Origin of the sequence: Corynebacterium sputi DSM 45148 (assembly GCF_000427865.1) — a bacterium.
In the GTDB taxonomy this organism is placed as follows: Bacteria; Actinomycetota; Actinomycetes; order Mycobacteriales; family Mycobacteriaceae; genus Corynebacterium; species Corynebacterium sputi.
Map to the genome: position 1 here is coordinate 1 of NZ_ATYV01000022.1, position 51,070 is coordinate 51,070.

Genomic DNA, 51,070 nt, shown 5'->3' on the forward strand with positions numbered 1-51,070 from the left:
GATCAACAGCATTCGTAAGGGCCTACCGAAGGGGCTGGAAGAGCTCGCGCAACTGGGTCGGACATTGTGGCGTCGGCGTGAGGATGTCCTGGCGTACTTCGATATCGGGGCGTCCAACGGTCCGGTCGAAGCCATCAACGGACGGCTCGAGCATCTACGCGGGATTGCTCTGGGGTTCAGGAATCTCAACCACTACATCTTGCGGTCACTGATCCACTCCGGCCAGATACACAACCGGATCAACGCACTCTAAATCGTGAAGAGCCCGTTTACCTAGCCATCGACCGCCCCGCCCTCATTCCGGAGAAGACACAACCACCAAGGAATGTTCCCTCTAATGCGTTGTTGCCATGGACTCCACCGCCACCGAAGCCCGTGGCTTCGCCGCCGGCCCACAAGCCGGTGACCGGAGTACCGTCCGATCCGATGACCTGACCGTCGAGGTTTGTTTCAATACCGCCGAGGGTCTTGCGGGTCAGAATTCGCAGGCGCACCGCGATCAGCGGCCCATTCTTCGGGTCGAGGATTTCGTGCGGAGCGACCGAACGGATCAGCTTGTCTCCGAAGAAGTTCCGAGTGACCCGCGTGTAATTGACCTGGTAGTCTTTACCGAACTTGTTGGCAGTCTGAGCGTCCCGGGCTTCAATCTGCTTACGCAAGTGGTCCACGTCAATCTGGGGATTTTCCGGGGCGGACTGCGTTGCAATGTCGTTCATTCCCGCGACCAAATCTTCGAGAGTGTCCGCGACGACCCAGTCCTCGCCGTTATCCATGAACTTCTGCACCGGACCTGGGACGCCGGAGCGAACCTTGTCCACCAGTTTGCGCACCTCTTTATCGGTGAGGTCGGGGTTCTGCTCAGAGCCGGAGAACAGGAACTCCTTCGAGACGATTGACTCATCTAGAACAAACCACGAGTACGCATGTCCGGAAGCGAGAATCTCCTTCATGGTGTTGACCGTGTCCGCACCGGGAATCAGCGGTGGGCGCAGCCGGTCACCGTGCGCGTCAAACCAGAGTGAAGAGGGCCCTGGGATGATGCGAATGCCGTGGTTCGGCCAGATCGGATCCCAGTTCTTCATGCCTTCGGTGTAGTGCCACATCCGACCACGGTTGATAATGTTCGCGCCGGCATCTGCTGCAATGTCGATGCCGCGGCCGTCCACGTGCGCCGGCACACCGGTGACCACATCCTGCGGCATGGGCCCGAGGTTCTCCTCCGGCCAATACCGGCGGATCGTGTCGAGGTTTCCTCCAACACCTCCCGTGGCGATCATGACCTTCGGCGCCCGGAACTCGAAGGAACCGACCGATTCACGAGGAGACTCCTTGCCACGCCCCAAATCCTCACACTCCACCAGTCGGGTTCCACGTACACCAGTCACAGCGCCATCTTCCAAGATGACCTCATCGACCTGGCAGCGGTGAGCAAACTCAACGCGGCCCTCTCGCTCTGCCTCCTCCACCGGCTCGATGAACACACGGACAACCTCTGGGCCGGTCCCCCACGTCAGATGAAAACGAGGGACCGAGTTGCCATGACCATCGGCTGTGCCGTCGCCACGCTCTGCCCAGCCGACCACCGGCACAAACCCCATGCCCAGGCTCCGCAAGTACTCCCGCTTCTCACCAGCAGCGAAGCGCAAATACGCCTCTGCCCACTTCTTCGGGTTCTCGTCCTGGTCCCCGTCGAACTTCGCCGAATCAAACCAGTCGCGCCGGGCCAATTCGAAGGAGTCTTTGACACCGAGGCGCCGCTGCTCTGGGGAATCAATCAAGAACATTCCACCCAAGGACCAGAACGCCTGACCGCCGCGGTTGTTCCGGTTTTCTTGATCCACGATCAAGACGGAGCTGCCAGCCTTCTGCGCCTCATAGGCCGCGACGAGTCCGGCCAATCCTGCTCCGACAACGATGATGTCCCACTGCTTATCCTGTGCACTCATGTGGCAATAGTACCGGCACCGGAACTACAGATGCTGACAATTCAACCGATTAATTCTGGTATAAAAATAGCGCTTAACGACGCCTTCTCGGCCGCACCATACAGATCTGCACCATATCCAACCTGCCTGTCTCTGCCAGGGCCTGCTGCAATCCCAATCGGTAGTTCCACAGCCTCCGGTACACACGGTCATATCCAAGACCTGCTGCCTGTCGGCTGTTCGCCTCAAACTGGTCACGCCACATTTCCAGAGTCTTCGCGTAATGCTCCGGAAAGTGCGTCGCCGCAACGATTCGCAGGCCAGTCTCTTTTTCCACTGCGGTCTGGAATTCCGTGAGAGTCGGAAAAGACAAGGACGGCCAGACATACGACCTATCCAGGTCCAAGGCATGACGGGCTGAGTCGCCGAACGACCCAGTCGCGAGCGCCATCTGCACCACGATCGTGCCGCGGTCAGCGATGATCCGCTCTGCTCCTCGCAGCCACGCCACAAGCCCGGGCATTCCGAGTGTTTCCAGTCGCTCTACGCAGAAAATTGCGTCATACCTGCCAGGGAACGACATAGGTCCAGGTACCGGGTCACGCGAGCGCAGCACGCGCACAGCCCCGGATAGGTCTGCGGCCTTCGCCCTTTCGGTTACCGAGGCTGCAGAGTCCTCAGAACCGGCCAAGACGTCAGCGGCTGCCCCTGCCTCGGCAGCGGCGAGCGCAACGGCGCCTCCGGCTGCCGGCCATTCGAGCACCCGCGAGCCGGTGCGGACCCGCCCTGCGTGGAGCATCCGGGAAATACGACGCCGCTGCGCTGCCGCAAGATCGGACCGCCGAGGATCCACCGGAGCAGTCACACGCGTGACGTCCACTGGGAACGATGGGGGAAGTCCGTGCTTGCCCGCCCCCGGAATCCGGGACGGCATCTCCTCACGGACCGTGGTCGCAATTCCAGAGCCGAACAATGCAGAACCGGCCGCTTGTCCAGGTCCCGCGTACAAACTCAGCAGCGATGAGGGCAGTTCACCGCCCTTGAGCGGTTCAACCTGTGGGGGCTTGGTCCTGCCAAGAGCCCGCATCACCTTCACGGACCTGCCCGCGGAGCCAACTTCCAATCCGGTCTCAAGCAACGAAGACAGCGTCGACACCAAGTCCGCCGAATCCCACTCGTCGGCCAAATACCCTTCGCCAAAGCCAAGCCAGTCCGACTCAGCGATGCGCGCGAAGGTCGTGTCATCGTGAATCTTGAGGTCTTCCCCGACCTGTAACCCAGCTGCGTCACACGCCCGTCCGAAGGATCTACGGGCCAAACGTCCACCCGCTTCTGCGATTCGACCTGCCGGGGTGCGAGCCACCCCAGGCCATCGTTCCGCGTCAACGGACTGTCGGTCCGGACCCATCCGCGCCTCCTTCGGCTTCGTCAACTACCTCTCCTGAGGTATGAACGGTACCCGTACCGGACCTACGATGGTTGACATGTCGGCATGGGTCTATCATGTCGAAAGTAGGAATTGCCGTGTGGAGCCTCAAGCGCCCTGCATGACAGCACATACAATCCCACTAGGAGAGAGCATGACCATGACGCCGTATCGGCCCCAGACCGGACGCCCGCACGTCGTCATCGTTGGTGCAGGTTTCGGTGGCCTTTTTGCCGCTCAGAAGCTGGCCAAGGCCAACGTCGACATCACACTCATCGATCGCACCAACCATCACCTGTTCCAGCCTCTGCTGTACCAGGTAGCCACCGGTATTCTGTCGTCCGGCGAGATCGCCCCGCCGACCCGTCAGATCTTCGACAACCAGCCCAACGTTCGCGTGGTCAAGGGTGATGTCACTGACATCAACACCGGTGACCAGACCGTGACCTCCGAGCTCGGAGACACCACGACGGTCTGGAAGTACGACCACCTCATGCTCGCAGCCGGCGCTGGCCAGTCGTACTTCGGCAATGACCACTTCGCCGAGTTCGCTCCGGGCATGAAGACCATTGATGACGCCCTGGAGATCCGCGCCCGCATCATCGGCGCCTTCGAGCGCGCCGAGCTCACCGACGACCCGGTGGAGCGCGAGCGCCTGCTGACCTTCGTCGTCGTCGGCGCAGGCCCGACCGGTGTGGAGCTCGCAGGCCAGTTGGCGGAACTCGCCAACCGCACCCTGCGGTCCTCCTTCCGCTCCTTCAACCCGCACTCGGTGAAGGTTGTTCTGCTCGACGGTGCTCCGCAGGTGCTGCCGCCGTTCGGAAAGCGTCTGGGCCGCAACGCTCAGAAGACCCTGGAGAAGCTTGGTGTCGAGGTTCGACTGAACTCGATCGTCACCGACGTGGACGACCGCGGCGTCACGTTCAAGAACATGAACGACGACTCCGTTGAAACCATCCCGTCCTTCTGCAAGATCTGGTCTGCCGGCGTTGCTGCGTCGCCGTTGGGCAAGATGGTTGCCGAGCAGGTCGACGTTGAGTTCGACCGCGCAGGCCGCGTCGTTGTCAACGACGACCTGTCCGTTGGCGAGCTCGACAACGTCTTCGTCATTGGCGACATGATGGCCTACAAGGGTCTGCCGGGCGTTGCTCAGGTTGCGATCCAGGGTGGTCAGTTCGTCGCTGACAACATCGCCGCCGAGGCCGAAGGTCGCGACAAGTCCGAGCGCGGACAGTTCGAGTACTTCGACAAGGGTTCAATGGCGACCATTTCGCGGTTCTCCGCTGTGGCCAAGATCGACAAGATCGAGTTCACCGGCTTCATCGGCTGGATCATGTGGCTGGCCGTGCACCTGATGTTCATGGTTGGTTTCCGCAACCGCCTGGTCTCCGCCTTCAGCTGGGGCCTGAACGTCTTGACCCGCAACCGTTGGCAGCTCACTGCCACCCGTCAGCAGCTCTACGCGCGCAACGCGATCGACCTGCTGGAGGAGCTCAGCGAGGACAAGGAACTGCCGATGGCAGTGCGTGACACGCACCGAGTCAAGCAGATCACCAAAAAGGCCTAATCCTTTTTGAGAGTGGTGCTTCGCGCGACAAAAGCTATCACTGTACTCTGAGAAACGCCCGCAACGACTTTGGTCGTAGCGGGCGTTTTCTGACAGTGAAAGGACTACTGCGTGACCACCCCTCAGACAACTGCGGCTCCAGAGCCGACCTTGTCCGGTTCCGGAAACGACGACAAAGCGTCCTCGTCCCCGCGGCTCCCGCTGCGTACCGGCTTGAAGATCCTCCTTGACCATCTGCGCAATGCCAAACTCGTGTTGGGCGTAGTGGTCCTCCTGTCTATTCTCGACGCTGCTGCGTCGCTGGCCCAGCCTTTGCTGGTCAACCAGGTGATCACCGCAGTGGGCGACGGCTCCACCATCCGGCCATTCGTGATGACCATGGTCGGTTTGCTTTTCCTGCAGGCAGTCCTGGGCATCACCAAGCAGTACATGCTCGGTCGGACTGCAGAGGGAATGGTTCGCCGAATCAGGTACAGCCTGGTCGGCAGCCTCCTGAGGCTTCCAGTCTCTGCGTACGGCAGGCTTCGTACCGGTGACTTGGTCTCTCGCGTCAACTCCGACACCACTTTGGTGCGAGTTGCACTGACCGGCGGCATCGTGGATGCAGCAGGCGGAATGCTGGTTCTGTTCGGGTCCGCCTTCGCCATGATTTACCTCGACCCAATGCTCTTCCTCGTCGCCTTCGGCGTGCTGGCAGTCTCGTTCATCGTCGTCATCGTCGCTTCCAGCCGCATTCAGGCCTTGTCGAAGAAGGCCCAGGAGTCCACCGGTCGAATGGGCGCCGGCACTGAACGTGCGCTCTCTGCGATCCGTACCATCCGTGCATCCGGCGCCACCGACGCCGAAGAGAAGGCACTGCAGAATCACGCTGACAACGCCTGGCGGGCTTCGGTTGGCCAGGTCAAGGTTGCTGCGATGCTGTACCCGGTCGGAGGTCTCTCCATCCAGGTCGCATTCCTCGCGGTTCTTGGCTTTGGTGGTGCTCGTGTCGCTTCCGGAGCGCTCTCGGTGGCCGATCTCGTCGCATTCCTGATGTTCCTGTTCATGATGATGATGCCGATCGGTCAGATGTTTGGCGCCATCACCACGATTGCGCAGGCGCTCGGTGCGCTGGGTCGCATCAATGAGGTGCTCATTGAGCCATCCGAGACGGACTCTGACTCCCCCGTTACCTCAGCAAATCCGGACCTGTCTGGCTCGTTTGGCGCGGCCCCGGCCGTTCAGTTCCGCGACGTGTACTTCAGCCAGGAAGAAGACGGCAACGATGTCCTCACCGGCATGAGCTTTACAGCCGATGCTGGCACGACGACAGCTCTTGTCGGACCGTCAGGTGCCGGTAAATCTACCGTTTTGGCGATGATCGAACGTTTCCACGACCCCTCCAGCGGCACTGTCAGCGTTGGCGGCGTGGACATCCGAGACCTAGACCGCAACGTCCTTCGGTCAGCTATCGGATACGTGGAACAGGCCAGCCCAGCACTGGCCGGCACGATCCGCAGCAACCTCACCCTTGGCCACCCGAGTGCGACTGAGGAAGATTGCCGTCGAGTCCTCGCGGACGTAAACCTGCTCGAGCGCGTCGAATCTCATGAGAATGGGCTCGACTCGGTCATCGGCGACCATGGCATCGGACTCTCCGGTGGAGAACGCCAGCGCCTGGCAATCGCCAGGACGCTGCTGTCGGACCGGCCACTTCTGCTTCTCGACGAGCCCACCGCTTCACTGGACTCACGCAATGAACGCGCCATGCAGCAGGCCATCGAGACGGTCTCCCGCCGTCGTTCGGTCATCATCGTCGCCCACCGTTTGGCAACAGTGGCCAATGCGGACCGGATCGTAGTCGTGGACGGTGGCCGGGTTCAGGCTGTCGGAACGCACTCCGAACTTATGCGCGAGTCCGAGCTGTACCAGGACCTGGCCCGCGACCAGCTCTTGTCCTGACCCCTACTTCGGCAAGACTGCGAGCCTGAGATTCGTACGGGCCAGCAGCTTGCCTTCGCCATTTTCGTGCCGGATCTCCCACACCTGGGAGGTCCGGCCGATGTGTACCGGCTCCGCCGTCGAGATGATCGTGTCTCCGGCTTTGCCCGGACGGAAGAAGTCGGTGCTGTTATTCGCGCCCACTACTGGCCGGTCTGTTCCCGCTGCGATGAATCCTGCAATGGAGCCGGCGGTCTCACCCAGCACCGCAAAGACGCCGCCATTAACCAGCCCTGCAGGCTGGAGGTGACGCGGATCCGCCGTCATGATGAGAGAGACCTTCTTCGGCCCAACCGACTGGTATCGAACTCCCATAAGCGCCTCAAGACCCAGCGGAATCGGCTGGTCCGCGGCGCTTTCAAAGAAACCGTTGCCGAGGTCGATCTCTTCCGGGGTCAGTTCTCGATCCTTCGCTGCGGCCATCAGATCCTGGTAGGTGGCCTTGCGGTCAGACGTGCTGGTTTTTTCAGTCATGTTGTCTCCGTCTCCTCGTTGATGTTGCCCAGATCATAACCATTTGTGCACGGTGGTATCCCGGAAATGTCGTCGGCAGGCGGCGGTCTCTGCAGAAGCTGGTGGAAGCGGTAGAATCGGACACCATGCAGAAACAGCAGCTCGCTCAGATCGGTGTCGTCGGCCTCGCGGTGATGGGATCCAACATCGCCCGCAACTTCGCTCGGCACGGCCACACTGTCGCCGTCTACAACCGGTCCACTGACAAAACCGACGCTCTCATCGACACTCACGGCACCGACGGGAACTTCATCCCGTCGGCGACCATCGAGGAGTTCGTCGCGTCGCTGGAGCGCCCCCGCCGCGCACTGATCATGGTGCAGGCAGGTCCGGCAACGGACGCAGTGATTGAGCAGCTCGCCGAAGCAATGGAGCCCGGCGACATCATCATCGACGGCGGCAACGCTCTGTTCGAGGACACCATCCGCCGTGAGCGCGAGATCCGCGCCCGCGACCTGCACTTCGTCGGCGCAGGCATCTCCGGTGGCGAGGAAGGTGCCCTGAACGGCCCGTCCATCATGCCCGGCGGCACCGCTGAGTCCTACAAGTCCCTTGGTCCGCTGCTGGAGTCCGTCTCCGCAAAGGTCGATGGAACTCCGTGCTGCACCCACATCGGCACCGATGGCGCCGGCCACTTCGTCAAGATGGTTCACAATGGCATCGAGTACGCCGACATGCAGGTCATCGGCGAGGCGTACCACCTGCTGCGCGACGCACTGGGAATGACTCCCGCCGAGATCGCTGACGTGTTCCGCGAGTGGAACTCCGGAGATCTGGACTCCTACCTCGTGGAAATCACCGCGGAGGTGCTCTCCCAGGTCGACGAAGCCACCGGAAAGCCGCTTGTCGACGTCATCGTCGATGCCGCCGGACAGAAGGGCACCGGCCGCTGGACCGTCAAGGCTGCTCTGGACCTGGGTATCCCGACCACGGGCATCGGCGAGGCCGTCTTCGCCCGTGCGCTCTCCTCTTCCCTGTCCCAGCGTGAGGCTGCTCAGTCTCTGCCGGCAGGCGACCTGGGCCAGCGCCCGGAAGATCGCGCTGAGTTCATCGAGAAGGTCCGCAAGGCTCTGTACGCCTCCAAGATCATCGCGTACTCGCAGGGCTTCGACGAGATCAACGCCGGCGCAGCCGAGTACAACTGGGATATCGACCGCGGCGCCCTCGCCACCATCTGGCGCGGAGGCTGCATCATTCGCGCCCGCTTCCTCAACCGCATCAAGGAGGCATACGACCGCAACCCGGAGCTGCCGGCTCTGGTTTTGGACCCGTACTTCACTGAGCAGGTCTCCGACTGCCTCGACGCATGGCGCGATGTTGTCGTGACCGGCGTCCGCCTTGGCATCCCGACCCCGGTGTTCTCCTCGTCCCTGGCCTACTACGACGCACTGCGTGCAGAGCGTCTGCCGGCAGCGCTGATCCAGGGTCAGCGTGACTTCTTCGGCGCTCACACCTACCGCCGTGTCGACCGTGAGGGTTCCTTCCACACCCTGTGGTCCGGCGACCGCTCTGAGATTGAGGCGTAATCACTAACGTGAGTGGCACTATGCGGGACTTGGGCGTCCCCGAATCCGTCGTCGCGGCTGCCCGCCGCATGAAAGTGACGGAGCCGACGCCTATTCAGTCTGCCGTCATCCCGGATGCCTTGGCGGGCCGGAACATTCTTGGCAAGGCACCGACAGGTACCGGGAAAACATTGGCGTTTCTGATTCCAATGGTCTCGCGGCTACTCACCGGGCATTCTGTACCAGGTCGCCCGCGCGGCCTGGTCGTGGTGCCCACTCGCGAGTTGGCCGACCAGATCGGTGACGTGGTCGCTGATCTCGGCGCTGTTCGCGGTTTGCGATCGCTCGTCTTCATAGGCGGTGAGAAGGTCAACAAGCAGAAGCTTATGCTTGCTGCCACCGTCGACGTCGTGGTCACGACGCCAGGTCGCGCGCTTCAGCTCCTGCGGGAAAAAGCTTTATCGCTTGACGACGTCACCGTCGCCGTCATCGACGAAGCCGACGAAATGGCCGACCTCGGGTTCCTCCCCGATGTCACCGGGATCCTGCGTAAGGTCCCGAAAAACGCGCAGAGGATGCTGTTCTCGGCAACCCTCGACGAGGAGGTCGAGCCGCTGACCCGGCTCGTTCCGGATCCAATCAGGCACGAGGTTGCGGCTGAAGCGCAGACCGAAGATCTTATGACGCACCTAGAATTGCGGGTGCGCGAGGACGAAGACGCCGACGCAGTAATCCCCTGGATCGCCTCTCGTGAAGGCCGCACGGTGTTGTTCGTCTCCGCGAAGACTCGTGTAGCTCAGGTGTGCGGACTGCTCACCGCTAACGGAGTGAACCACGGGTATATCCATGGGGACCGTGGTCAAACTGCACGTCGGGATGCGCTTGCAGATTTCTCCTCGGGGCGCTGCCCCGTCTTGGTGGCCACCGACGTGGCTGCCCGTGGATTGGATATCGCGTCACTGGACCTCGTCGTCCACGTGGATCCGCCAGCGGATGCTGCGACTTATGTCCACCGTTCGGGTCGTACTGCGCGAGCCGGCGCAACTGGCACCGTGGCGACTCTCGTTCGGCAACGCCAGATTGCGGCCACCGAGCGCGTTCTGGCCCAGGTTGGTGTCACCCCGCGGATTATCGAGGTCAACCGGCCTACGTCTCCGGAACTGCGGACCGCCGTGGGTGCCAAGCGCCCGGTTGGCCGGAAGTCTCCTGAGAAGAAGCCCGAGACCCGCCAGCCAAGCCCCTCACGGCGCCGTGGCGGTCCGCGCAAGAAACGCAGATAGCTTGTAGAATCAGCTCCCAATCATGGACATACTCTTAAATATCGCCGCGGTCGTCGGCTTCATCGCCCTCACCGCGGGCAACGGCCTCTTCGTCGCCTTCGAATTCGCCCTGACCGGTCTTGAGCGCTCCAATATCGAGAGCGAGGCGAAAAAGCGCGGAGACGCCACGTCGCGGGCCGTGGAATCAGCACATAGCAGGCTGTCCTTCCATCTGTCCGGTGCCCAGTTGGGCATCACGATCACGACCCTGGCCACCGGTTACCTCGCTGAGCCGGTCCTGTCCCAGTACTTCACGCCGATGTTGTCGTGGATGGGTCTGCCGCAATCCGCGTCGACTGCGGTGGCATTGATCCTCGCGATGATCGTCGCGACGCTGTTGTCGATGATCTACGGCGAGCTGGTGCCAAAGAACGTCGCGATCACCCTACCGATGCCAACGGCACGCAAGGTGACCCGCCCAGTGCTGGTCTTCAACTGGATTTTCGCACCGTTCATCCATTTGATGAACACCTCGGCGAACTGGATCGTCAAGAAGCTGGGAATCTCTCCCACCGATGAGCTGGCCTCGGCGCGTAACCCTCAGGAGCTCGGTGCCTTGGTGCGAAACTCCGCGGAGATCGGATCCTTAGACTCGGCGAAGGCCGCAATGTTGGACCGCTCACTGCAGTTCGGTGAGAAGAGCGCAGAAGACTTCATGACTCCTCGCTCGACGATCCACTGGCTGTCCGTCGACTCAACAATCACGGATCTGCTGGAGATGTCTTTGGACACTGGCCGCTCCCGTTTCCCGGTGGCAGACGGCGACTTGGATGCCACCGTCGGTGTCGTCCACGTGAAGGATGCCTTCACCGTGCCTGCTGGCCGTCGTGACCTCACGTCAGTCTCGGCGCTCGCCAAGGAAGTGCCAGTTCTCCCCCAGTCCCTCGACGGTGACGCAGTCCTGTCCGAGGTACGCTCGGCCGGTTCTCAGATCGTGTTGATCGCTGACGAATATGGCGGCACCGCAGGAATCGTCACCATCGAAGACCTCGTCGAGGAAATCCTCGGAGAGGTCTGGGACGAGCACGACGATGCTGAGTCTGAGATCGAGGTCCGTCGCGACATTGAGGGCTGGGACTGCTCCGGCCTCGTCCGCGTCGATGAACTTCCGTTGAAGGTCGGTTACTCCGCACCTGACGGTGGTGACTGGGAAACCCTCGGCGGTGTCATGATGGCGGCGCTGGGCCGGATTCCAGTTGACGGTGATGTCGTACTCCTTCCAGAGACCGACCACGACCGCATGGACGAATTTGAGTCCGGCATCCGTGGCCGCTGGTACGCAAGAATCACGTCCATGGACGGCAGGCGAGTGGACCGCGCCCTTCTGATTCCTGTGACCAACGAGCGCGCGAAGGAGATGTTCGAGCGATGAGCGACTATTTCGGAATCATCCTGGCCGTCGTACTGCTGGCCGTTAACGCCTTCTTCGTGGGCGCTGAGTTCGCCCTCATCGCGGCTCGCCGCGACCGCCTCGAGGCCCTCATTGCACAGGGCAAGAAGCGGGCACGCATTGTCCTCGATGCCACCGAGCACCTCTCCTTGATGCTCGCTGCTGCGCAGTTGGGCATCACTGTTGCCTCGCTGCTGCTCGGCCGTGTGTCCGAACCTGCGATTGCGCACCTGCTGGAAGAACCCTTCGAAGCGATGGGAGTGCCGGATAACCTCTTGCACCCGATCAGCTTCGCTATTGCCTTGGGCATCATCACGATCCTGCACGTGCTGCTGGGTGAGATGGTGCCAAAGAATATCGCCCTGGCTGGACCAGAAACGATGGCCATGTGGCTGACTCCGGTCCACCTGGCTTTCTTCAAACTGGTCAAGCCTTTCCTGCTGTTCTTCAACTGGGTTGCCCGCAAGACTCTCGGTATCTTCGGAATCGAGCAGCGCGATGAGCTCGACAGTTCTGTCGACTCCTCCTCGCTGGCAGACATGATTGCCGAATCGCGCGAGGAAGGGCTCCTCGACGAAGAAGAGCACTCCCGCCTGAGCCGTGCACTGTCCTCGGAGCTGCGAGCGGTCAGCGAAGTGATCGTCCCCCTAGATCAGGTCCGCACCATCCCCGGGCACCCAACGCTTGGGGACCTGGAGAAGGCAGTCACCGACACCGGATTCTCTCGATTCCCGGTCAAGGCATCCTCCGGCGACTACCAGGGCTACGTCCATGTGAAGGACGTGCTCGACCGAGTCATCGATCCCGCCTCCGGCCCTGACACCGTCATCCCTGACGGTGAGATCCGCGAACTGATCTCCGTTCGCACCGACGAGGCCATCGACTTGGCTCTGCGCAGCCTCTCTCGCGGCTCAGCGCACATGGCGCTCGCCGTCGATGAGGAGGGCACCACGCTCGGCCTAGTCACGATGGAAGACCTCATCGAAGAGCACATTGGTGTCGTCCGCGACTGGACGCACACCTCCACCACGGCCCGTCAGGCCGCATCAAGCGCACCGGACGCACTCGCCGCTGCTAGCCGGCGACGCACCGCCGCTGTCCGCGCCGCCAACAATAAGTAAATGCAGGTACTTAGCAAAGACGAATGGTTACCCCGGGCTAAAGCCCACAGCGCCCGGGCCGGTGAGGTCACCTCAGCCCACCTGGCACGACGCAGCCGCCACGAACGGCACCCTGTCGAGGACTTTCTCTTCGATTACTACCCAGTTCGCCCCTCGGCACTGCGCCGGTGGACCCCGGGAATCGGGGTCGCGCTGCAGGACGCTCTCGTCGATGGCGACCCACATCCCCTGCTGGGGTGGTCGAGGGATCTAGTGGTGGAGGGGGACCTCGTAAAGCTCGGTCTTTCTGCGTTCCTCGAACGCCGTGGGCGATCGGTGCTCTACATTCGGGACCTACTTGCGGCGACCGACGGGCGCGCCGGCAGGTTTGGATGCTTCGGCATGCACGAATGGGCGATGGTCTACAAGACTGACAATCCTCGGCACCCGGAGCCGTTGCGGCTGGGGCAGGCAGGAACCGACGCCGTCGTGGAGAGCCACGACATCGCGTGCACCCACTTCGACGCTTTCCGGTTCTTCACCGATAGCGCTCTCCCGCTGAACCGAATTCAGCCAACTCGAGAGAGCCAACCGGAGCTCGAACAGCCGGGCTGTCTGCACGCAAATATGGACCTCTACAAATGGGCCTCGAAACTGGGGCCTCTAATCCCCGGTGAACTGTGGCTCGATTGCATGGATTTGGCGATGGCAGTGCGCAGACTGGACATGGCGGCCTCTCCGTACGACCTGAGGCAATGGGGCGTCGAACCTGTGCCCGTCGAAACCACCGACGGCAAGGCAGAGTACGTCCGTAGACAACGCGAATTCGCCGACCGCGCGGAGCCACTTCGACGCGCGCTCATCGAGCACGCCAGCGCCGCCCTTTCTTTCCGCTACCCCGCTACGATGAATGAAGAATGACCATCGATCGGGAGGGTGACAGACATGGGCCGACATTCCGACGGCAAACCCAATAATCGTGTGGCCGCCGGGCCCTTGTACCTCACCATCGCGGCGATTATCTTGATCGCCGCGTTGGTCTCGTGGCTGCTGTTTTTCCGGACCGACAGCGACGAGACCGCTGACGGACGTGACTGCTCCCGCGGAGACCTCACCATCACCGTCACCGCAGACCCGTCAGTCATCTCCCGGGTCCAGCGACTCGTGACTGACTACGGCGAGTCCTCCCCTGTCATGCAGGACTACTGCGTGCGCCCGCAGTTGGCGGTCTCCGGAACCGACCAGGTGACGCGCGCAATAGAGGCTGCTGGCGACGACGATCCCGCTGCTATGGCCGCGGTGCCCTCGGTGTGGGTTCCGGCCTCTGACGACGCAGTGTCGCAGGTCGCCGACATGGGCGTGGTCAACCTTTCCGACAACCGGGCTCGGTTGAACTCGGAACCGGTCGGCGTCGCTGTCGCAGAAGATCGTGCCGATGAGTTGTCCGGCTCCTCCTGGGAGGAGCTGGCCGAGTTGAACATCGCTGCACCGGGCGACGAGGATGCCGTTGTCTCCTCGCTTGTCGACGCCCACTTGGACCCCGACGCATCCCCAGAGGATCTCAGCTCCTCGGCAGTGGCTCGCGCTGACGCCAGCGGTGACCTGACCTCGGACGCGGTGCTCGCCGAGATCATCTCTGGAGACTCCGAATTCGACGCGATGGCCTCGACCCAGTCAATGGCGGACATGGGCGGAGCGGTCACCGGATTCGTCTCCCCCGAAGGCTCCTCCGCGATCAACGCACCTGTGATCGCACTGGGTTCAGGTGGACCAGTGAGCGAGGACAGCGCCCGCGCCGCAGCGGACTTCATCAGCTTCATCGAGGACCATGAACTAGTGGCGGATGACTCCGATGCCACCTCACCGTCCGGACCACAGGCTGAGCGTGCTGCAGCACTGGTTCCTGCTCTCGCCAACATCGAGACCGATCCGTTCGCTGGAATCGACGACGGTTCTCAGGACACTCCGGTCGCTCCGGTAGCTGGTGCAGGATCCACGCTGGTGCTGGTAGATTCCTCCACCGACGTCAATCTTGACGAAGTGCGCGGCGCTCTGGACCCGCTGCTCGAGGAAGCCGGAACCGGTGACGGCAAGCGCGTTGCGCTGTGGAACTACTCCTCGCCTCAGTCGGCCGGTACCCCGGTACGGGCGAACGTGTACCTCTACGGCGCCAATCCGCAGGATTCCAGGAACGTTCTTAGGGACCTCGGATCAGTCGGTGAACCATGGATCTGGCCGTCTATTGTCCCCGCGTATCAGCACGCACAGGATGCCTACCAGCCGGATGTGCCAAACCGGGTTGTCCTGGTCACCTCCGGAAACGACGACTCCGGGACAGACTCCCAGGGAGCAATCGACCAGATTCGGTCGCTCAATGAGTCCGGTGAGCCGGTGCAGGTCGACGTTGTTGTGCTTGGTGAGGACACCACCGACGGTGCCTTGACGGAACTGGCTGCGGCAACCGGTGGCACTGTCAGTGCCGCTGGTGCTCTGGGCCTGGAACCGGCCCTCCGTCAGGCGATGGGACTGTAGACCCAAGAAGCTGATCGAACCCCCGGATGTTGGAGCACATCCGGGGGTTCGGTCTGTATCAGGTCAGCTGCTGCGGCGGTTCCGGCGCTCAGCGAGCTCGTCGATGGTCTCCACCTGCGGGGTACCATCGATACGCTCGGAGGGGAACTTGACGATGTCACCAGCCAGCTCACGGAGAATGCCCGGCACCGCAATGCCGAAGACACCCTGCCCGCCATTGAGCAGATCGATGACCTCTTCATTGGAACGGCACTGGTACACGGTACGACCGTCCGAGACTAGGGTGATCGTGGCGAGGTCATCAACACCAAGATCGCTCAGACGATCCACCGCCAGGCGGATGTTCTGAAGAGAAATGCCGGTGTCCAAGAGACCACGGACGATCTTCAGGACCAGGATATCCCGGAACGAATACAAACGCTGTGAACCGGAACCGTGTGCGTCACGGATCGACGGCTCGACCAGTCCGGTGCGGGCCCAGTAATCGAGCTGGCGGTACGTAATTCCCGCAGCCTGAATGGCGGTGGGGACTCGGTAGCCGACCTCGGCATCATCATGCCCGAGCTCGAACAGGGATTCCTGCACGCCCTCCGGTCCGGTGTGGTCAGTCATATTCGCTCCAATAACGCTGAAATGGTGCCAGAAGAAATAACACCTGTGTCGTTCATTCCTCGACAAGGTTAGATCATTGACACCACTGTACCCGGCGACACGCCGGACACCAGGCTATTTTAGGAGCGCTCAGGCCCGTCACCATTGTCCGGGGAGTCCGGGGGCGTGAGGAAGTCTGCTGCGTCAACGGAATCGAGGAACTGCATGAACTCGTCGACCGATTGCTGCTGTGCCTCACCTTCGGCCACGTCGTCGTCGCGATTCTCAAAGGCAGACGCCGGCACGGAGGCCGTGTCGATGATCTGCTGATCGATCAGGATCGGTGCCTCAGTCTCGGCACACACAGCCACAGCCTCGGAAACCCGCATGTCCAGGTCGATTTCATCACCGTCACCGACATTCGCGATGATCAGCGAAGCGATAAACACACCCTCATGACAGCCAGTGATCTCCATCCGGTCGATGGTTCCGCCGAGGCGTTCGACCAAGTCAGTCAAAGCCTCGGCTCCGCCTGGCCGCCGAACCGAATCACCGGTTCCATCGACAAACTTCATAGAGTCCGCCGGCGACAACCAAATCGGGATCAGCCGGTCTGCCTCTGGGGAGTGGAGGAGCAAAACAGGGTCCCCCGCGGGAGCGTGGAAGAAGATTCCGCGTACGTCGACTTCAACGAGAATATCCATTGTCGATCCCTTCGCTATCCGATGTCCCTGTTGACCTGACGTTTCACGAGCACACCATGCAGGCTAACCATCATGGCCGTCATGTCTCGCATCATTTCCTCGGCCTTCTGCTTGGCGTCATCTTTTCCAGACTTCGCCGTAGGAGCAGCCGCACGACCGATGATGTCAGCTTCCCGCGAGGCCGCTTGCAGAACCGATTTAAGGTGCCTGGAGTCGATACCGTACACCCGAAGCTGGCCGGCGGTGTGCGCGATCATCACGCTGTCGGCATCGAACTCGCCATAGGCGTCCGACACCAGCAATCCTGCCTTCTCCAGTTCGCTGACGTAGTTCTCATCAATGTTGGCCTCAGTGGCTAAACGAGAACGAGTCATGCGGGTGTCGGAGAGAGGTCGGAACTGCTCTGCGCTGACCAGTGGTGTCACCGCAGAACCACCCAAGGACTGACTTTCGAGCTGTTCCTTAATCACCTTCAAAGGAAGGTAGTTGTCCCGCTGCAACGTAAGGATGTACCGCAGACGACTGACATCAGACTGGGTGTACTTGCGGTACCCGGAGCTAGTCCGAGCGGGAAAGACCAGTTCCTCAGACTCGAGGAAACGGATCTTCGACACAGTAATCTCAGGAAATTCCTGCTGAAGGTCCTTGAGAACCGCGCCGATCGTCATCGTACGACCCCGTGATGGGGCCGGCGATGGACGTTCAGATGGTACAGCGGCCACTGTGTTTACTCAGCGGAGGTTGCACCGGTGAGGAACACCAGACGGAACTTGCCGATCTGAACTTCGTCACCGTTGCTCAGGACGGCGGAGTTCTTCGGCTCGCGGTTCACATAGGTACCATTCAGGGATCCCACATCCACAACCTCAAAGGAGTCCTCGTTAATACGGAACTCTGCGTGGCGACGCGAGACAGTGACGTCATCAAGGAAAATGTCGCTGTCAGGGTGGCGACCAGAGGTCGTCACGGCCTGGTCCAGAAGGAAACGGGAACCGGCATTCGGTCCACGCTTCACGACCAGCAGCGCCGCGCCCTCGGGCAGACCCTCGACACCGGAGATAGCGGGCTCCGCTACGGCGCCAGACTCCATTTCCTTGAGCAGGTCGGCGCGAAAGACCGAGGTGGTTTCAACCGAGGCCTCGGGCTTGCCGGTGTTTTCGCTCATTTGTCCATTCCTCCGGGATATTGATACGTACGGATTCCTTATGAATCATAGCCCCCCAAGGCGGGGCCTGAGGGACGCAACTCCCCGTTATGCCGCTTCATCTGAGTCCGTGTTCACGAAGCCCGTTCATGACCTGCACGAAGACAAATGAATGTGATGAAAATGTGACTTAGCTTAACGGAACATCTCAGCGATTGAGCCGATGCTGGAGCCTCCGGAGAGCGGATTGTCGTTGACCATGTACGTCCACGTCGACGTCGGTCGGCCGAGTCCCTCAGCTTCGAAGTCGACACCTTCCGGGGTCACTGCGACGCTCAGGAAGCTCTCGACGGACTTCCCCACCGCATCAGACGCAAGCGACTTAAAGGCTGCAATGGCCGCACGGTGGAACTCATCAATGGGGCTTTCCTTAGCCAAAGCTCGCAGGTGCACTGACTCTCGCAGATCGTCGAGGTCCGCCAAATGCTCGGACCAGCCGCGATCGAGGTGGTGCAACATAATTCTGCGCGCAGCAGCAACGCCTGCCTCACGACCGGCGATTCGCTCGATCTCTGCGGCTCTATCCGGGGCCTTCTCTGACAGCTCCTCCCAGGCCAACTCTGTGGTCAGCAGTCGCTCTCGACGCTCGTCCAGAATCTCCCTCTGGTCGCCGATCAACTTGTTGTACTTCCACGTCGTCGCATGGATGGACAACATCGTCGACTCAGTCACGCGCTGTGCCCGATCGATGAAGTCGACAGCACGTCGGCTCTCAATCCGGCCATCCTCACCTGGCTGCACCACCAGTTCCTCACCGGCGCCGCCTTCTTGTACCACGTCGTCGTCAAGCGCGACGATGAATACAGAAGACCCGGGGTCGCCCTGGCGACCGGCACGGCCGCGGAGCTGGCCGTCGAGACGCGAAGAACGGTGCCGACCGGTACCGATCACGCACAGCCCACCTAGATCCACAACCTGGTTACGGGCCGATTCATCGGCCCCGCCAAGCCGGATATCCGTCCCACGTCCGGCCATCTGGGTCGACACGGTCACGCGGCCGGGAGCGCCGGCCTGAGCAATGACTGCGGCCTCCAACTCATCATTCTTCGCATTGAGCACTGCCGGGGTGACTCCCCTGATCTCTAGATCAGACGCCAACCGCTCGGACTCCGCGACGTCTCTGGTTCCAACCAGCACCGGGCGGCCAGTCCCGTTCACACGAACAATCTCGTCGATCACTGCTTGGTGAGCGTCATCACTGGTGGCGTACACGCGATCGGTTTCGTCCACGCGAATTCGCGGTACGTTCGGCTCGATGACAGAAACCTTGAGCCCATAGAATTCGCGGAGCTGATCGCCTGCTTTCACGGCAGTACCGGTCATGCCGCAGGTGATCGGGTACCGACCCATGAGCTGCTGGATGGTCAGCGAATCCAAGACGCGACCGCCCTCGGAGACGTCAAGACCTTCTTTCGCTTCAACCGCAGCCTGTAGTCCATCTGGCCATCGCTGCAGGTCCGCGACACGGCCGCGGGAACCGTCGACAAGCGCAACTTTGCCGTCTCGGACGATGTAGTCTACGTCGCGAAGCAGCAGTTCACGGGCGTGCAGCGCGACGTTAACCTGGGCCAGGGTGGTTCCCACATGCTCTGCGTCGTACAGCGAGCCAATACCAAGGATCCGCTCCACACGCCGGGCTCCGGTCTCAGTGAGGAAGACATTCCGGCGTCCCTCATCGACCGTGTAGTCCTCACCCTTCTGCAAACGTCGAATCACATCGGTGATGTGGCCGGTCGGGGCGCTGCCAGGCTCTGCACCAGCAAGCACCAAAGGAACCAGCGCTTCGTCGACGAGCGCCGAGTCAGCCTCATCGACAATCGCCACCCGAGCCGGAGACATCACGCGCTCTGAGACGTCGAGGACACCTCGATCACGCAGGACGTCGAAGCCCAACTCGTTGACCGCCACGAAGACAACGTCACAGGCATAGGCCTTGCGGCGAGTCTCCGGCTCATCCAGATCGTCGATAGAGCCAACGGTCAGATCCAGCGCACGAAACAGCGGGCCCATCCACTCGGCATCACGGCCTGCCAGGTACGAGTTCACCGTGATGTTGTGCACGCGGTCGCCACGCAGCGCATAGCCTGCCGCAGCCAGTGCACCGGAAAGAGTCTTGCCCTCACCGGTTGCCATCTCCACAACGTCGCCCTCAAGCAACTGGAGTGCGCCCTGCAACTGAACATCGAACGGCCGCAATCCGATGGTGCGCTGAGCAACCTCACGGAGGATCGCCAGAAGCGCTGTGGTGTCGTCCTTTTGCTCCCGGGCAAGCGCTGAGAGCTCAGGAAGTCCGACCTCCCGCATCTGCGCCTCCAGGTCGGCAGCCTGGGAAACGAGCGCCACTCCACGCTTCTGGTCGCGGCTCTGCTTACCGCCGAGAGCCTTCCAGAACCAATTCATGCCAGCCACGGAACCTTCTTCCACCTGGGTGTACCGAGCATGTGCCCGGATCAATTTCAACCAGTCAAGACTAACGCACCTGAGCATCCAGCTGTTCTGGCAAAGTTTGAGGTGTTCTACGGCACAACCGTGAAAGCACTGCGAAAGGAAAACCATGACCGAGTTCATCCCCACCGCCGACCTAGTCGACGAGATCGGTGACGACGTGCGTTCCTGCGACCTCCAGTTCCGTGATATCGGTGGCTCAGTGGAGTTCCACGGCCCCGTCACCACGGTTCGCTGTTTCCAGGACAACGCTCTGCTGAAGTCGATTCTCTCCGAGCCCTCTGACGGGGGCGTACTGGTCATCGACGGCGAAGGTTCTTTGCACACAGCCCTGGTCGGCGACGTTATTGCGGGTCTGGGCAAAGACAATGGTTGGGCCGGTGTGATCGTTAACGGCGCCGTCCGAGACTCCAAGCTCATTGGTGAGATGGACTTTGGATGCAAGGCGCTCGGCACCAATCCGCGAAAGTCTTCCAAGACCGGTGACGGCGAGCGGGATGTCACCGTCATGCTCGGCGGCGTCACCTTGTCCACCGGCGACTACGTCTACGCAGACTCCGACGGAATCGTGGTCCGCTGATGCGTATCGGCATGACCAGTATCTTCGTGCCCGATCAGCGCGCGGCTGCGGACTTTTACGTCGATGTGCTCGGTTTTCAGAAGAAGCATGACATTCCGTTCGGTGGCGACACTTATTGGATGACCGTCGTGTCCCCGGACGATCCGGACGGCACCGAGATTGTCTTGGAGCCGGACAACCACCCGGCCGTCGGCCCCTTCAAGGAGGCCCTCTTCAATGACGGCATCCCGATGAACAGCTTCGAAGTTGATGACGTCCGTGCCGAATTCGATCGACTCAGCGTTCTCGGCGTCCGTTTCACCGTCGAGCCCCAAGAGATGCCGGGGCTCATTCGAGCTGTCTTCGACGACTCCTTCGGCAACCTTCTTCAGATTCACCAGTCCACGGAGGCGCCTGCATGACCCACCCCATTGAGACGCTTTACGACGTCTCCCGCACCGACCGCACCGCCACCGCCTCAACCCGACCTGAGTGGGGAAACATGGTGGGCCCGTTCGGCGGCGCGACAGTAGCGACGGTCCTCAACATCATTCAGACGGATCCTGAGGCCTTCGGCCGACCTGCGTCGCTGACTCTCAACTTCGCAGCACCACTGGCTGATGGCGAGTACACGGTCGACTACGCCCCGGTGCGGACCAATCGGACCAACCAGCACTGGACTGCCACGATCACCCAGGACGGGAAGGTCTGCGCCACGGCAACTGCGTTGTTCGCAGTAGAGCGCGACACTTTGTCGACCATCGAGGCCTCTCCCCCGCAAGTGCCGGGTCCGGAGGACCTTCAGGTGGCACCGTTCCCGCCAGTATTGGCGTGGGCCGGCAACTACGAAATGCGTTTCGCTGACGGAATCGTTCCCGGTCCGGAGGGAACCACGGGAGGATCCACCGTTTCGACGTATTGGCTGCGCCAGTCGATCGAACGCCACTGGGACTACCCATCACTCGGTGCCGCTGCAGACACCTTCTTCCCCCGCGTGTACATCCGCGCGGGAGCGGGCGTTCCTGCAGGAACGGTCACGATGACGCTGTACTTCCACGCTTCACCTGACGAAATCACAGCGCTAGGACCCGACTTGCTGTGCACCGCAGAGGCTTCCCGGTTCCACAACGGTCTTGGTGACCAGACGGCCAGAATCTGGAGCGCTGACGGCAATCTGCTGGTCAGCTCCCACCAGATGATCTATTTCAAGGGTTAGCGGATTCAGGTCGGCTCTCAGTATGTCTGGTCGGCGTACTGAGAGCACCGCCCCACCACCGCCCGTGCTGGGCGCCTCAGTTGATGATCTCGGCAGTGGGGTCAGTGCGAATCGCTGCGATACGCCCACGCCACTCCTGCAGGGCTTCTGAGGTGAGTCGAGTCCAGTCCTGCACTTCCCGAATCACTCGAATGGGCTCGGTGCTGCGGTACGAGCGAGTGGGATTGCCCGGGAACTTCTTGCCGGTGACGTTCGGGTCATCTTCGAAGGACCCGGTGGGTTCGACTTCATAAACGTGCGGTGAGCCGTCGACAGCGGCTATCTCTGCGGCGAGGCCAGCACCTGCAGGCAGCGCAGTGAAGTAGATGTGGTTGATGATGACCTCGGGCCGGTAATTCGACCGGTGCCCAGAGGTCAACAGATCCCCTGGACTCAATTCCGCCTTTGTCCCGTGAAAAAAGGGACCGCGATCAGGTGTCTCACTCATTGCGGCAGTATAAGCCTGAAAGTGCAGGCATGAGTATGGCCCGCACCTAATTCCATTGGAATCAGGCACGGGCCAGATGGTCGGACTGACAGGATTTGAACCTGCGACCCCCTCACCCCCAGTGAGGTGCGCTACCAAGCTGCGCCACAGTCCGCCGCTGCCTTTCGGCAACTTCCACAGGTTACATCATGGTGATTCGCCTAGGCGAATCACCAGGTCAACCATAAAAAGAGCGGTTAACGGAGGGTAATCGTCACCGGTGTGTCGGTGGCGACTCCCGAACCTGAAGGCGGGTCGATCTGGGCGACCGAGCCGGTCACAGACTCCAGGGAGTAGCTCACCGGTGCGCCATTGGCGTCAACAACGCTGACGTTGGAGAAACCCAACCGGCGCAGGTTCAACTCCACCTCGGCCGGGGACTTGCCGGCAGCCTCGGGGATGACCTGCTCGATGACCTCAGCGCCCGGGAGACCCGGGATGCTCGGCGGATCCTCACGGAGGTTATCCAGCTCCTGGCGCAGGCGATCCATCTCGCCCTCAATCGGACTCGGCGCATTCGGATCGACAGTCTCCTCGGGAGGCGGCGCCTCGGTGGTGGTCTCCACCGGGGCGGCGGGCTCTGGGGAATCGTTTCCGGAACCCACGAAGAACCAGATGAGCAGACCGATGATGATCACCGCAGCAACAATGCCGATGATGCCCTTGGCCGAAAGACCCTTGACAACACCAGCGGCGCCACCGCCGTTGCCGGCGGGCTCAGGCTGCTGCTGGTACGGAGGCTGCTGCGGAGGGTATCCCCCTCCTGCTGCACCCGTCGCCGCGGCATTTGAGCCCGTCGGCGCGAAATCAGAGTCGCTGTAGCCTTGCTCGTCTCCGCTTAGCGGGGCCCAGTACTGACCTCCCTGGCCGCCTTGGTTAGGGGTCGGAGGCTGATCTGCAGCAGACGTCCCGGTGTTGCCCCATGCGGAGTTATCACCGAAGAACTGCGTCTCTTGGTCGCCGTTCTGTGGTCCACCGAAGAAATGGGTGGCCTCGTCGTCGCCGGGACGGCTATCGCCACCGATGAATTCCGTCGCGGCATCGTCGTTCGACTTTCCCGAGGAGTCTGCCGCGCCGAAATAGCGCGTTGCCTCATCGTCATCGCCGAACGAACCTTCACCAAATCGTTGATTCGCCAAGATTCACTCCCTGTCTGGATCTCCCCCGGTACATATTCAGAAGTACCTCACTGTGCACGACCAGGGACAGACTTGCAATGCCCCGTGGCCGACTTGTTACCGAGGGGCTTTCACCATCTTCCCTACTTGCGCTTGCGCTTTTCTCGCACTCGCACTGCGATTCGGACCGGCGAGCCCTCGAAACCGAACTCCTCGCGGAGCTTGCGCTCGAGGAAGCGACGGTAGCCGTGCTCCAGGAAGTGCGTGGTGAACAACACGATCACCGGAGGACGCGTCGAAGCCTGCGTCGCGAACAGCACACGCGGCAGACGGCCACCGCGCATCGGCGGCGGGGTCTGCTGGAGGATGTTGCGGAGCCAGGTGTTGAGACGGGACGTCGGGATGCGCTTGTCCCAGCTGTTCAAAGCCTCAATCATTGCGGGCTCAAGCTTCTGCAGCGCACGGCCGGTCTTCGCGGAAATGTTGACGCGTCGCGCCCACGGGACGTGGGACAGCTGCAGGTCAATATCGCGCTCCAACAGGTCGCGACGGTCGTCGTCCATCAGGTCCCACTTGTTGTAGGCAATGACGAGTGCGCGACCGGAGTCGAGGATCATGCGCAGCACGCGCTGGTCCTGCTCGGTGACCGGCTCCGAAGAGTCCACCAGGAAGATGGCAACTTCAGAAGCATCAATCGCGGCGTGCGTACGCAGTGATGCGTAGAACTCGTGTCCGCGGGCGTGCCGAACCTTCTTGCGCAGACCGGCGGTATCGACGAAGCGCCAAACTTCCTCGTCGAGCTCAACAATCGAGTCGACCGGGTCCACGGTGGTACCGGAAACGTCGCTGACCACCGAACGGTTCTCACCGGTCAGCTTGTTCAGCAGCGAGGACTTGCCCACGTTCGGCTTACCGACGAGCGAGACCCGTCGCGGGCCCACCGGCAGCGCTGCGGCACGCGGCACCTCCGGGAAGGAAGCGAGCATGATGTCCATGACATCCGCGTTGCCGCGGCCATGCAGTGCAGAGACCGGGCGCGGCTCGCCGAGGCCGAGGCTCCAGAACTCGGCGACGTCGCCAAGCTGGGAATCGGACTCGAACTTGTTTGCCGAGAGAATGACCGGCTGTTCCGCGCGCTGCAGGCGACGTGCCATGGCCTCATCGCTGGCGGTCACACCAACGGTGGTGTCGACGACCATGATGATGACGTCGGCGGTCTCCATTGCGACCTCCGCCTGGCGGGCGATCGCGGCGTGGACGCCCTTGGCGTCCGGATCCCAGCCACCGGTGTCCTGGACCCAGAAGCGGCGTCCACCCCAGTCACCCATGTAGCTGATGCGGTCACGGGTAACGCCCGGAAAGTCCTCGACGACAGCCTCGCGGCGGCCGATGAAGCGGTTGACCATGGTCGACTTGCCCACGTTCGGGCGACCGACGATGGCGACAGTCGGAAGAGCCTCGTCCTCTTCGGCGTCCATGCCAAGAGCGGAGAAGGCTTCCTCGAGTGCTTCCCAGTCCTCGTCGTCACCGTCGAACTCGCCGGCCTCGGCGCGCTCGATGGCATCGGCGATGGTGTCCTCGTGGCTGGCGAGAGTCTCGTCCAGCGCCAGTTCCGGATCGACAAACTCAGGTGCCGAGAGAATCTCGTCTTCGTCAGCGGACTCGTGGTCGGTGTTCTCGAGAGTCTCCAACTCCTCGTCATCGATGAAGAGTCCCGGGTAGCCTTCGCCGACCACGTCAAGGATGCGCTCGATGACTTCGTCAACGGTCATCTCGGACGTATCGACGAGGACTGCGTCCTCGGCCGGGCGCAGCGGAGACACTGCACGGGAAGAGTCGAGCTCATCGCGACGAATTACGTCGGCAAGCACATCGTCGTAATTGACGTCGCGGCCAGCGGACTGGTCCTGAACGAACCGGCGACGGGCGCGGACCTCCGGGGAGGCGGTCATGAAGACCTTTGCCGGGCAGTCCGGCAACACGACGGTGCCAATGTCACGGCCTTCGACGACGCAGAATTCCTCTGCACCTGCGAGCTCGCGCTGCAATTCCACGAGGTTCTCGCGAACCTCAGCGACAGCGGAGACCGCGGAGACATTGCGAGTGACCTCGGCGCCGCGGATCTCGGCGGAGACATCCTCGCCGTCGAGAAGCACCGTAGAAGTCTGCGGATCGTCAGAGATCATCAGCGGCAGAGTCGAGGTTGCCTCGATGACTGCTTTGGTGTCAGTGGGGTCGATGCCCTTGCGCAGCACCCAGAGGGTCGCGACTCGGTACATCGCACCGGTGTCCAAGTAGCGGGCGTCCAGTGCCTCGGCGACTGCCCGAGCGACGGTGGACTTGCCGGTACCGGAGGGCCCGTCGATAGCGACGAGCACGCGTTCGATCATGGTCTCCTCCTGGAGATTGTTGGTGTCGGTCACAGTCCGACCACCTTGTACAGCGATGCGAGCTCAGCGCGGTTCAGCGCCCGGATTGCACCCGGGGTCTGCTCACCGAGCTGCACGGTGTGGATCTTGGTGCGCACGAGCTGCTGCACGGGGTATCCGGCAGCCTTGAGCAGGCGACGGACGATGTGCTTGCGTCCCTCATGGAGCTCGATGCGAACGATGGTACGGCCCTGCCATACGTCGATCAGCTGGGCGAAGTCGGCCTTTGCCGGACCGTCGTCCAGTTCGATGCCATTCATCAGGGTGCGGACGTCCTTTTCGGACATTTCGCCGATGACGGTGGCCAGGTACGTCTTGGTCACGTTGTAGCGCGGGTGGGTCAGGCGGTTTGCCAGCTCACCATCGTTGGTCAGCAGGAGCAGACCTTCGGTCTGCGCATCCAGACGACCAACGTGGAACAGACGCTGTCCGGCGGACAGACGCTCACCGACGATGTCGCCGACGCAGGGACGACCCTGGTCATCACTCATCGTCGACTGAACGCCGCGGGGCTTGTTCAGCACGAAGTACTGCATCTTGTCATTGACAGCGATGCGCTCACCGTCGACGCGGATGACTGCGGCATCAGGGTCGACGCGGATGCCCTGACGGGTCACAATCTTCCCGTCAACCTCGACGCGGCGCTGTTCAATCAGCTTTTCTGCGGTACGGCGGGAGGCAACGCCTGCCTGAGCCAGTACCTTCTGGAGGCGGATGCCTTCGCCCTCGGAGTCGCTAGAACGATCGACATCGACGTGCTGGCGGCGTGCGGGGCGGGCCTGCGACACATACGTGTCTGAGGCGCGGGGCTTGTCCTTCTTCTGAGGGCGTTCGGCTTTGGCGCCACGGTTGCCCTTCTTGTCCGGTGTGCCATCTCGGCGAGCGGGGGGAGTCACTGTTAGTGTCCTTCGATATTTCGATGTAAGTGCGCGAACTGCGCACAAGTCACTCCAGTCTACGACCTGCTGAACCTGAGTCCAACCAGGAATTCTGGGAATTATCCCAGTCGGTCCTGCGTTCGCAGCTCCTCCAGCCGGTTCTGAGCTGCCGGCTCGAAGATCTCTCGGACGCTGGAGATGGTGCGGTTGTAGCGAAACTTGCCCTTGGCGTTCTTCTTATAGACGTCCGAGACCAGGTGCGCAGTTGCTGCACCTGGCTTGAGCGCTCCGTCATTCGCCGCAGTCTTCACGGCCTGATCGCCGGCACGGGTGACATCGTTGAGCCTGGCCAGGAGCAATTCCAGCGACCTGGGGTCAGACAGGGAAAACAACGGATCGGTCTCCTGCAGACTGCCGATCACTGCGTCCATCAGCGGCTTGCCGGCACGCTTGGCAACACCGTTGATCAGCTGCTTATTGGCCTCAATTGTCATGGCAGACCGTCCTTGTTTGGCGCGGATGTTTTGTCTCGGAAGACATTAGCCGGTGTCGCCTAGATCACCGGAACCAGCCCGGCGCGGCTGCGAGGAACTGCTCGCGTGGCAGTTGTCCGGCACCCTCTGGGATCCAGGCTAGAGCTGGCACGCCGGTGAGATCCGGCAGGTCGGTGATGTTGCAGGTGGTAGCCAGGTCGGGCACTGCGGGCACGGATCCGCCAACCAATCCCACCACGTCGATTCCACGGTGTCGGCACGCCTCAACCGTGAGCTCGGCGGTATTCAGTGAGCCCAGGCCGGTAGAGGTCACCACGATCATCGGCGCACCCAACTCCACTGCCAGATCTGCGATGGTCCAGTCCCCCATTCTCACGAGTAGTCCGCCTGCACCTTCCACTAGAACGGGGTCCCCATTAGCGGCGAGGGTGGTGATGCGGTGGGAGACGTCGGGAAGCGAGAGGGTGTCCATCCCTGCCCGGCGCGCGGCGGTCGCGGGCGCCAGTGGCTCGGGGTACCGAATGAATTCGTGGAGGTGCGTTTGCGGCAGCCCGGTGAGATCCGCGATGGTGCGCAGGTCGCCGTGCCCGTCTGGCTCACCGGTCTGAATCGGTTTAATGACGTGCGGCAGAGCGCCTTCTGACAAATGCTTCCCGACGATTCCAGCCGTCACCACCGTCTTCCCCACATCCGTAGCTGTACCTGTGATGATCGTGATGCTCATCGGGCCACCTCTTCGATGGCCCGACAGATCTGGGCGATCTCATTGTCGGTGCTGACGTACATGGGCATCGTGTAGACCAGCCGTCCGAAGGGACGCAGCCACACGCCGTGGGAAACGGAGGTCTCGGTCGCGCGGGCCATGTCGACGGGGTCGTCCATCTCGACGACTCCAATGGCACCGAGGACTCGGACATCGGCGACACCGTCCCTGCCGCGGAGCGGTTCCAGGCCGGTAGTGAGGGCTGCTTCAATTCGGGGAACGTCCTGGCGCCAGGTGCCGTCGCCGATGATGCGCATGGCCTCTGCTGCGACAGCACAGGCGAGGGGGTTGCCCATGAAGGTGGGGCCATGCATGATCCCGCCGTGGGCGCGAGAGATCTCCGTGGCAATGCGATCGGTGGTGAGGGTGGCGGCCAAGGACATGAATCCTCCCGTCAGGGCCTTGCCGACACACAGAATGTCCGGCGACGCCCCTGCCGCGGCGGTGGTGAACAGATCGCCGGTACGTCCGAAGCCAGTGGCGATCTCATCTGCGATGAAAACCAGATCATGCTCGTCACAGATACGGCGGATGCCGGCGACAAGCGCATGATCGTGGAACCGCATGCCACCGGCGCCTTGAACGACCGGTTCGATGATGACTGCGGCGACCTCTCCAGTCACCCAGGACTCAAACTGGGCAAGGTAGGTGTCGATCTGTTCGTCGGTTGCGCCGCGGTCCGGGGGCACCGGCGCGAAGATCTGCTCAGCGAGGGTGCCCCGCCACAGCGAATGCATCCCACCGTCTGGGTCGCACACACTCATTGGGGCAAAAGTGTCGCCGTGATAGCCGCCGCGCCACGTGAGCAGTTTCGTGCGGCCACCATTGCCAGTGGCCTGTTGGTACTGCAGTGCCATCTTCACAGCTACTTCGACAGCGACAGAGCCAGAGTCGGAGAAAAACACCTTCTGCAGTGGCCACGGCGTCATGTCGACTAACTGCCGGGCGAGATCTACCGCCGGTTCGTGGGTCAGACCGCCGAACATCACGTGGCTCATAGTCTTCGCTTGAGAAACTGCAGCCTCGACCAGCCGTGGATGGGAGTGACCGTGGGCGACGGCCCACCAGGAACTCATGGCGTCGATAAGTTCGCGTCCATCTGCGAGCGTGAGTGTGGTGCCACAGGCCGATGCCACCGGCAACGCCGGCACCGGGCTGGGCAATGGGCCGTAGGGGTGCCAGACGTGGGCTGCGTCGTAGGCGGTGATGTCGCGCATGAAAAACCACCGTACTGAACATCGTTCAAGTCACGGTGGTTAATCCGCGAAATGGGTCCGATGTGAGGTCAGAGTTCGTCGATGAGGTCGACGTCGGGAAGCAGTGGTGCAAGATCTGGCAACCTCTCCAGCGACTCGATCCCCAACTGCTCCAAGAAAAGCTCGGTTGTGATGTACAGGTGAGCGCCGGTGGTGGGCTCCTCCCCTGCCTCAGCGACCAGACCGCGGGCCAGCAGCGTACGCATGACGCCGTCGACATTGACTCCGCGCACCGCCGAGACCTGCCCGCGAGTCACCGGCTGGCGGTACGCGACGATGGCGAGCGTCTCTAACGCGGCGCGGGAGAGCCGGGTTTGCGTGCCGTCGAGGAGGAACTTCTCCACCGCCGCGGCATGATCCGGACGGGTATAAAGGCGCCAACCTTCAATGGTTTCCCGCAGGTCGAATCCGCTACCTCGGGCGTCAAACTCCCGGCGAATCTCATCGAGCACCGCACGGACCGCCAACGTGTCCTCATCAAGCGCAGAGGAAATGGCCTCAGCCTGTACCGGCGCATCGACGACCAGCACGATCGCCTCGACGCGGGCACGCAAAGAGGACACGGGAGGCACAGCTGGGTCGGTCATGGATAAAAGCCTAGGCGCAGTTGCTGTGACACCCTGCACTCGCCCGTGGGTCCTCGGGAAGACCTTTCGGTTGTAGCGAGAATACCGTCGCGGTCAGCTCCAATTCGCCGAGGCGACCACCGCAGGATCAGCGTCTGCACCGGTCCACTGGACGAAGATTTCTTCCAGCGGCTCGTCCTGGCGAGTCTCAAGGACTTTGGCCCGATAGAGCTCAAGCACTGCCAGAAAACTTCCGACGACCTCAATCGACGTAGTCCGGCTCGCCGTCAACGCCCTGAATCCGATCCAACTACCAGCGCCAGCGATGCGGAGCTGCTCCAGGAGCAGACCTGCCTGCTCCGGCACGGACACGTGCGTGATGTGCAAGTGCCCAATGCCCACCTCTTCCGGCGGCTTCGGACGCATCACCGCCGCCGCGAACTCCGCGAACTGATCGGCGGTGCGGTTGAGTGTCACCGGCGGCAAAAGGTCCATGAAAGCCTGCTCTGGGCCGACCGATCGCGGATAACGGCGCGGGGCGTCTCGCTGCCACCCGGCGAACATGTCCGCTACCCGGCTGTAGGCGCGGTACTGCAACAGACGAGCGAAGAGAAGGTCGCGGGCTTCAAGGAGCGCGAGGTCTTCTTCGTCATCGACATCTCCGCGCGGGAGCAGCCGGGCGGTTTTCAGGTCCAGGAGAGTTGCGGCGACGACGAGGAACTCGGTGACCTCATCGAGGGCACCTCGTGCGTCAAGGCCCCTGGTGTACGCGATGAACTCATCAGTGACGGCCGCGAGGGCGATCTCAGTGACGTCCATCTTCCGCTGGCCGATCAATTGCAGCAGAAGGTCGAACGGTCCAGTGAAGCCGTCGAGCTCCACCTGAAAACCAGTGCCCGGGCTGTCCTCCGGCTCGGTGCCCGTCACAGTGTCAATGTCCGGTTCGCTCGATGACCTCACGGGCCAGATGACGGTACTGCTCCGCGCCTTGAGAGTTCGGAGCAAAGGTGGTGACAGGCTCACCGGCGACAGAGGTCTCCGGGAAACGCACGGTGCGGGTGATGACGGTGTCGAAGACCTTGTCACCGAACACCTCCAGGAGGCGCTCCATCACCTCACGCGCGTGGGTGGTGCGGCGATCGAACATCGTGACCAGGATGCCGACGACGTCGAGGTTGAAGTTCAACCGGTCCTGGACCTTCGACACGGTATCAGTCAGCAAGGCAAGACCACGGAGTGAGAAGTACTCACACTCCATCGGGATGATGACACCGTCGGCCACAGTAAGGGCGTTGATCGTCAGCAGTCCGAGCGAAGGCTGGCAGTCGACAATGATGTAGTCGTAGTCCTTCATCAGCGGTCGAAGCGCGCGTCCGAGAGCCTGCTCGCGGCCAACCTCATTGACGAGCTGGATCTCTGCAGCGGACAGATCGATGTTTGCCGGCAATAGGTCGAGCCCCTCCACCACCGTGGGCTGCACCGCCGAACGGGAGTCCAGCGAGGGGTCCATGATGAGCGAGTAGACAGTCACGTCCAGTTCCTCATGCGGCACACCGAGGCCGGCAGACAGCGCGCCCTGCGGGTCGAGATCGACCAGCAGAACCTTGCGCCCGTTCTCCACGAGGGAAGCCCCGAGGTTGATGGTCGAAGTCGTCTTACCGACGCCGCCCTTCTGATTCGCCATTGCGATGACCGTGGCAGGGCCATGCCTGTCCAACGGCTTCGGTTCCGGAAGATCCCGGAACGGCCTGCCGGTGAGCCCGACCCGCTCCTTGCCGCCGGGGGACATATCCTTGGCCACAATCAACCCTTCTACCTTGACGATTCGCAGACCGGGGCTAACCGCCCGTTCCCGATCCACTTTCTCCCGATAACTGTACCCATTTCAGGCATTTACCGGACGTCGGCGCGCGGGTGTGCTTGTCCCCACACCGAGCGAAGCGTCTCTGCGGTCACCTTTGTGTAGATCTGCGTGGTGGTCACCGAGGAGTGCCCGAGCAGTTCTTGCACCACTCGAACGTCCGCGCCACCCTCCAACAGATGCGTAGCGAAACTATGGCGCAGTACGTGAGGGGATGAGGCGCCTGTCAACCCTGCACGCTTGCCAAGATCGGCAAGGATATTGCCTGCCGACTGCCGTGAGAGCCGACGGCCGAGCGAGTTCAGCAGGAGGGAATGCGGGGAATTCTGGCGCACGCATGTGGGCCGACCGCGCACTAGCCAAGCATCAACTGCTGCCATCGCAGGACGTCCCACCGGCACGAGTCGATCCTTGCCGCCTTTGCCGTGCAGCAGCACGAGGCCGTCGTCGCGGGAGAGGTCATCGATATCGAGGTCGGTCACCTCTGAGACACGAGCGCCGGTCGAATACAACAATTCCACCAATGCGCGATCTCGGAGATCGGCCACCTCAGCCTGCTCGCCGGTGGGCACCGAGTCGATCAGCTTGGAGACCTCATCGATGCTCAACGCCTTCGGAAGGCGCCCTGGGGTCTTGGGGGCGCGGACACGGGAGGCGACGTCGTCACGCGCATGTCCTTCTGCGACGGCAAACTTGTGGAGCCCCCGAACCGTCGAGAGCGATCGTGCGATCGAACTGGCCGCCATCGGCTTGACCTCATCAGTGCCACGGCGGAGCTGCTCAAGAAATGCTTCGATGTCGGCGACCGTCACCGTATCGAGGGTGTCGCGCCCAATCTGATCGAGATACCCGCGATATCGCGTCAAATCCCGCCGGTACCCGCCCAACGTATGTTCGCTGGCGCCGCGCTCGACCAACATATGGTCGAGGAACGCCTGCGCCGTCGACTCAATCATCGGCGGGCACCTGCTTCAGGTTCGCTCCTGCTCCCAGAGCCGCCTTACGACGCCTACCTAGACTCTCCCGCCGGATCTCAAACGGGACATCCGGCGAGCGCCTAGAAGCCTTTCCTTCGATGACCCGGGCGGCTGCGAGGATGCCAGCGACGGCGATCGCGTTGACGATCCGTCCGTCCATGATCATGGCTAGGGCGTCATCCAAAGGAATGAAGTCGAGGGCCATCTCGGATTCCTCATCGTCCTCAGACACGGGCCTCTCCCCGACTGACAGACCCTCTGCGAGGTATACCCGGACGGCCTCCTCTGCGAAGCCCGGAGAGGTGAACATATCGACCAGCAGCGACCAGCGCTCAGCGGTGATTCCAGACTCCTCCTGAAGTTCCCGCTGAGCCGCGGTGAGCGGAGCCTCATCGGCCACGTCCAACAGCCCTGCAGGTACCTCGATGAGACGGCGACCGGCGGACTGGCGCCACTGAGTCACGGTGGCAACTCGTCCCTCCGTGTCGACAGCGACAACCGCGACGGCACCAAAGTGCTCCACGATCTCGCGGCTTGCCACAGATCCTCCCGGCATCACCACCTGATCGCGCCTCAGCGCAAGGATCGGGCTTTCCACCAGAATTTCAGAACCGACAACCTCAAACTCGTGAGCCATAGGTCAGTTCTACTGCGTCACGGCCTTCCGGTCCACGGCCGCCTCGATCAGACCGAGGAACAGAGGGTTCGGACGAGTCGGGCGGGAGGTGTACTCCGGGTGCGCCTGAGTAGCAACGAGGAACGGGTGAACGTCCTTCGGGTACTCGACAAATTCCACCAGAGACCCGTCCGGCGACGTACCGGAGACAACCAGCCCCGCCTCGGCAACCAGGTCCCGGTAGCGGTTGTTGACCTCATAACGGTGGCGGTGGCGTTCCACAGCGGTGTCCGAGCCGTAGAGCTCAGCCACGACCGAACCTTTCAGCAAGTTCGCGGTCTGATTGCCCAGACGCATCGTGCCGCCCATGTCGGCGCGACCGGCCACAGCCTCGAGCTGCTCTTCCATCGTCGCGATGACTGGGTAGTCGGTCTCTGGGTCGAACTCGGTGGAGGTTGCTCCCTCTAGGCCGGCTGCGCGGGCAGCATCGAGGACGACGCACTGCAGTCCCAGGCAGATGCCCAGCATCGGAATGGAGTTCTCACGGCAGTAGCGGACCGCATCGACCTTGCCGTCGACGCCGCGGCCACCAAAACCACCGGGGATGACCACAGCATCCAAGCCTGCAAGATCATGCGGCTTGTCCGAATCCACCCACACGACGTCCGCTTCCATGCGGTGAGCAAAGGCGGCGGCGCGCACTGCCTCAGCGACAGAGAGGTACGCGTCGGGGACCTCGACGTACTTGCCAACGACGCCCACGCGCAGGGTGCCCTCCGGGTTACGCACCCGATCCAGCAATTCGCCCCAGGCGCTCCAGTCGAGCTCATGCTCGGCTTCCAGGCGCAGGCGACGGATGACAAACTCGTCGAGCTTCTCCTCGTGCAGAACCTCCGGGATGTCGTAGATCGACGGGGCGTCCGGGCAGGAGATCACGCCCTCCACGTCCACGTCACACATCAAGGCGATTTTGTCCTTCATGCCCTGGGGAATCTCCCGGTCCGTGCGTAAGACCAGGCAGTCCGCAGACAAGCCGATGGAGCGCAGTTCCGCGACCGAATGCTGGGTGGGCTTGGTCTTGAGCTCCTTCGACGGTCCGAGGTACGGCACCAAGGAGACGTGGAGGTAGAAGACGTTCTCTCGGCCGACATCATGGCGCAGCTGACGGGCCGCCTCCAAGAACGGGCGGGACTCGATGTCACCGACGGTGCCGCCGATCTCAGTGATGACCACGTCCGTTTCCGGGTTAGCCAGTTCCAACACTCGGGCCTTGATCTCGTCGGTGACGTGCGGGATGACCTGCACGGTGCCGCCGAGGTAGCCGCCGCGGCGCTCACGGGCGATGACGGTGGAGTACACACCACCGGTGGTGACATTGGCGCCAGCGGTGAGGTTCACGTCCAGGAATCGCTCGTAGTGGCCGAGGTCGAGGTCAGTTTCAGCGCCATCGCCGGTAACGAAAACTTCACCGTGCTGGAAGGGACTCATGGTTCCTGGATCAACGTTGAGGTACGGATCCAGTTTCTGCATCGTGACATTCAGGCCACGGTCCGCGAGCAATCGCCCGAGGCTGGCGGCGGTGAGGCCCTTACCGAGTGAGGAGGCGACGCCTCCGGTCACAATGATGTGCTTGGTTGTGCGCTGCATGTTTCGCCGCTCCCGCCGTAGTAAACGTATGACGGGCCTTCAGCCTAAACCGCTTTACACCCGGTGCCACAACCCACAACAAGGAATTAACGGGCCGGAAACAGTGCGCCGACTGACCAGGGCACATCAATCTGGCCTACTTAACTCCACAACCCACTGATCCAGTCAGTGAAGCTCGACCATGACGTGGCCAAGTTCTCCGCAAATGAGCCGTCGCCGGTTGAACCCACCACCACGACGATCGCTGCGATAGCCACCAACGCCACCAGGATCGCCCACGCAACACCGAAGCCGGACCGGTCAATGCGATACAACGATGCCACCACACTGCCGTCAACGAGCCTTCCGCCGACTTTCAAACGAGCGAGTACGGCGGAGGGCAGCGCAGGGTCGGAGGCGTCGTCGAGAAGCGTCTCCAGATCCACCGGATCTCCCACGTTGACGACCATCTCTGCCTCCAGGTGACCGGCCAGGATGAAGGCAAGATCCGTTGCAGACTCCGTCAGTGCGGGGAACGTCACGCCTTGGACATCAAGTTGCTCCAGCCGCTCCAGCCCCTCAGCGGTTCCATCGGTGGCCGCCGGGACGATGAGCTTCGCGCCGCACAGCAGCGTCTCTTCCTCCACCAGAGTCGGAGTGGCGATCACGATGGTCGGGGTGTGCTTGGCCTTGCGCACCGTGTCCGCACCCGAGTCCACACCGATGAGCACCGGGGAAAACTCAGCAATGAAGTTCCGAAGATCGTGCAAGGTCTTCGCCGCGCCCTCCCCCGGACCAACGATGACCACTTTGCGACCGCGGATTCCCTCCTCGACGTCCGGAACTCCCAGCCCGTCCAATAGCAACGGCGCCTCCGCCGAAGCATGCGCCGCGAAGTTATCCGCGAGATCCCCCATCCGCTCGGCCAAATCCGCCTGGGCGTGCACAAACTCAGACTCTGCGTATCCGACCGTTACCTGTCGGCCAGAGCCGACAAGCTGCTTCCCGACGTACAGATCATCCTCATACACTCGCCCCGACTTTCCATCCCGGACCTGCGACACTGCATCTTCTCCGATTCCTTCGAGGAGGACGATGCCTTGTTCAGCCAGGAGCTGTGGGCCGTAGTTAGGGACTCGACCAGTGGTAAAGGCCGAGACGTTCACCACTGCAGCGGGTTTAGCGTCGCTGATCTGGCGGGCCAGACGCAACGAGATGTCCGGTGCGTCAATAACCAGGATATTTCCCTCTGAAAGCTTGCGCAGGCGACGGCGGACGGTGCCGGACACACCGGGCTCGTCCGGCACTTTCCTGGAGAAGAGACTCATGGCGAATAGTCTGCCACCGACTGTGGGGGCATTGTTCGACCACCTGCCTCACTCGCGCCGCTCAGCTCCCCACTGCGCCTTCTCTTTCTCTGCCTTAGCGAACAGATCCGAGGCATGCGCACGTCCGGATTCGGTGTCGTCGAGGCCCGCCATCATCCGGGCGAGTTCCTCAATCCGACTGCCCCGATCAAGCTCCTGCACAGCGCTCACCACACCTCCGGTGCCCAGATCCTTGTGCACGTGCAGATGTGAATCGGCATATGCCGCTACCTGCGGCAAGTGGGTCACCACGATCACCTGGTTCCCCAACGCCAACCTAGCCAACCGACGGCCAATCTCCACGGCGGCACGTCCGCCGACTCCGGCATCGACCTCATCGAAGACCAGAGTGCGGCCGGTATCACCACCAGCGAGGACGACCTCTAGAGCGAGCATCACACGAGAGAGCTCGCCGCCGGAGGCACTGGTTGCCAACGAGCGCGGCTCCGCACCATCGAAAGCACGAAGTCCGAATTCAACGACATCCCTGCCATCGGGACCAAACTGCGTGGCGCTGAAGATGCTGACCGACAACGAGGAATTCGGCATCGCCAAGCCCTTGAGCTCGCTGGTGACCTGGTCCGCCAACTCCCGAGCAAGCTTGTCCCTCGAACGGGTCAGCTTCTTTGAGTGCCTCGACAGTTCCTTCTCTTCCTTGTCCACTGCCTCCGCTAGTGCTGTGAGAGCGTCCTCGGACACGTCGAGTGCCTCCAACTGACGAGAGGCCTTGTCACGCCACTTGAGCACGCCCTCCACATCCGGCGCATATTTGCGAGTGAGACCTCGGATGTCATTGATGCGGTTCATTAAGTCATCCAGCGACTCATCCTCATCCGGAAGACCTTCGAGGAACTGGCCCAATTCCACGGAGATATCCGACAGCATGGTCGTGACCGTCGCCAGGCGCTCCTCTAGACCATCAAGCACCTCATCCTCAGTGCCGCCGAGCAGCTGCTGCGCGCGACCAAGAAGGCTCGAGGCACCATCAGTGTCATCAGTCTCTGATCCGTCGATCAGGTCCAGGGCAGAGCGGCCGGAGTCACGCAACGTGTCCACATCTTCAACCCGACGCACCGCCGAGGTGAGCTGCTCATCTTCACCAATCTCAGGATTGACTCCGTTGATCTCTTCGATCGCGAAGCGGAGCTGATCGGCTCGCATGGCAAGTTCGCGGCGTTTCTCCGTGCGCTCGGCCAGATCTTTACGAAGCTCTCGCCACGAGCGGTAGGTGCTGCGGTACTTCTCCAGTAGTTTGCGGTGTTCCGGTCCGCCGAAACGGTCCAGCGCCGCGCGCTGCTCGTCCGCCCCGAGCAGGCGCAACTGATCATTCTGGCCGTGGATGGCGATGACCTCGCCAGATACCTCCGCCAGAACTGCCGCAGAGGAAGTCCGTCCACCGACCCACGCCCGTGATCTGCCCTTAGTAGAAACCTGCCGTGCCAGGAGGATCTCGTCGTTCTCGTCAGCCTCGCCGCCTGCCTCCGCGACGGTGGCGCGGACGGCGGCGACGGAGTCGTCGGGAAGCGATTCGAGGCTGATATGACCTTCGACCACTGCCTTTTGAGCACCATCACGAATGCGGCCAGGGTCGGCACGACCACCGACAAGCAGACGCAGGCCAGTGACGACCATGGTTTTACCAGCACCAGTCTCGCCGGTGAGGACGGTGAGGCCCGGACTGAATTCAACGGCGGACCCAGGTATGACACCCAGGTCGCGGATCGTCAGATCCGTCAGCATCAGCAGCTCACTTCCTCGGGCCTCGCCATCCAGTCACCGGAAGTCGGAACTTGTGCACCAGACGGTCCGCGAACGGAACCTCGTCCAGACGCACCCACCGCACCGGCTGCGGACCACGCTTGACCTCAACACGAGATCCCGGCGGGACCTGCAGACGCTTAAAGCCGTCAAGAATTGCCTCTGCCGGCGTCGTCGTGGCTCCGGTCTCCACAGCGATGGAGGAGAACGGGGACACCACCAACGGGCGATCGAACAAGGCGTGGGCGTTGTTGGGTACCACAAGCATGGCGTCCAGTTCCGGCCACAGCACCGGACCGCCGGCGGAAAACGCATACGCCGTGGAACCGGTTGGAGTAGAGACCAACACGCCGTCACAGCCGTAAGAGCTCACCGGACGCTCATCGACTTCGAGAACGACATCGAGGACCCCACGACGGTTGAGGTTTTCCAGACTGAGCTCGTTGAGTGCCCAGCCGTCGCCGATCAGCTTTCCGTCGACATCTGTCACCGTGATCTCAAGGGTCATCCGGTCTTCCACGCGCCAGGAGCGGTCAATGACACGGGTAATAGCCTCGGTCATCGAGTCTTGCTCCCACTCTGCAAGGAAGCCGACATGTCCCATGTTGATGCCCAGTACGGGCAGGTCATTGGCATGGGCGATGTCTGCAGCACGCAAGAACGTGCCATCGCCACCCAGCACAAGAATCAGCTCGCAGCCCTCTGCAGCCTCCGTGGAGTGCCCAAAGCGAGGGAAACTGCCCAGCACCGGGTGCTTGATCAGGGATTCTGGCCGATCGCCGGCCAACACCCGGACCTCGATCCCCGAATCCTCCAGTAACCGCGCCGCTTCCGCGGCCGCCGCCAGGTTGGGCCTCCGTCCCGTGTGCGGGACTAGAAGTACTCGTCTGTCAGTCACGGTTCCTCCTCATGTGCTCATGTGCCGTCATGGATTCGAACATCTTTGCCATTGTCCATTATCCAGGATTTCACCGAGCTTGCGAGTCACCGGGGTCGCATTCGGGATGTCAGCCGGATCTAACCCGGCCCCTCTGCCACTGCGGTGTCCACCATGTGGCGCACTGCCTCGGAGTCCGGAGCGTTCTCTGCCCCGTCCTTGACCAGCCATAGGAAGAATTCAACGTTGCCGCTAGGGCCCGGCAACGGGCTCGCCACAACCTGCTTCAGGCTCAGTCCCAGTGCACGAGCATCTTCGACAACATCGGCAACAACTTCTGCACGAAGTTCCGGTGAGCGAACCACTCCGCCGGAACCCAGGCGGTCCTTACCGACCTCGAACTGAGGTTTAACCATCGGCAGAAGGTCACCGCCAGGCTCGATGCACGCGGCGATTGCCGGCAGAACCAACTTCAAAGAAATGAACGACAGGTCGCCGACCATGACGTCAGCTGTTCCGCCCATCGCCTCAGGCTCCAGGAACCGGACGTTGGTCCGGTCCAGAACTGTGACGCGGTCGTCGTTCTGAAGGCGCCAAATGAGCTGCCCGTAACCGACATCCGCGGCGATGACTTCCGTCGCCCCACGACGCAAACACACGTCAGTAAAACCACCGGTAGACGCACCTGCATCGAGGATCCTCCGGCCGGCGACCGTCAGGCCATTCGGTTCGAAGGCTTCGAGTGCGCCGAGGAGCTTATGTGCACCCCGAGAGGCCCACCCTTCTTCCTCGTCCACACCCGTGACCCGGATCGAAACATCTCCGGTGACGCCAGTGGCAGGCTTAATCGCTTTCATGCCATTGACCTCTACGTGGCCGTCGCGAATCAGGTCCGTTGCATGCTCCCTCGACCGGGCGATCTTGCGCCGCACCATCTCCGCGTCGAGCCGCCGTCGACCCGCACCTTTAGACCCCACCGTCGCCTCCTTCACCAAGTGCCTCCCGGAGCACCTGGTGGGCCCGCTCCAGTTTTTCGGCACGGTCATCCACGGTTGCCGCCGGGGTCTGCATGACCCGGTCGTATCGGACGGTCACCGATTCTAGTCCGGGAACAGGCCCGGGAATCATCGCCAGTTATCCAGCGCCGACTGCGCCTGCGGCGATGCTGCGACGATCTCAATGTCGTCCGCGGCAGAATCCGGGTATGCGGCCCAGACGATCTCAGCCGCAGTAAGCAGAGCAGCCACCGCAGCCTGAGCCGGCGCCAGATCAGCCTCGCCACCGCTGAGGGTGAGCGTGGTGCCTTCGAGCGAGGCGGTGAAATCCGCCTGTGCTCTCGGCGCTGACTGCTCCGCCGGCGCCTGCAGTGCGCTCATATCTGCGCCGATCAAGCTCGGACGCTCTTCTGGAACGGCGGTGAGCGCGTCGCGATGCCCGGAGACTCCGGTGACAACCATCAGGGTGTCCATGCCAGCGTTATTGCCGCCTCGGATGTCGGTGTTGAGCCGGTCGCCGATTGCCAATGGGCGCTCAGAGCCCGCGGCCTTAGCTGCGACATGGAACATTGCCGGCTCCGGCTTACCCGCGCTACGCGGAGTAACACCGGTAGCGCTCACGACCGCGGCGACCATCGAACCATTACCGACGAGGAAACCGCGTTCCATCGGAAGGGTGGTGTCCAGGTTCGAGGCGACATAGGTCGCACCTCGCTGGATCGCCAGGGCCGCCTCGGAGAGCTGCGCCCACCCGGTCTGCGGATTATGGCCCTGAATTACGGCGGCCGGAGCATCATCTGCAGAGTCGACCACGACATAACCGCCATCACTGACCAGCTCACGGAAAGAGTCCGCACCCAGGACCAGGACCTTCGCACCGGGCTCCACTGTCTCTGCAAGGAGGCTCACGCCCACCTGCGCCGAGGTCAGCACATCATCCGGGACGCAGTCGTAGCCCATTCCTGCCAACTGATCGCTCACCGCAACTGGTGAGCGCGAGGCGTTGTTCGTGATGAACTTCATCGGCAGACCGGCATCGCGGAGCGCCTCAAGCGCACCCGGAACGGGCCTGCCTCCCTCGTACACAGTTCCGTCAAGATCAAGCAGTGCGGAATCGTAGTGGGATGCGAGCGAGCCGGGTGCGGCCATGGGTTACTCCCCCTTCAGTTCGGAGACGCGGAGATCCGCGTCGAGCTCACCCTCGGGATCAAGTGCGACAACGCGCTGGAACCAGACCGCAGCCTCGTCATTGCGATCAACCTCAGCCAGAGCATCTGCGTATGCGTAGAACAGGCGGACAGCCTCGGCGTCCTTGCGGTCCGGGTTCAGGTCCTGCATTTCCAGCTCGAGGACTGCTTCTTCGAGATCGCCCATGTCCCTGCGGGCACCGGCGACGACGATGGCCAGCTCAGTGCGGTCAGTCTTCGAGAGCTGCTTGGCTTCCTCGGAGCGACCCATTTCGATGGCCTTCTCCGGGCGGCCAAGGCCACGCTCACAGTCAGCCATGACGGCGAGCATGCCCGGACCACCGGACATACGGCGGGCCGCACGGAGCTCCGAGAGAGCCTCGCGCCATTCACCTGCGTGGTACGCAGCAACGCCATTGGTCTCACGGACCACACCAACGCGGCCGGCGCGGTCCTTAGCTGCACGAGCGTGACGCAGCGCCAGCTGAGGGTCCTCGCCGAGCAGCCCTGCTGCCATGACCATGTGCCGGGCAACGGCGGTGGCGTTGTCCTTGGACAGGCTGCGCAGGTCCTGGCGCACTGACGGGTCAAGCTCGTCGGCCTTCACGTCCTCCGGCAAGTCCGGCTCATTGGCACGGATCTGCAGGCGCTCCTCGCGGAAACCGGGACGCTCCGGACCGGTACGCGGCCCTCTGCGGTCATCCTGTTCGCGGCCACCGCGGTTGGAGTGACGGCGGTCCGGGCCGCCGCTGCGTCCTCCGCCACCGCCACCACGACGGTCTCCCCCACGTCCGCCGCGGAAGTCCCCATCGCGATCTCCGCGGTAGTTGCCCCCACGGTTGCCGCCGCGCGATTCACCGTCACGGCCACCGCGGTATTCACGACGATCTCCACGGGAATCCCCGTCACGAGAGCCGCGGTACTCACCACGACGGTCTCCCCCACGGGAATCTCCATCGCGCCCACCGCGGTACTCACCTCGACGGTCTCCCCCACGGGAGTCACCGTCTCGGCCACCCCGGTAGTCGCCGCGGCTTCCGCCACTACGGCTGCCACCGCGCGACTGGCCGCCACGGTTGCCGCCTCGGGACTCGCCGCCACGGTAGTTTCCGCGGGACTCGCCACCGTCGCGACGTCGATCGTCGTGTTCAGCCATCTGCTGGGAACTCCTTACTGATTAACGCATGACAACGCGCCACGTGACGCGCTGCAGTTCACGGATACGCTACCAGGTCAGACGCCGGATGAATGAACGGCCACTAGAGTGCCGTCGCCGAACATGTCCCAGGTACAGGTAGCCACCATTCCCTGCGCGCGTGCGACGGTGACCACCGTCGTTCCGGAGCGCGCGCCGACCTCTACCCGCGCGTCCGGGAACTGCGCCGGCAGGGTGTCGACCCCGGGGATCACCACAGCGTCGCGGGTTAGGAATCGCGCCCGTTTGCCGTCGCCTTCCATCAGCTTCCCGACGGCCCGAGCCAACGTCCGATGCAGCGCCAACACCCGGGCTTCATCCGGCTCGTCGAAGAGCCCTTCCTGAGCGGGTTCGGGCGTGCTAGGCGCAACAGGTGCTGCGGTGGCACCGTCGGCCTGCACCGGACCGGACGCCCCGGGGAACCCTGGTCCGTGGTTGGGTGCTTCTTTGCGCTGGTACGCCCCCGCGGCGTCGCGGGCACGAACGTCTGCAGCCTCATTCAGCTCGTGGCCGGCGTGACCCTTGACCCATTCGAAGTGCACATCGCGGCCAACCATCGCCGCATCGATGCGCTGCATGAGGTCAACATTGAGGACCGGTTTGCCGTCAGACTTCTTCCAGCCCTTCTTCTTCCAGCCCTTCATCCACTTGGTCACCGAATTGATAACGTACTGCGAGTCGCAGAGGATCTCCAGGCGCTCTTCGGCCCTGTGAGCGGTGGATTCGAGCAGTTCTGCCACTGCGGTGAGTTCGCCTCGGTTGTTGGTGCTGTTGTCCCAGCCACCGGCGGCCCACGTGTCGTCGTCGATGTACCAGGCCCACCCGGCCGGTCCGGGATTGCCGAGTGCCGAGCCGTCTGCCGCCGCGATGATCGTCATGGCGGTCATTATTCCACCGGGGTATCTACCCGGGCCGCAGCGGCTACCCGACGTTGCAGCGACATCCACTGTTCCACCGGATCCAGGTCCTCAGACAAGGTGTGGAGCTCCACGCTTCGGCGATCCTGCGCGACGTGCTGCACCATCGTGCCGGGCATCAGATTCATCAGCAGCAATGCGAGTTCGGCGGCTGGACCTGGCGGAAGAACCAGGTCGGCGTTCAGGACGGCGGGATCGATGTCTGGGGTTCGGGCAACCGCGCGCTTTGCGACGTCAACCCCTCCCACTACCGCCTGCCCCATGAACCACCCAGCCAGCGTTAGTGAGCGCATCGGGGACGGCGCATGCCCCGACGGTGGCGACAATTTCAGACTGACCGCCAAGGTCAGGAGTACAGACGCCACTCCGTAAAGCGCGTAGTCCAGGCTCCACCCAGACAGTGCTCCCCAGAGGACGACTAAGAGCAGTCCACGGACAACGATTGCACCGAGGTACCTCATCGGAGCCACCCTCCACTCACGATCATCACTGTCAGTATCAAACCCATCACCAGCAGCACTGCCACGCCGGAGACCTGCCAGCCTCGCCAGCGCAGTTCGCCGCCTTCGATGACGGCGTTTGTCGACTCTCCAGCCCGGCGCGCCATCGCGATCAGGCGTTCGCCGATTGAGTGAGTTCTCTCGTGGGTGGTATTGAGAAGATTTCCTCCTCGAGGCACCATAGCCTCAACGGCATGCTCGGCCGCTGTGCCCACGTCCCCTGCAGGTGGAGCCGGTACGCGAGCCTTTATCAAGATCGCACCGAGTATGAGGCCGGCTGCGGCAGGCCAGATCATGGGCCAGATCGTCGGGAGACCCAGCGAAGGCCAACTCTCACCGAGCCAGTTACGGCCAATCCACCAGGGCAGAGTCGCACCGGCGAGCGCGGTGATCAGCACGGCAAGCAGCTGCCCGTCTGGGGCGAGGTCCCGGTCGCTCTCGTCTGTCCACAGGATGTACCCGAGGCGCAGCAGCAATGCCGCCGAGCCGACCGCGACAATTGTCAGCCAGGTGTCCATCCCAATGCCAACGAGAGTGAACTCATCAACCGCATATTTCGAGCTGTATTTAGCGAATGATCCGGAAGTAAATGGCAGCCCAACCACCGCTAGCGCAGCACCAAGCGTCGCCAGGCATGTGGCAGTCAAGGACACACCGGCGCGCATTTTCTGCAGGACCGGCACCGCGAGGAAGAGCGTTCCCTTCGCCAGGCCGTGGTGCACTGCGTAGAGCAGCGCCGCTGCGGTGACAGCGGGAGCAAGATCTGGACGAATCAGACTCACACCGACGGTCGCGGTGATGAATCCCATTTGAGAGACCGTCGAGTACGCCAGCACGACCTTGGGGTCGTTATGAAGGACACCCACCAATGCCCCTCCGAAAGCACCGAGTAGACCGAGGGCCACGAGGATCCAGCCTGCGACACTGATCTGATCCACTGTCTCCACTGGCGGGAAAAACCGCAGCCACCCGACCAGTCCGGCCTTGACCATTGCACCGGAGAGCACCGCTGACGCTGCCGGAGGCGCTGCCGGGTGTGCCAACGGTAGCCACACGTGCAGCGGCACCAAGCCGGCTTTAATACCGAAGCCGATGAGGAGGGCGACCATCGTGATGGTGGCGACATCCGAATCCGCCCAAGCCCCCTCTACCTCGTCGATCAAGTGCGCGCCAGAGGCCACCAACGTCAGGAATCCGACTAGTAGTGCAGTCTCACTGAGCACAGACATCACCAGGTAGAACACCGTCGCCCGGCGGGCCTTGGCGGTGCGGTAGTGGATGATCAGGCCGACCGCAGAGAAACTCATGATCGCGAACCAGAGGTAGAAGCTTGCGACGTCCGCCGCCAAATACACCCCGATATTGCCCAGGTAGCTGGCAAGCAGGAAGCCCACGAGCACCGCATTGCGGTTTTCCCGGTCAGGGCTGCGGCGCCAGGACAGTGCGATGAGAGCTGCCCCATAAAGGATTGCCGCAATCAACAGCAGCGGCCGAGCTACGCCGTCGACCTGAAGTCTGGACCCAAACAGCATCCACGGAAGATCCAGTGCCACTCCATCCCCGACCAGAGCGAGGAACACAGCGGGCACCACTGCGGCAGGCGAGAGCGCACAGACAACATTTCGGACGGGCTTTCCAACTCGCCGAGGCCCAAAACCCGACGCAACCAATACCGCGCAGAACAGTGCCGGAGACAACAAAGACAGTGCGATAAGCATTATCCGAAGACTCCTTCCGCGATCTGGCGGGCGATATCCAACGGCATGTACTGCAGTGACGCCGCGATTCCCACAATGAGAATTGAGGCCGCTGTAATGACAGTCGGGATCAAAAGGGCTGGTGGCTCTTTGTGGCGGGTGGTGAGGTGGGCGTCGGGAAGCGGGCTTTTCTGCTCGTCCCCAAACCACAGTGCGTACACCACGGGAAGGAAGTACAGCGCGTTGAGGATCGACGACGTCACCAGGACCCACAACACCCACGAATGATCCGACTCCAGCGCGCCCGCGCCGAGCATCCATTTCGAGATGAACCCAGCAGTCGGTGGCAGCCCGATCATGCCGAACGCACCGATAGTGAACGCTGCCGACGTTCCCGGCAATCGTTTCCCAAGTCCGTTCAGGTGCTCAATCTTCGTGGCTCCGGCTGTCTCTGCAAACAGGCCCGCACAGAAGAACAGCGTGATCTTCATTAGCCCCTGGTGGACCAGGTGAACGATGCCGCCGGTCGCGGCCACCACCGTGCCCAGTGAGATGCCAACGATCACGTAGCTCACTTGCGAGACCGTAGAAAAGGCCAATCTCTTCTTCAGGTCGCGCTGCCGCAGCGCCTGGTAGGAGCCATAAATGATGGTGAAGCAAGCGATCGCCAGCAACGGGGTAAGAACTCCAAGCTGCTTTGCGACGTCTATGCCGTACACATCGTCTACCACTCGCACGATGCCGAATGCACCAGCCTTCACCACCGCGACCGCGTGAAGAAGTGCAGACACCGGAGCCGGAGCGACCATCGCCTTCGGCAGCCAGCTATGCAGCGGGAAGATCGCTGCCTTCACGCCGAGCCCAATGATGAGCAAGGCGAAAATCATCGTTGCGATGGCAGGGCTCTCCTGCGCCAACTCCGCGACCCCATCAGCACCGCCGGGCGCAAAGTCGGCAGATCCGGCGTACATCGTCAACCAAATGACACCGAGGAGAAGAGCCAGTCCACCGACGAGCGTGTAGCGCAAGTAGATGCGGGCCGCGCGCAGCGACGAGGGCTTGCCCCAATGCGCGACGAGCGGATACGTCACCAGCGTCAGAAGCTCATAGAAGACGAGGAACGTAATCAGGTTGCCAGAGAAGGAGATGCCGATCGTCGCCGTCACACACAGGCTAAAGAAGCCGAAGAATCGCGAACGGTTCTGGCCCTTCTCCAAGTAGCCAATGGCGTAGATGGTGGTGAGGAGCCACAACATCGCAGAGAGCGTCGCGAAGAATAGGCTGAGCTCATCGACCCGCAACACTAAGTCGATGCCAGGCAAAAACGGCATGGTGAATTCTGGGTGCTCACTGTCGCTGATCACGATGGGGAACAACAACAGCACCAGCAGCAGCTTCAACACCGCAGCACCGATGTTTACGGTGGTGCGGGTCTTCACCTGGTTCTCCCGCAGCGGGAAGATAATGATCGCGGCTAGGAGCGACAGCCCGACCAGTACCGGTGGGATCCAGGCGTAGTAGTTCTCCGGGAGGGCGAACAGATAACTCAGGTCCATGGCGCCCCCACATCAAGAAGTGCGCCGAGAAACGCACCGAAGAACCCAGTCAAGATCGTGGCGGTTCCGAGGAAGAACGGCAGGAACTGCGCAGCGACCGGAATGCGTTCGATGACCTTCTCTGGCGCTTCCAACCTGGTGTCATCATCGTCCACCGCGACCAATAAAGGTGTGATCGCTCGAAGCAAGTACGCCGCAGACAACAGTGTCGCCACGACAATCACGACGAGTAACCAGTAGTGACTGGAGGCGATCGCCGCTGTACCGAGCAGCCACTTCCCCGCGAAACTCAACGAGATCGGCATTCCTGCCAGACCCACGGCAGACATGCCCATCGCCATCACGAGCATCGGATGCGTGCGGTAGACGCCTCGAAGTTCATCCAACTCGTCGGTGCCGTAGACGTCCTTGAGATAACCAGCCACCAGGAACATCGCCGACTTCGCGAACCCATGCCCAACGGCAAGTGCCACGGTCCCCGCCACTGCTGTCGAGACAATCATGTCGGAGCCATGTCCGGTGACAGCGAACTGATCCAAATTCGGGGTGTCCGGGTCCAGGATGATCGGGAACATCAGGAACCAATAACCAGCCTGCGCGACGGTCGAATATGCCACCAGAGGCTTCAGGCGAGTCTGCCGCAAAGCCATCACTGATCCGACGAGAATCGCCGCAGTTCCAAGTACCGCGAGTGTCCCGCCTGCCCACCCAAAGGTGGTCTGCAGAGCAGGATCGGCGTAGTAATCATCACCGGCAACAGTTGGCAATAACGCAGGACCGGCCACCCACAGGACAATCCTTAGCATCACGAAAAAGGACGCCTTGATCACCAAGGCGCTCAGCAGTGGAGAGACCGCGGCCGGTGCACCCGCATGCGCCGGAATGAGCCATCCGTGCATTGGCACCAGCGCGATCTTCATTGCCAGACCGACGATCATCAGCAGCACAGCCAGCACGACCGTTCCATGGCTGTCCTCATTAGCCGCGATGGACTCGGAGACCTGGGTGAAATCCAGCGTCCCGGTCACGGACACAATCAGTCCCACTCCGATGAGGAACAACATCGAGCCGAGCACCGCAACGAACAAATATCGAACAGCCGCACGCCAGGCATCACGACCGCCGAGTGCCACCATTCCCACGGCCGTCATCCCGACGACCTCAAGTCCGACATACGTATTGAACAAGTCCCCGGCGAGGAACACTGCGTTCAGACCTCCCCAGCAGCCCAACCACAGTGGCCAGAATCCAGGGTTGCCCGCCACCCACCGAACCGTTCCGCTCGATGAAGCCCGCACCAGACGTTTGCCGGTCGAACTGGGATCAAGTGGTGCAAACAGTGTCACCGCGAAACCGACAATCGACGCCACCAGGAGGAACAACACTGAGAGCCCGTCCGCCTTGAGCATGATGCCCAGCGGCGGCGCGTACCCACCGAAGTTCATCTCCACGACGTCCCCATGGAAGACAGACCACGCAGGAATCGCGCTGAGGACAACGACCGCGCCACCGGTCACGGTAGCCAGAATCTGACGCCCCCGGATCGGCAACAAAGCGCTGACCGCGGCTGCGAGGACAGGCAGAAGTACCAGTGCTCCAAGAGAGGTTTGTGCGAGTGTCACAGCACGCCCACCGCCTCGTCACCGTCTTCTAGGTCAGGGCCATGGTCCATCGGAGCGAAGGTCTCGATGCGCCGAATCAGGACCGCTGCGATCCCGGTGAACGCCACAGTGATCACCAATCCCGTAATCACCAAGGCGGTTAAGACGTCATCCGCCGGATCCGATCGACTTGCCAGGGAGATGAGGATCAACAGGGTTCCTGCGCCCAACACGTTCATCGACACCACTCGTGCCACTCGATCTGCTGCCAACAGCATCCGGATCCCACCAGCAACCACCATGAGCACTCCGACGAGCAAGTACCACTGGTACAGCTCTACCCCAGAGAAAAGATCACTCATCTGCGCTCTCCCCCGCTATCGAGCGGCCTGGCGATTCCAGCCCCAGGTAAAGCACATACAGGCCCGCTGTGATCCCAAGCGTTAAGAAGATCTCCACGACGAGGATCACGGGGAATGCAATGGTCTCCGGGTAGGTGAGCCAATTCTCCCCGATCGCCGGACCGAGAATTGCTGCGAGAACGAAGACGATGACACCCACGACCAATGCCGTCGGAAGCCAGCGAGTCAGCGCATCCATCCGAGTACCCGAGACTCTCATTAAAATCAGCGCGGACGCCAGTACGGCACCTGACTGGAAGGCCCCGCCGGAGTCAGAACTGCCGGCAAAAAGAATCCATAGGCCGAACAAGATCAACACTGGAGCCAACAGTCGGTTGAGGAAGCCGAGGATGTCCGAGGCAGGTGGGCGTTGGAAGTCCGTGTAGCGAACCGAATTGTCACGTCCAAGGCTGAACACGGTCAGCGCCGCGAGCATCAGGACAGCAGATTCCAGAAGAGTGTCGTACCCGCGAAACGCCAGCAAAACGCCGGTGACACCGTGTTCGACACCAATGCCCTCTAACTGTGGTGATACGTCCCAGTGGGGCAAGTATTGATCGGCGCGCACAACGGTCGACGTTGCGACCGCTACAAGCAGCATCCCGACGACTAATCCCACAACCGACATCACCCACCTCGCCCACGCCGAGAACACCTGCCCCTCGGACTTCAGCGACTTCGGGGAAACCGGCGCCCGGACAACGAGCCACACAAGCAGGACCGAAAGAATGCCAGTCCCCAGTGCTGCCTCTGCAAGTGCGACATCCACTGCGCCCAGCCGGAACCAGACGAGCGTGACAAATACGCCCATCACCAAGAATCCAGCGACTTGGGAACGCCGACCAGGGAAAAATAATGCGACCGCGGCCGACACCAACACAGTCAGTGACAGGAATACGTCGACAATTCCCACAGCATCAGTGGCCATCAGGAATCACCGTCCTTTGCCGCATGGGCAAGGAGTTGCGCTGACACTGACGCTGCACCTAGCGCCATCAGCCATGCAATAAACAAAATGATGAAGGTCGAGACACTACGGGCATATAGGGCGACACCGAACAGCACCATACCTAGACCAAGATTATCTGCCTTAGTCAATGCATGTAATTGACTGCGGACATCAGGAAATCTAATCAGACCGATTGTTCCAGCAGAAAAGAAAAGAATGCCGATAAGTACGAATCCGACGGAAAGAATATTGATGATCATCAGTCATCACCTGACGCGAATTGAATCGGTCGATCCAGGCGTCGTCGATAGGCCACGACGGCAATTACTGCACTAAATACAGCGAGACCTGTAAATAAAGCGACAATATCCGCATATCGGCTCATCGGAGGGTCGGTGAGTTGCCCCAGCACCGCGACCATAGCTGCGCCCGCCGTGCCGGATAACAGCAGCAATAATATCCAACTGCGTTTTCTAGCGGCAATAACGACGAGCGCGACCAACAGGTTTAGAGCCAGGACACCAAATGCGATGGCGAAGAACGCCTCGATAGTGAACACCCCACATCAGATTGTCGTTGCCATAAATGCTACCTGAAGGGATAACGATCATGTTTTGCGGAGTGCCCAATTATGGTACCAAACACAGGAAGAGGCCTCCACCGTTTCCCCTAATGGGGATCTGGTGAAGGCCTCTAATCCATATATTCAAGTTTTAGTGCCGGCGGCGACCTACTCTCCCACACCCTCCCGAGTGCAGTACCATCGGCGCAGGCAGACTTAGCTTCCGGGTTCGAAAAGGGACCGGGCGTGACCCCACCGCAAAAACCACCGACACAACCAACAGAACAACCAACAACCACCCAAACACACACCCACACAGGATGCAACGCTCAGCAGCCGGTATTGTCCCAGACACTAAACAGTGGACGCGAACACCAAAGTATTCGTTACGTTAAAGCAACATGAAAATGTTGTATTTCATC

General features: G+C 61.9%; 49 protein-coding genes, 1 tRNA gene and 1 rRNA gene. 12 read left to right on the forward strand and 39 right to left on the reverse strand.

The window, feature by feature from the left end; genetic code table 11:
• Positions 1 to 253 (forward strand): transposase (locus YWU_RS0111120; protein WP_027020533.1); only part of this gene is annotated, 253 nt, incomplete at its 5' end.
• Between the two features lie 16 nt (positions 254 to 269).
• Here YWU_RS0111120 and YWU_RS0111125 read toward each other — a convergent pair.
• Together YWU_RS0111125 and YWU_RS16505 are read right to left on the reverse strand one after the other, a co-directional pair.
• Positions 270 to 1,946 (reverse strand): FAD-binding dehydrogenase, encoded by a 1,677-nt coding sequence (locus YWU_RS0111125; RefSeq protein WP_027020534.1) that lies wholly within the window; start codon positions 1,944 to 1,946, stop codon positions 270 to 272.
• Between the two features lie 73 nt (positions 1,947 to 2,019).
• Entirely contained in the window at positions 2,020 to 3,357 is a 1,338-nt protein-coding gene (locus tag YWU_RS16505) for a class I SAM-dependent methyltransferase (protein WP_156892821.1), read from the reverse strand.
• Between the two features lie 148 nt (positions 3,358 to 3,505).
• On the opposite strand from YWU_RS16505, the gene YWU_RS0111135 reads away from it, so the two are divergent.
• Entirely contained in the window at positions 3,506 to 4,918 is a 1,413-nt protein-coding gene (locus YWU_RS0111135) for an NAD(P)/FAD-dependent oxidoreductase (protein WP_027020535.1), read from the forward strand.
• A gap of 111 nt (positions 4,919 to 5,029) precedes the next feature.
• Positions 5,030 to 6,859 (forward strand): ABC transporter ATP-binding protein, encoded by a 1,830-nt coding sequence (locus YWU_RS0111140; protein WP_027020536.1) that lies wholly within the window; start codon positions 5,030 to 5,032, stop codon positions 6,857 to 6,859.
• 3 nt (positions 6,860 to 6,862) lie between these two features.
• Here the strand turns inward: YWU_RS0111140 and YWU_RS0111145 are convergent, their stop codons facing one another.
• Positions 6,863 to 7,372, reverse strand: a complete 510-nt coding sequence (locus YWU_RS0111145; protein ID WP_051260294.1) for a PaaI family thioesterase — start codon at positions 7,370 to 7,372, stop codon at positions 6,863 to 6,865.
• Between the two features lie 125 nt (positions 7,373 to 7,497).
• Here YWU_RS0111145 and gndA point away from each other — a divergent pair, with 125 nt between their 5' ends.
• Genes gndA through YWU_RS0111175 form a run of 6 tightly spaced genes read left to right on the forward strand, consistent with a single transcriptional unit; the run spans position 7,498 to position 15,257 of the window.
• Positions 7,498 to 8,937 carry an NADP-dependent phosphogluconate dehydrogenase gene (gndA, locus tag YWU_RS0111150; protein ID WP_027020538.1) on the forward strand — a complete coding sequence of 480 codons (1,440 nt, stop codon included), beginning with the start codon at positions 7,498 to 7,500 and terminating at the stop codon, positions 8,935 to 8,937.
• Positions 8,938 to 8,945: 8 nt separating this feature from the next.
• Entirely contained in the window at positions 8,946 to 10,196 is a 1,251-nt protein-coding gene (locus YWU_RS16510) for a DEAD/DEAH box helicase (protein WP_156892822.1), read from the forward strand.
• 22 nt (positions 10,197 to 10,218) lie between these two features.
• Positions 10,219 to 11,607, forward strand: coding sequence for a hemolysin family protein (locus YWU_RS0111160; protein WP_027020539.1), 1,389 nt, complete (start codon positions 10,219 to 10,221; stop codon positions 11,605 to 11,607).
• On the forward strand, positions 11,604 to 12,746 hold the full coding sequence (locus tag YWU_RS16515; RefSeq protein WP_084142118.1) for a hemolysin family protein: 1,143 nt from the start codon (positions 11,604 to 11,606) through the stop codon (positions 12,744 to 12,746). Before YWU_RS0111160 ends, YWU_RS16515 begins: the two co-directional genes overlap by 4 nt.
• Complete coding sequence (locus tag YWU_RS16520; protein ID WP_034647757.1) at positions 12,747 to 13,646, forward strand: hypothetical protein; 900 nt, start codon at positions 12,747 to 12,749, stop codon at positions 13,644 to 13,646.
• 24 nt (positions 13,647 to 13,670) lie between these two features.
• Positions 13,671 to 15,257 (forward strand): vWA domain-containing protein, encoded by a 1,587-nt coding sequence (locus YWU_RS0111175; RefSeq protein WP_027020540.1) that lies wholly within the window; start codon positions 13,671 to 13,673, stop codon positions 15,255 to 15,257.
• A gap of 63 nt (positions 15,258 to 15,320) precedes the next feature.
• Here YWU_RS0111175 and YWU_RS0111180 read toward each other — a convergent pair whose 3' ends face one another.
• The 5 genes from YWU_RS0111180 to secA2 form a co-directional block, all read right to left on the reverse strand.
• On the reverse strand, positions 15,321 to 15,869 hold the full coding sequence (locus tag YWU_RS0111180; RefSeq protein ID WP_027020541.1) for a MerR family transcriptional regulator: 549 nt from the start codon (positions 15,867 to 15,869) through the stop codon (positions 15,321 to 15,323).
• 119 nt (positions 15,870 to 15,988) lie between these two features.
• Entirely contained in the window at positions 15,989 to 16,552 is a 564-nt protein-coding gene (locus YWU_RS0111185) for a bifunctional nuclease family protein (RefSeq protein WP_027020542.1), read from the reverse strand.
• Positions 16,553 to 16,566: 14 nt separating this feature from the next.
• A complete protein-coding gene (ftsR, locus tag YWU_RS0111190) occupies positions 16,567 to 17,220 on the reverse strand; it encodes a transcriptional regulator FtsR (RefSeq protein ID WP_051260295.1) in 654 nt (217 codons plus the stop codon).
• A gap of 59 nt (positions 17,221 to 17,279) precedes the next feature.
• The gene (odhI, locus tag YWU_RS0111195) at positions 17,280 to 17,717 is read right to left on the reverse strand and encodes an oxoglutarate dehydrogenase inhibitor Odhl (RefSeq protein ID WP_027020544.1); all 438 of its coding nucleotides are present in this window, start codon (positions 17,715 to 17,717) and stop codon (positions 17,280 to 17,282) included.
• Between the two features lie 174 nt (positions 17,718 to 17,891).
• A complete protein-coding gene (gene secA2, locus YWU_RS0111200; protein ID WP_027020545.1) occupies positions 17,892 to 20,165 on the reverse strand; it encodes an accessory Sec system translocase SecA2 in 2,274 nt (757 codons plus the stop codon).
• A gap of 145 nt (positions 20,166 to 20,310) precedes the next feature.
• Between secA2 and rraA the strand changes: the two genes are divergently transcribed.
• Genes rraA through YWU_RS0111215 form a run of 3 tightly spaced genes read left to right on the forward strand, consistent with a single transcriptional unit; the run spans position 20,311 to position 21,976 of the window.
• Positions 20,311 to 20,781: a ribonuclease E activity regulator RraA gene (gene rraA / locus YWU_RS0111205; protein ID WP_027020546.1), complete on the forward strand. Its 471-nt coding sequence runs from the start codon at positions 20,311 to 20,313 to the stop codon at positions 20,779 to 20,781.
• Positions 20,781 to 21,182: a VOC family protein gene (locus YWU_RS0111210; protein ID WP_027020547.1), complete on the forward strand. Its 402-nt coding sequence runs from the start codon at positions 20,781 to 20,783 to the stop codon at positions 21,180 to 21,182. The genes rraA and YWU_RS0111210 overlap by 1 nt, the downstream gene beginning before the upstream one ends.
• Positions 21,179 to 21,976 (forward strand): thioesterase family protein, encoded by a 798-nt coding sequence (locus tag YWU_RS0111215; protein ID WP_027020548.1) that lies wholly within the window; start codon positions 21,179 to 21,181, stop codon positions 21,974 to 21,976. The genes YWU_RS0111210 and YWU_RS0111215 overlap by 4 nt, the downstream gene beginning before the upstream one ends.
• A gap of 76 nt (positions 21,977 to 22,052) precedes the next feature.
• On the opposite strand, the gene arr is transcribed toward YWU_RS0111215, so the two are convergent.
• From arr to rrf, 31 genes are all read right to left on the reverse strand, one after another.
• Entirely contained in the window at positions 22,053 to 22,463 is a 411-nt protein-coding gene (arr, locus tag YWU_RS0111220; protein ID WP_027020549.1) for an NAD(+)--rifampin ADP-ribosyltransferase, read from the reverse strand.
• A 77-nt stretch (positions 22,464 to 22,540) separates the two neighbouring features.
• A tRNA-Pro gene (locus YWU_RS0111225) sits at positions 22,541 to 22,617 on the reverse strand.
• Between the two features lie 82 nt (positions 22,618 to 22,699).
• Positions 22,700 to 23,641, reverse strand: coding sequence for a PASTA domain-containing protein (locus YWU_RS0111230; protein ID WP_027020550.1), 942 nt, complete (start codon positions 23,639 to 23,641; stop codon positions 22,700 to 22,702).
• A 122-nt stretch (positions 23,642 to 23,763) separates the two neighbouring features.
• The gene (der, locus tag YWU_RS0111235; RefSeq protein ID WP_084142120.1) at positions 23,764 to 26,010 is read right to left on the reverse strand and encodes a bifunctional cytidylate kinase/GTPase Der; all 2,247 of its coding nucleotides are present in this window, start codon (positions 26,008 to 26,010) and stop codon (positions 23,764 to 23,766) included.
• A gap of 29 nt (positions 26,011 to 26,039) precedes the next feature.
• Entirely contained in the window at positions 26,040 to 26,945 is a 906-nt protein-coding gene (locus YWU_RS0111240) for a pseudouridine synthase (RefSeq protein ID WP_027020552.1), read from the reverse strand.
• A gap of 101 nt (positions 26,946 to 27,046) precedes the next feature.
• A complete protein-coding gene (locus YWU_RS0111245) occupies positions 27,047 to 27,421 on the reverse strand; it encodes a hypothetical protein (RefSeq protein WP_027020553.1) in 375 nt (124 codons plus the stop codon).
• A gap of 64 nt (positions 27,422 to 27,485) precedes the next feature.
• On the reverse strand, positions 27,486 to 28,145 hold the full coding sequence (bioD, locus tag YWU_RS0111250) for a dethiobiotin synthase (RefSeq protein WP_027020554.1): 660 nt from the start codon (positions 28,143 to 28,145) through the stop codon (positions 27,486 to 27,488).
• Positions 28,142 to 29,401 (reverse strand): adenosylmethionine--8-amino-7-oxononanoate transaminase, encoded by a 1,260-nt coding sequence (locus YWU_RS0111255; RefSeq protein WP_027020555.1) that lies wholly within the window; start codon positions 29,399 to 29,401, stop codon positions 28,142 to 28,144. The genes bioD and YWU_RS0111255 overlap by 4 nt, the downstream gene beginning before the upstream one ends.
• A gap of 68 nt (positions 29,402 to 29,469) precedes the next feature.
• Positions 29,470 to 30,027, reverse strand: a complete 558-nt coding sequence (gene scpB, locus YWU_RS0111260; protein WP_027020556.1) for an SMC-Scp complex subunit ScpB — start codon at positions 30,025 to 30,027, stop codon at positions 29,470 to 29,472.
• Between the two features lie 93 nt (positions 30,028 to 30,120).
• On the reverse strand, positions 30,121 to 30,975 hold the full coding sequence (locus YWU_RS0111265; RefSeq protein ID WP_420805315.1) for a segregation and condensation protein A: 855 nt from the start codon (positions 30,973 to 30,975) through the stop codon (positions 30,121 to 30,123).
• Positions 30,938 to 31,795 (reverse strand): ParA family protein, encoded by an 858-nt coding sequence (locus tag YWU_RS0111270; protein WP_027020558.1) that lies wholly within the window; start codon positions 31,793 to 31,795, stop codon positions 30,938 to 30,940. Before YWU_RS0111270 ends, YWU_RS0111265 begins: the two co-directional genes overlap by 38 nt.
• 104 nt (positions 31,796 to 31,899) lie before the next feature.
• Positions 31,900 to 32,823 carry a site-specific tyrosine recombinase XerD gene (locus tag YWU_RS0111275; RefSeq protein ID WP_027020559.1) on the reverse strand — a complete coding sequence of 308 codons (924 nt, stop codon included), beginning with the start codon at positions 32,821 to 32,823 and terminating at the stop codon, positions 31,900 to 31,902.
• On the reverse strand, positions 32,816 to 33,481 hold the full coding sequence (locus YWU_RS0111280) for an NUDIX domain-containing protein (RefSeq protein WP_027020560.1): 666 nt from the start codon (positions 33,479 to 33,481) through the stop codon (positions 32,816 to 32,818). Before YWU_RS0111280 ends, YWU_RS0111275 begins: the two co-directional genes overlap by 8 nt.
• A gap of 9 nt (positions 33,482 to 33,490) precedes the next feature.
• Positions 33,491 to 35,107, reverse strand: a complete 1,617-nt coding sequence (locus YWU_RS0111285; protein WP_027020561.1) for a CTP synthase — start codon at positions 35,105 to 35,107, stop codon at positions 33,491 to 33,493.
• Between the two features lie 140 nt (positions 35,108 to 35,247).
• On the reverse strand, positions 35,248 to 36,414 hold the full coding sequence (steA, locus tag YWU_RS0111290; RefSeq protein WP_027020562.1) for a putative cytokinetic ring protein SteA: 1,167 nt from the start codon (positions 36,412 to 36,414) through the stop codon (positions 35,248 to 35,250).
• 48 nt (positions 36,415 to 36,462) lie between these two features.
• Positions 36,463 to 38,193, reverse strand: coding sequence for a DNA repair protein RecN (recN, locus tag YWU_RS0111295; RefSeq protein ID WP_027020563.1), 1,731 nt, complete (start codon positions 38,191 to 38,193; stop codon positions 36,463 to 36,465).
• A gap of 7 nt (positions 38,194 to 38,200) precedes the next feature.
• The gene (locus tag YWU_RS0111300) at positions 38,201 to 39,109 is read right to left on the reverse strand and encodes an NAD kinase (protein WP_027020564.1); all 909 of its coding nucleotides are present in this window, start codon (positions 39,107 to 39,109) and stop codon (positions 38,201 to 38,203) included.
• Between the two features lie 119 nt (positions 39,110 to 39,228).
• Positions 39,229 to 40,065 (reverse strand): TlyA family RNA methyltransferase, encoded by an 837-nt coding sequence (locus YWU_RS0111305; protein WP_027020565.1) that lies wholly within the window; start codon positions 40,063 to 40,065, stop codon positions 39,229 to 39,231.
• Positions 40,055 to 40,216 (reverse strand): hypothetical protein, encoded by a 162-nt coding sequence (locus tag YWU_RS18360; protein WP_169718911.1) that lies wholly within the window; start codon positions 40,214 to 40,216, stop codon positions 40,055 to 40,057. Before YWU_RS18360 ends, YWU_RS0111305 begins: the two co-directional genes overlap by 11 nt.
• Positions 40,213 to 41,232, reverse strand: a complete 1,020-nt coding sequence (locus YWU_RS0111315) for an HAD-IIA family hydrolase (protein ID WP_027020566.1) — start codon at positions 41,230 to 41,232, stop codon at positions 40,213 to 40,215. Before YWU_RS0111315 ends, YWU_RS18360 begins: the two co-directional genes overlap by 4 nt.
• A 3-nt stretch (positions 41,233 to 41,235) precedes the next feature.
• Positions 41,236 to 42,426, reverse strand: coding sequence for a tetratricopeptide repeat protein (locus tag YWU_RS0111320; RefSeq protein WP_027020567.1), 1,191 nt, complete (start codon positions 42,424 to 42,426; stop codon positions 41,236 to 41,238).
• A 77-nt stretch (positions 42,427 to 42,503) separates the two neighbouring features.
• Positions 42,504 to 43,343: an RNase H family protein gene (locus YWU_RS17985; RefSeq protein WP_084142122.1), complete on the reverse strand. Its 840-nt coding sequence runs from the start codon at positions 43,341 to 43,343 to the stop codon at positions 42,504 to 42,506.
• Positions 43,344 to 43,351: 8 nt separating this feature from the next.
• Positions 43,352 to 43,843 (reverse strand): Na+/H+ antiporter subunit E, encoded by a 492-nt coding sequence (locus tag YWU_RS0111330; RefSeq protein WP_027020568.1) that lies wholly within the window; start codon positions 43,841 to 43,843, stop codon positions 43,352 to 43,354.
• On the reverse strand, positions 43,840 to 45,600 hold the full coding sequence (locus tag YWU_RS0111335) for a complex I subunit 5 family protein (protein ID WP_034647763.1): 1,761 nt from the start codon (positions 45,598 to 45,600) through the stop codon (positions 43,840 to 43,842). The genes YWU_RS0111330 and YWU_RS0111335 overlap by 4 nt, the downstream gene beginning before the upstream one ends.
• Positions 45,600 to 47,135, reverse strand: coding sequence for a complex I subunit 5 family protein (locus YWU_RS0111340; protein WP_034647765.1), 1,536 nt, complete (start codon positions 47,133 to 47,135; stop codon positions 45,600 to 45,602). Before YWU_RS0111340 ends, YWU_RS0111335 begins: the two co-directional genes overlap by 1 nt.
• Positions 47,126 to 48,757, reverse strand: a complete 1,632-nt coding sequence (locus YWU_RS0111345) for a complex I subunit 5 family protein (RefSeq protein ID WP_027020571.1) — start codon at positions 48,755 to 48,757, stop codon at positions 47,126 to 47,128. The genes YWU_RS0111340 and YWU_RS0111345 overlap by 10 nt, the downstream gene beginning before the upstream one ends.
• Entirely contained in the window at positions 48,754 to 49,098 is a 345-nt protein-coding gene (locus tag YWU_RS16530) for an NADH-ubiquinone oxidoreductase chain 4L (RefSeq protein ID WP_205618331.1), read from the reverse strand. The genes YWU_RS0111345 and YWU_RS16530 overlap by 4 nt, the downstream gene beginning before the upstream one ends.
• Positions 49,091 to 50,065, reverse strand: a complete 975-nt coding sequence (locus tag YWU_RS16535) for an MnhB domain-containing protein (protein ID WP_051260297.1) — start codon at positions 50,063 to 50,065, stop codon at positions 49,091 to 49,093. The genes YWU_RS16530 and YWU_RS16535 overlap by 8 nt, the downstream gene beginning before the upstream one ends.
• Positions 50,065 to 50,346 (reverse strand): cation:proton antiporter, encoded by a 282-nt coding sequence (locus YWU_RS0111360; protein WP_027020572.1) that lies wholly within the window; start codon positions 50,344 to 50,346, stop codon positions 50,065 to 50,067. The genes YWU_RS16535 and YWU_RS0111360 overlap by 1 nt, the downstream gene beginning before the upstream one ends.
• Entirely contained in the window at positions 50,346 to 50,645 is a 300-nt protein-coding gene (locus tag YWU_RS0111365) for a hypothetical protein (protein ID WP_027020573.1), read from the reverse strand. Before YWU_RS0111365 ends, YWU_RS0111360 begins: the two co-directional genes overlap by 1 nt.
• Before the next feature lie 158 nt (positions 50,646 to 50,803).
• Positions 50,804 to 50,920: ribosomal RNA gene (gene rrf, locus YWU_RS0111370) — 5S ribosomal RNA — on the reverse strand.
• Positions 50,921 to 51,070: the final 150 nt, after the last annotated feature.

Excerpts from the sequence above, each read along its gene's own strand:
- YWU_RS0111125 (WP_027020534.1), bottom strand. The coding sequence starts at position 1,946 with ATGAGTGCACAGGATAAGCAGTGGGACATCATCGTTGTCGGAGCAGGA.
- YWU_RS0111135 (WP_027020535.1), top strand. The coding sequence starts at position 3,506 with ATGACCATGACGCCGTATCGGCCCCAGACCGGACGCCCGCACGTCGTC.
- YWU_RS0111145 (WP_051260294.1), bottom strand. The coding sequence starts at position 7,372 with ATGACTGAAAAAACCAGCACGTCTGACCGCAAGGCCACCTACCAGGAT.
- gndA (WP_027020538.1), top strand. The coding sequence starts at position 7,498 with ATGCAGAAACAGCAGCTCGCTCAGATCGGTGTCGTCGGCCTCGCGGTG.
- YWU_RS0111160 (WP_027020539.1), top strand. The coding sequence starts at position 10,219 with ATGGACATACTCTTAAATATCGCCGCGGTCGTCGGCTTCATCGCCCTC.
- YWU_RS16515 (WP_084142118.1), top strand. The coding sequence starts at position 11,604 with ATGAGCGACTATTTCGGAATCATCCTGGCCGTCGTACTGCTGGCCGTT.
- YWU_RS16520 (WP_034647757.1), top strand. The coding sequence starts at position 12,747 with ATGCAGGTACTTAGCAAAGACGAATGGTTACCCCGGGCTAAAGCCCAC.
- YWU_RS0111175 (WP_027020540.1), top strand. The coding sequence starts at position 13,671 with ATGGGCCGACATTCCGACGGCAAACCCAATAATCGTGTGGCCGCCGGG.
- YWU_RS0111180 (WP_027020541.1), bottom strand. The coding sequence starts at position 15,869 with ATGACTGACCACACCGGACCGGAGGGCGTGCAGGAATCCCTGTTCGAG.
- YWU_RS0111185 (WP_027020542.1), bottom strand. The coding sequence starts at position 16,552 with ATGGATATTCTCGTTGAAGTCGACGTACGCGGAATCTTCTTCCACGCT.
- ftsR (WP_051260295.1), bottom strand. The coding sequence starts at position 17,220 with ATGACGATCGGCGCGGTTCTCAAGGACCTTCAGCAGGAATTTCCTGAG.
- odhI (WP_027020544.1), bottom strand. The coding sequence starts at position 17,717 with ATGAGCGAAAACACCGGCAAGCCCGAGGCCTCGGTTGAAACCACCTCG.
- rraA (WP_027020546.1), top strand. The coding sequence starts at position 20,311 with ATGACCGAGTTCATCCCCACCGCCGACCTAGTCGACGAGATCGGTGAC.
- YWU_RS0111210 (WP_027020547.1), top strand. The coding sequence starts at position 20,781 with ATGCGTATCGGCATGACCAGTATCTTCGTGCCCGATCAGCGCGCGGCT.
- YWU_RS0111215 (WP_027020548.1), top strand. The coding sequence starts at position 21,179 with ATGACCCACCCCATTGAGACGCTTTACGACGTCTCCCGCACCGACCGC.
- arr (WP_027020549.1), bottom strand. The coding sequence starts at position 22,463 with ATGAGTGAGACACCTGATCGCGGTCCCTTTTTTCACGGGACAAAGGCG.
- der (WP_084142120.1), bottom strand. The coding sequence starts at position 26,010 with ATGATCGAACGCGTGCTCGTCGCTATCGACGGGCCCTCCGGTACCGGC.
- YWU_RS0111245 (WP_027020553.1), bottom strand. The coding sequence starts at position 27,421 with ATGACAATTGAGGCCAATAAGCAGCTGATCAACGGTGTTGCCAAGCGT.
- bioD (WP_027020554.1), bottom strand. The coding sequence starts at position 28,145 with ATGAGCATCACGATCATCACAGGTACAGCTACGGATGTGGGGAAGACG.
- YWU_RS0111255 (WP_027020555.1), bottom strand. The coding sequence starts at position 29,401 with ATGCGCGACATCACCGCCTACGACGCAGCCCACGTCTGGCACCCCTAC.
- scpB (WP_027020556.1), bottom strand. The coding sequence starts at position 30,027 with ATGACCGACCCAGCTGTGCCTCCCGTGTCCTCTTTGCGTGCCCGCGTC.
- YWU_RS0111270 (WP_027020558.1), bottom strand. The coding sequence starts at position 31,795 with ATGTCCCCCGGCGGCAAGGAGCGGGTCGGGCTCACCGGCAGGCCGTTC.
- YWU_RS0111275 (WP_027020559.1), bottom strand. The coding sequence starts at position 32,823 with ATGATTGAGTCGACGGCGCAGGCGTTCCTCGACCATATGTTGGTCGAG.
- YWU_RS0111280 (WP_027020560.1), bottom strand. The coding sequence starts at position 33,481 with ATGGCTCACGAGTTTGAGGTTGTCGGTTCTGAAATTCTGGTGGAAAGC.
- YWU_RS0111285 (WP_027020561.1), bottom strand. The coding sequence starts at position 35,107 with ATGCAGCGCACAACCAAGCACATCATTGTGACCGGAGGCGTCGCCTCC.
- steA (WP_027020562.1), bottom strand. The coding sequence starts at position 36,414 with ATGAGTCTCTTCTCCAGGAAAGTGCCGGACGAGCCCGGTGTGTCCGGC.
- recN (WP_027020563.1), bottom strand. The coding sequence starts at position 38,193 with ATGCTGACGGATCTGACGATCCGCGACCTGGGTGTCATACCTGGGTCC.
- YWU_RS18360 (WP_169718911.1), bottom strand. The coding sequence starts at position 40,216 with ATGATTCCCGGGCCTGTTCCCGGACTAGAATCGGTGACCGTCCGATAC.
- YWU_RS0111315 (WP_027020566.1), bottom strand. The coding sequence starts at position 41,232 with ATGGCCGCACCCGGCTCGCTCGCATCCCACTACGATTCCGCACTGCTT.
- YWU_RS0111320 (WP_027020567.1), bottom strand. The coding sequence starts at position 42,426 with ATGGCTGAACACGACGATCGACGTCGCGACGGTGGCGAGTCCCGCGGA.
- YWU_RS17985 (WP_084142122.1), bottom strand. The coding sequence starts at position 43,343 with ATGACGATCATCGCGGCGGCAGACGGCTCGGCACTCGGCAATCCCGGA.
- YWU_RS0111330 (WP_027020568.1), bottom strand. The coding sequence starts at position 43,843 with ATGAGGTACCTCGGTGCAATCGTTGTCCGTGGACTGCTCTTAGTCGTC.
- YWU_RS0111335 (WP_034647763.1), bottom strand. The coding sequence starts at position 45,600 with ATGCTTATCGCACTGTCTTTGTTGTCTCCGGCACTGTTCTGCGCGGTA.
- YWU_RS0111340 (WP_034647765.1), bottom strand. The coding sequence starts at position 47,135 with ATGGACCTGAGTTATCTGTTCGCCCTCCCGGAGAACTACTACGCCTGG.
- YWU_RS16530 (WP_205618331.1), bottom strand. The coding sequence starts at position 49,098 with ATGAGTGATCTTTTCTCTGGGGTAGAGCTGTACCAGTGGTACTTGCTC.
- YWU_RS16535 (WP_051260297.1), bottom strand. The coding sequence starts at position 50,065 with ATGGCCACTGATGCTGTGGGAATTGTCGACGTATTCCTGTCACTGACT.
- YWU_RS0111360 (WP_027020572.1), bottom strand. The coding sequence starts at position 50,346 with ATGATCATCAATATTCTTTCCGTCGGATTCGTACTTATCGGCATTCTT.